We start from the raw sequence: 50,606 nt of genomic DNA on the forward strand, positions 1-50,606 counted from the left end.
GGATATGGGTTTAACACATATTGCCATAGATTCAAACGGCACGAAAAAACCGAATCCACGCTTTTTGAAGAAAGCCAGTGCCAATCTGCGCCGTAAACAAAAAGCCTTATCACGCTGCAAGAAAGGCAGCAAAGGTCGTGCAAAAGCCCGACTTAAACTCGCTAAGGCGCATCAGCGTCTGGCGAATGCTCGTGCTGATTTTCAGCACAAGCTGTCTCGACACGTTATTGACGAAAACCAAGCGGTAATTGTCGAGACACTGAAAGTCAAAAACATGCTGAAGAACAGGAAATTGTCCAAGCACATTGCCGATGCGAGTTGGTCAGGCTTGATCCAAAAGCTGGAATACAAGGCCAAAGAGCAAGGCAAGCATCTGATTAAAATTGATCAATGGGTTGCCAGCTCAAAAACCTGCTCTTGCTGTGGACACAAGCTGGAATACTTGTCACTGAACGTGCGTGACTGGCAGTGTCCATCCTGCTCAACACAGCATGATCGGGACATCAATGCAGCCTTAAATATCAAGGCGCAAGGTATTTTAAAATTAAAGGCCGCAGGACTGTCGGTTTCTGCCAATGGAGGCAAGCGTCAATCTGGTCACGTACCAGTTGCTGCCTGAGAAGTTGGAAGCCTCGCCCGTGGCGCTTTAGCGCTTAGGGCGGGGAGCAGTCACATACCAACTAACAGCTCAGATCACTTCGTTAGCCAGGCTCAGGTACACTAGCCACAATGATGTCAGATTGATAACAAATAGGATAAAAAAGCATGGTTATTCATCCAAAAATTCGGGGATTTATTTGTACGAATGCGCATCCAGTTGGGTGTGCTGCTCACGTGCAGCAACAAATTGATTATGTGAAGCAACAAGCGCCACTCAGCATGGTACCGCAACGGGTATTAGTGATTGGCTGTTCAACAGGGTACGGTTTGGCTACGCGAATCAATGCTGCGTTTGGTGCAGGTGCTAAAACTTTGGGTGTCTGCTTTGAAAAAGAGCCAAGCGAAAAGAAAACAGCCACCGCAGGATGGTATAACACAGCAGCATTCCACGCCGCCGCGAAAAAAGAAGGCTTGTATGCACATACCATTAATGGTGATGCGTTCTCCGATGAAATCAAACAAGAAGTCATTGCCCGCATCAAAGAAGAATTTGGGCAAGTTGATCTGGTTGTGTACAGCTTGGCATCCCCCAAACGTAAAGACCCAGATACCGGTGAATTATATAGTTCTGCATTGAAGCCAGTTGGCCAAGCCTATACCACTAAGACCTATCATACGGATAAAGATCAGGTGACTGAAATCACCTTAGAACCTGCTACCGATGATGAAATTGCACAAACCATCAAGGTGATGGGGGGCGAAGATTGGGAACGCTGGATTGCCGCGCTACATGAAGCAGGCGTATTGGCTCCGCAAGCTAAAACGACTGCTTATACTTACATTGGTAAAAAGTTAACCTGGCCGATTTACGGTCATGCCACCATTGGCAAGGCTAAAGAAGATTTGGACCGTGCTGCTGCTGCCATGCGTGAGCGTTTTGCTGACATTCAATTGGAGGCATACGTGTCGTCATTAAAGGCTTTGGTGACCCAAGCCAGCTCGGCAATTCCGGTTATGCCGCTCTACATATCTTTAATCTATCGAGTCATGAAAGAAGAAGGCACGCATGAAGGCTGTATTGAGCAAACTCATCGGTTATTGCGCGATGCCTTGTATGTCGAAAATCCAGAACTTGATGAAGCAGGTCGTTTATCAATGAATGGCTGGGAAACCAACGATGCCACCCAAGCTAAAATTGAAAAGTTATGGAATGAAGTGACTCAAGATAACTTCCACCAATTAGCAGATTACGCCGGTTATCACAGCGATTTCTTGAAGCTTTTTGGCTTCGGAATTGAGGGTGTTGATTACGACGCAGATGTTGATCCAGTCGTCGCTTGGTGATAACGAATTAGCTTTTTTCGGTGTTGTTTTACCTAGTAAAGGTGTTAAAATGCGCGCCCTAGGTGAAATTGGACTAAATTTGGTCAGCATGAACTTGTGACGAATTCGCTGTTATAGTGAGCGAGCGCAGTTCGTGCTGGTGTGAGATTAATCTTCCCTAACGAGTAGTGCGAACGCGTATGATTACGATCAAGAAAGGGCTGGATATCCCGATTTCGGGTGCGCCCCAGCAAACAATCGAAGATGGTCAAGCCATCTCCACCGTTGCCGTACTGGGTGAAGAGTATGTCGGTATGCGCCCAACCATGCATGTCAAGGTTGGTGACCGCGTTAAAAAAGGCCAACTGCTTTTCGAAGATAAGAAAAACCCAGGGGTTAAATTCACAGCACCAGCTGCGGGCGTTATTAAAGACGTATTGCGTGGTGAACGACGGGTATTGCAGGCCGTGATCATCGAGCTTGACGGCGATGAGCAGGAAACCTTTACCCGTTACGATAGCAAGGATCTCGCCAGTCTTGATCGCGCCGCTGTCGTTTCTCAATTGAATGATTCAGGACTTTGGGTGGCACTTCGCACTCGTCCTTTTAGTCGTTCTCCAAAACTTGATGCTGAACCCACAGCGATTTTTGTGAATGCGATGGACTCAAACCCATTGGCTGCAGATCCAAGTGTGGTAATCACCGAACAGCAACAAGCCTTTGTGGACGGCTTAAAAGTGCTAGGCACCTTAACTCAAGGTCCCGTCTATGTGGTTAAAGCAGCAGCTGCAACCGTGGATACCGGCGATGCAAAAGTACAACTAGAAAGTTTTGCAGGTCCACACCCAGCAGGTCTTGTTGGTACTCACATTCACTTCTTACAGCCAGCGTCTATCGCGAAACCTGTGTGGCACATTGGTTACCAAGATGTTATTGCGTACGGTAAGTTATTTACCACCGGTGAATTATACACCGGTCGTGTGGTAGCGCTTGCTGGCCCAGCGGTGAACAAGCCACGGTTAGTTCGTACGCAGTTAGGCGCTAACTTACGTGACCTAACCCGTAATGAGCTGAGTGCCGGTGATGTACGTGTTATCTCAGGTTCGATCTTAAATGGTCATACAGCGGATGATGCACATCAATGGCTGGGGCGTTTCCACAACCAAGTGTCAGTGTTGGCTGAAGGAACAGAGAAAAAACTGTTCGGTTGGATTCGTCCAGGTGCTAATCAGCACTCTGTCACACGTGCATATCTCGGGCATTTGTCACCGAAGAAATTGTTCCCAATGACCACCACAACGAATGGCTCCAACCGGTCGATGGTGCCAATTGGTAACTATGAGCGTGTGATGCCACTTGATATTTTACCCACCATTTTACTACGTGACTTGCTCTCTGGTGATTCCGAACAAGCGCAAAAGCTTGGCTGTTTAGAGTTGGATGAAGAGGATTTAGCGCTGTGTTCTTACGTTTGCCCCGGCAAATACGAGTACGGTCCGGTGTTACGTAAAATGTTGACCGATATTGAGAAAGAGGGCTAATCATGGGCTTGAAGAATTTCCTCGAGAAGATTGAGCCGGACTTTGAAAAAGGCGGTAAGTACGAGAAGTGGTACTCCTTGTACGAAGCTGCGGCAACAATTTTCTACACACCAGGCAAAGTAACAACTGGTGCGACCCACGTGAAAGACAGCGTGGATTTAAAGCGGATTATGATTTTGGTATGGATGATGACATTCCCAGCAATGTTCTGGGGTATGTACAACATCGGTAACCAAGCCGCATTGGCATTAATGAACGATTATCAATTGGCAGATATCTGGCAGGTTGGTCTATTTACCGCATTGGGCGGTGATTTAACCACTGCTGGTTGGGCCGGTAAAATGTTCTATGGTGCCTGTTTCTTCCTTCCTGTTTATGCCGTTACTTTTATTGTGGGCGGCTTTTGGGAAGTGGTCTTTGCGACGGTTCGTAAGCATGAAATTAACGAAGGTTTCTTCGTTACTTCGGTGCTGTTTGCATTAACTCTACCTCCAACCATGCCTTTATGGCAGGTGGCATTAGGGATTACCTTTGGTGTCGTGATTGGTAAAGAAGTGTTCGGTGGTACAGGCCGTAACTTCTTGAACCCAGCATTAACCGGACGTGCATTCTTATACTTCGCATTCCCAGCATCAATTTCTGGTGAGCAAGTATGGACCGCCGTTGATGGGTTTTCAGGAGCAACATTACTTGGTGAAGCAACCATCAGCACTGACTATATCGCAAACATGGATTTATGGTGGAATGCGTTCATCGGTAACGTCCAAGGTTCGATGGGTGAAGTATCAACATTGATGATTCTGATCGGTGGTTTGGCCCTGATCTACTTCCGCATTGCATCATGGCGTATTGTCGCCGGTGTCTTCATCGGGATGGTAGCTTTGTCGCTGATGTTCAACGCAATTGGTAGTGATACCAATATGATGTTTGCGATGCCGTGGTATTGGCACTTAGTTGTGGGTGGCTTTGCGTTCGGTATGATGTTTATGGCAACCGACCCAGTATCAGCCTCATTCACCAATAAAGGTAAGTTCTGGTATGGCTTCCTCATTGGTGCCATGACGGTACTTATCCGTGTGGTGAACCCAGCTTATCCAGAAGGGATCATGTTAGCTATCTTATTCTCTAACGTGTTTGCCCCGCTGTTTGACCACTTTGTTGTTCAATCAAACATTAAACGGAGAATGGCACGCAATGGCTAAGAATAAAGATTCACTCGGCAGCACCTTATTTGTCGTGATCACACTCTGTTTAGTGTGTGCAATTTTCGTGGCTGGTTCTGCTGTCGGTTTAAAACCACTTCAACAAAAGAACGCGGCGTTAGATATGCAACGTAACGTGCTCGATGCAGCTGGTTTGTTGACTCCAGAAACTGATGTGATTGCAGTATTTAACGAGCGTGTTGAAACTCGATTAGTTGACTTGCAAACACTTGAGTTCGTTGATGCGGCTTATGTTGGTGCACGTAGTGCTGCAGAATACGACCCTATCGCAGTTGCCAAAAAAGCTGAGTTAGGTAAGAAGTTGAGCAAAGACGTTGATATTGCCAGCATCGGTTCCTTAGAGAACGTGACTAAACTGTACTTCATCAAAGATGACCAAGGCGCGGTAGAAACCGTCGTGGTGTACATTCGCGGTTACGGCTTGTGGGGTACTATGTATGGCTTAGTGGCTGTTGCTCCGGATATGAATACCATTAAAGGGTTCAAGTTCTATGAACACTCAGAAACGCCAGGCCTCGGTGGTGAGATTCAAAACCCGAGCTGGGTTGCTAAATGGCAAGGTAAAGAAATTTATGACAATGGCAAGGTTGCATTGAAAGTAACTAAAAACGTTACCCGCCCAGCGCACGACATTGACGCTCTTTCTGGTGCAACCTTAACTAGTAACGGTGTGGATCACACAGTGAACTTCTGGTTCGGAGAGCATGCGTACGGTCCATTGTTCGATAAACTTCGCGAAGGGGAGCTGAATTAATGGCTATGTCAAAAGAAGTTAAAGAGGTTCTTTTTGGACCGATTATTGCTAACAACCCAATTGCCCTTCAGATTTTAGGTATCTGCTCGGCGTTAGCGGTGACCTCGAAGATGGAAAACACCGTGGTTATGTGTATTGCACTGACCTTGGTAACAGCATTTTCGAACTTTTTTATCTCATTGATCCGCAATCATATTCCGTCAAACGTACGGATTATTGTGCAAATGACTATTATTGCTAGCTTAGTTATTGTGGTGGATCAAGTGTTACGGGCATATGCCTATAACATTGCTAAAGAGCTCTCGGTATTCGTTGGTTTGATTATTACCAACTGTATCGTAATGGGTCGCGCTGAAGCATTTGCAATGAAGAGCCCACCAGGATTGTCGTTCCTTGACGGTATCGGTAACGGGTTAGGGTATTCATTCGTATTGTTGACCGTTGGTTTCATTCGTGAGTTGTTTGGTTCAGGTAGCTTGTTTGGTTATCAGATCCTGTCACTCGCTTCGGAAGGTGGCTGGTATCAACCGATCGGTTTATTAGTGTTGCCACCAAGTGCATTCTTTATTATCGGCGGGTTTATTTGGGTACTCCGTACCTTCCGTAAAGAACAAGTCGAGCCGAAGGAGTAAGGAGTAGACCATGGAAGCTTATCTGAGTTTATTCATAAAATCGATTTTCGTAGAAAACCTGGCGCTTTCGTTCTTCTTAGGGATGTGTACTTTCTTGGCGATTTCCAAAAAGGTACAAACAGCGTTCGGTTTAGGTGTGGCGGTAGTGGTCGTGTTATCGATAGCTACACCAATTAACGCAGCTGTATATCAGTATTTATTAGCACCAGGTGCATTAAACTGGGCAGGTTTTCCTGATGTCGACTTGAGTTTCTTACGTTTCTTAACCTTTATCGGTGTTATCGCGGCATTGGTACAGATTCTTGAAATGCTATTGGACAAATATGTTCCAGCACTGTACAACGCATTGGGAATTTTCCTTCCGTTAATTGCGGTGAACTGTGCGATTTTCGGGGGCGTGTCCTTTGCCATCGAGCGTGACTATACAATCACTGAAAGCTTCATTTACGGTTTCGGTGGTGGTATCGGCTGGATGTTCGCAATCGTTGCTTTAGCTGCGGTTCGCGAAAAGTTGAAATATGCCGATGTTCCAGATGGATTACGTGGCTTGGGCATCACCTTTATGACGGTGGGGCTGATTGGTTTAGGGTTTATGTCATTCTCTGGCATTTCACTCTAATGACCCGGTTACGAAAAAACGTATAACTATAGAGGTAGAAGTCGATGCAAGGGCAAGACTGGACAATTATAGCGCTTGGCGTAGGCATGTTTACCTTGATTGTACTAATTTTAGTCGCGCTGATTATGGTGGCGCGCTCAAAATTGGTCCCTCAAGGGGATGTCGAGATTCTAATTAATAACGATGAAAGTAAGAAAATCACCACGCAGCCGGGCTCCAAATTACTTGGTGCTTTAGCGAACTCAGGTATTTTCGTGTCATCAGCTTGTGGTGGCGGTGGCTCATGTGGTCAGTGCCGCGTCGTCGTCCATGAGGGTGGTGGTGATATTCTACCAACTGAACGCGATCACATTAACCGCCGTGAAGCTCGTGAAGGTTGTCGTTTAGCCTGTCAGGTAAACGTGAAGCAAAACATGAAAATTGAACTTCCTGAAGAGGTGTTCGGTATTCGTAAGTGGGACTGTATCGTTAAGTCCAACGATAACGTTGCAACCTTTATTAAAGAGTTTGTGGTGCAGCTGCCAGAAGGTGAGGAAGTTCCATTCCGCGCTGGCGGGTACATTCAAATTGAATGTCCTCCACACCATGTGAAATACAAAGATTTCGATATTGCGGAGAAATTCCGTGGTGATTGGGAACACTTTGGCTTCTTTAACTTAGAATCGAAAGTGGACGAAGAAGTTGTTCGTGCGTACTCGATGGCAAACTATCCGGATGAAAAAGGCATTATTATGCTAAACGTTCGGATCGCGACGCCACCACCTCGTGACTTAAGCTTACCGCCAGGTTTGATGTCGTCGTATATCTTTAGCCTGAAGCCAGGTGATAAGGTGACTATTTCTGGTCCGTTTGGTGAGTTCTTTGCGAAAGACACCGACGCAGAAATGGTATTTATCGGTGGTGGAGCAGGGATGGCACCAATGCGGTCACATATTTTTGACCAATTACGTCGCCTGAAGTCGAAGCGTAAAATGACGTTCTGGTACGGTGCTCGTTCGAAGAAAGAAATGTTCTACGTTGAAGACTTCGATATGTTGGCGCGTGAAAACGATAACTTTGAATGGCATGTTGCCTTATCCGATCCACAACCTGAGGATAACTGGGAAGGCTATACTGGTTTCATCCACAACGTGTTGTATGAAAACTATCTGAAGGATCATGAAGCGCCGGAAGATTGTGAATATTACATGTGTGGACCACCCATGATGAACGCTGCGGTCATTAAGATGCTTAAAGACCTAGGTGTTGAAGAAGAAAATATCTTATTAGATGACTTCGGTGGTTAACCGACCTTCACAAGAACTGTAAGGTGAAATAAATCAGATGAAGATGAACTTATCATCGACTCTGCGGATTTGGCTGGCCCTGATAGGGCTAGCCTTTTTCGTTTCATGCACACATGCTCCCCAGCAAATCAGCATTAGCGGTGAAACCATGGGGACGACCTATCACATACGCTATGTCACCGCCAATCCGTATCATTCGCCAGAACGTGTGAAGGAACGGGTTGATCTTGTGCTGGAACAGATTAATAGCCAGATGTCGACCTATGATCCTAACTCCGAGTTGTCTTTGTTTAATCAACGGATGACGACAGAGCCAGTGGTGGTCTCTCGGGCACTTGAAACGGTGATTCACCGAGCTTTGCAAATTGCAGAAGAGACCGATGGCCTGCTGGATATTACGGTTGGGCCCTTAGTGAACCTGTGGGGCTTTGGGCCGCTCGGAAAACCCGAACAAGTGCCGACCGAAGAGCAATTAGCGGCAACCCGAGCAAAAGTTGGCTATCAACATCTCACCGTCGAAAATCATCAAGTTACCAAGGCGGTTCCTGATCTCTACGTGGACTTATCCACCATTGCAAAAGGCTATGGAGTTGATCGCGTTGCCGTCTTATTGGACCAAATGGAGATAAAAAACTATTTGGTAGAAATTGGCGGAGAAATGCGGATGCGCGGTTCTAAGCCGGGAGAGCAACCGTGGCGGATTGCGGTCGAGCAGCCGGTCTCCCTCGAACGGTCGGTGAACCGAATTATCGAGCCTGGTAACAATTCAGTCGCCACTTCAGGCGATTATAGAAACTACTTTGAAAAGGATGGGGTTCGGTACTCTCATATTATCGATCCTCGCACCGGTTATCCCATTCAGCACAATCTCGTTTCTGTGACCGTTATCACAGAAACGTGCATGGATGCGGACGCGTATGCCACCGCGTTAACGGTGATGGGGCCGGAAAAAGCTTTGCAGTTTGCGAATGAAAAAGGGCTTGCAGTGTTACTTGTCACCCGTGAAAATGGCGAATATAAAGAGTACACTAGTACCGCATTCAAACGATTTGAGCAGTAGCTCAGGAGGTCCACATGGGCGTATTTATCGCAGTATTCGTCATCATGTTGGTGGTGATTTTAGGCATGTCAGTGGGCTACATTGTCCAGCGTAAATCTTTGTCTGGGAGTTGTGGCGGCATTTCATCACTCGGCATGGAAAAAGCCTGTGATTGCAAAGATCCTTGCGATGATAAGAAAGCTCGGATGGCTGCCGAGGAGCGCGCCGCTAAGCTAAAAGAATGGCAAAAAAACCAGATTGATAGCTAGGAGTTGTTGAGCATGGTCACCCCGGTACAAATTCGGCCTAAAGCGGAAGAAATCTATCTTGATTGCAATGCGACGACACCGGTGTTGCCCTACATCACTCAAGCCGTTAAACATGTCATGGAACATGTTTTTGGCAATCCTTCTAGCAGCCATATCACCGGGCTCCAAGCACGTTATATTCTCGAGAACACACGCCGTTTAGGGCGCCAAGTTGTGGGCGCTCACAGTGGGCGTTTATTTTTTACCAGTGGCGCAACTGAAGGGATTCAGACGGCAGTCTTGTCAGCCCTAACGGGAGCTCGTTCTACTCAGGGAGCAGGAACACGTCGTTGGTTACTCTATGGAGCCACTGAGCATAAAGCGGTTCCCCAAGCCTTAGCCCATTGGAATCAAGTTCTGCAATTGAATGCTGAGCTAAAAGCCATCCCCGTGGATAGCCACGGGAAATTGGATTTAGATTTTATTGCCGAGCATGTGGGTGCGGCTTATATGATTTGCACCATGGCGGTCAACAATGAGACCGGTGTGAGGCAAAATTTGGCGGCCTTAGAAACGGTGATTCGGCAGCATAACCCTGATGTGCCTTGGATGGTCGATTGCGTCCAAGCGTTAGGAAAAATGTGTCTCGATTTGGCCGATACGACGATTGATTACGCACCTTTTAGCGGACATAAATTGTATGCTCCAAAAGGCATCGGCTTTATGTACGTGCGTGACAGTGCTCCATTCACCCCTTTAATTATTGGCGGTGGACAAGAATTAGGGCAACGCTCAGGCACCGAGAACTTACCAGGAATAGCTGCGTTGCATGCGCTATTTGAGTTACTACTGAACCCAGAGCAATCGGTGTTCCAACCCGAATCCATTTTACTCCAGTACCGCCAGCAGCTGCTGCATGCCTTACAAAGCGCTTTCCCAACACTGGAGCTCAATCATCCATTGGCAGAATCGATTCCAACCACGCTGAACTTCTCCGTGCAAGGGGTGCCTTCGCGCGACATTATGGATGTGTTTGATGCCGCTAATATTCGGGTGAGTTCAGGATCAGCATGTAGTTCAGGGGTCACTCGCAGCTTTGTACTCGATGCGATGGGGCTGGCCGATTGGCGTTCCAGCTCCGCCATTCGTCTTTCGTTTGGGCCGGCAACCACTGCTGATACCATAGCCGCCGCTTGCGAGCGTATTCAAGAAGCTGCCCAAGCACTGCGGCAGTCGTGTTTGTTGGTGGCGGATACCAACGAAGACATCGATAGTGACCTTGACGGTATTGTGCAATGGCGATTTGGTAGCGCCTGCTGTTATTTAGTTATTGATAAAGCCGCAGGTGAAATGGCGGTGATTGATCCGGTCGCTGAATTAGCCGAACGTATCGAACGCTTGGTGGCATGCCAACGTTATCGTGTCAAAGCCGTGCTAACTACTGAGCCCCATGGTCCGCAGAGCGCTGCGGCGATGCTGGCGAACCTGTTGTGTGCCAGTGGGTGTGAAACCGAACGGGACGCGGTGGGCTGGCCGGCAACGGCGACTGCAGTTTGTGCCGCTCCAGTAGGGTGTGATGTGACCACCGAAGGCTGCCTGACAGTGGGGCAACGGCGTTTATATCGGGTCGGTACGCGGGCACCGATTTATTTGTTGAGCTCCCCATTGGCTGGAGCAATGACATCCCCCCACGTCGATTTTGCCTTTATTGGCGAGCATCACCATAGCCCTTTCTTGCAGCAAGCGGTGACCGAGAAGACCCTGTTGTTATCCCGTTACGACGAGGCTTTCCAAGTGGTAGAAACACTTCCGGAGCTGGCTGGAATGAATCATGCTGCGCCCCTGATTAATGTCACCATCGATCAGCAGCAACAATGGTTGCAGCAGCCACAAACTTTGTTGGTAGATGTGCGTGAACAGCAAGAGCACCGAGTTCGACGGTTATCAGTCGATGCGGAAGTGGTGAATGTTCCCTTAACGAGGTTAGCGCAGTTTATTCAACAAAGTCCGGCCGCTTATCGTCAGCGGCCGATTGTGTGCGTGTGCCGCTCAGGCCACCGCAGCGCGGTGGCAGCTCAAGTAATGGCTCGTCATGGCTTCCAACAAGTCAGTCATGTGGCGGGTGGAACGGCATTACTCATCGAAGCTGATGCGAGCGACGAATCCATCTTGACCCACTAAGTAGCACGCCTGGTCGTTACAGGCGCTGTTCCAGATGTTGGCAGTACTGAGTGACTGCCACTCTGTCGCATCGGCCTTAAGGTATCCAGCCCCTTGAGGGTTCGTGACAATCATATCGCCATTTTCGCGTACAGTGAGGCTATATAGAGCGCCGGGGAAACTGGGTTCTGGTAAGGCCGTAAACTCTCCTTGTTGATAGCGTACAATACGAGGAGTGGCGGCAGGATTATTCAAATCACCCCCAGCCAGAATGATGTGCTCGTGACTAATGGGCCACACACTCGCAATGCCAGCTTGAGGACCTGCGGGCAAGGGGGTATCAATGGCACGGTAACGAACGCCGAAGTGGCGTTTCAACAGGAGTCGAGCCGTTGCGCCGTTGGCGGTGCCGATCGCCCACGTCTGATTATTATAACGAATGCAACCACCACTGGCCGCAAGGCCCCCTTCATCAGGAAGTGGAGCACTATCTACCACGTTGCTGGCCGTGAGCCAATTACGACCATCCACACTTCGCACCATGGTCCAACGACCTTCTTGAGTATCACTGTATACCCAAGCCTCACCGCGATGGCCAATGGCTAAACAGTTCAGGAATTGATTGGATGGGGCGCGATAACGCAGTTGCCAGTTCCGTCCGCCGTTGGCTGTGTAGTACACGCGTGAATCGCCACTTTCCCCAATGCTTAGAGCAAATGCGTGGTGGGCATCGAGGGCTTCAATATCACGAAACTGTAGCTGCTCATTGGTGGGGTTAAAGTATTCCCAGCTGTTGCCTCCATCTGTGCTACGAGCGATGGTTGCTTGTGAGCCACTAAGCCAAACCACATTAGGCGTGGGTGTACTCACCCCAATCCACTGAACATCTGTTTGGGTTGGGATGGTGGTGACACTCAGCGCGGTGGCAACGAATAAACTAACTACGGCCATCATTGTGCTTCCTTATTTCAGTCGTTGACTCGTGGTGCTGTGTCGTTGGCTGTCGCAGCCGTTGGAGCCGCAACGCATTGAGGACGACCGACACTGAGCTTAATGCCATAGCTCCGCCAGCTAACCAAGGAGCGAGCAGACCAGAGGCTGCAATCGGAATACCTAGGACGTTGTAGGCAAATGCCCAAAATAAATTTTGGCGAATGTTGGATACGGTTTTTTGGCTAATATAAAGCGCATCATTTAACCGTCTTAAATCAGGGCTGAGTAGTGCAATATCTGCTGATTCTAACGCAATATCCGTACCACTGCCTAACGCAATGCCAACCTGAGCAGTGGCCAGTGCTGGGGCGTCATTAATGCCATCCCCGACCATGGCGACAAACTCACCACGTTCGCGCAGTTGGCGCACATGATCGGCCTTGTGTTGGGGCAGCAATTCTGCAATGACTTCATCAATACCGACTTGTTTGGCAATGGTATGCGCGGTACGAACGTTATCGCCGGTTAACATGACCAGTTTGATTCCACGCGCCTTGAGGTCGTTGAGCTCTGTTTGAGCATGAGGTCGGAGCGTATCGGCAACAGCAACCATGCCTACCATTTGGTCGTTGCAGCCGATTAACATGGCAGTTTTACCTTGCTGTTCTAATGCTTCTTTAGCAGGCAACCACGCATCCATGGATAACCCAAACTCTTGCATGAGGCGAATATTCCCCACATACAACGAATAGGAAAGGTTGGCATGGGTGTCGTGAACTTGGGCTGCAATACCCATTCCCGTGTGTGATTTAAACTGGTCAATGGTGACCCCAGCAGTACTCTCAGAAATACCCTTAACGATGGCTTGTGCTAATGGGTGCTCCGATTGCTGCTCAACCGCTTTTACACTGCTGAGTAGTTGCGATTCGGTGAGACCTGCCGGTGGTTGAAGTTGGACATCTGTTAATTGGGGCTTGCCGATAGTGAGGGTGCCTGTTTTATCAAACACCATGGTGGTGATTTGATGGGTCACTTCCAGCCCTTCACTTTGTTTAAATAAGATGCCCCATTGGGCAGCTCGACCCGAACCCGCCATGATTGAAGTTGGGGTGGCTAAACCGAGTGCGCAAGGGCAAGCGATCACTAATACGGCAACCGTTGCTTCCAGGGCGCTACGATAGTTGCCCGCATCCAACCACCAAAACCAAAGTACAAACGTGAGTACAGCAACCCCGAGTACGATGGGAACAAACACGGCGGAAACACGATCGGCTAAGCGTTGAATGGGCGCTTTTGAGTTTTGTGCTTGCTCCACCACTTGAATGATTTGAGCCAAAGCAGTATCGCGGCCAAGCTTTTGAACTTCGGCGCGCAGGAAGCCGTGCTGGTTAATGGTTGCCCCGATCAGGGCATCGCCTGGGTGCTTATCAACAGGAATACTTTCCCCGGTCAGCATGGATTCATCCACCGCACTGTCACCATTAATGACGACACAGTCGGTGGGAACTTGTTGCCCAGGCTTGATATGAATAATGTCCCCTCGTTGCAGACGTGTCACGTCAACTTCTTCAGGTTCTGCTCCAGGAACTTCACGCAAGGCGGTTTTGGGCTGTAACTGCAAGAGTTGTTGGATGGCAGCGGAGGAACGCCCCTTGGCTCGAGCTTCAAACCATTTCCCAAGGAGAATCAGTGTAATAAGCACTGCACTGGTTTCAAAATAGAGCCCCTGTTGGATTACTTCAGGGCTCCCAAACAGCGCGAGATAGAGACTATAAAAATAGGCTGCGGATGTTCCTAGCGCAACCAAGACATCCATGTTTGCGGCCCCTTGGCGCAGTGCGGTCATGCTGCCTCGATAAAACTGCCAGCCAATAATGAATTGGACGGGAGTGGCCAAGGCCATTTGCACCCAAGGGTTCATTAACCAGTCGGGCATGTATACGCCTTGGGTCCAACTAAAATGCGCAAACATGGTGTAGAGCAACGGCGCCGAGAATAATGCTGCGGCAAGAAACTTATAAAACTGATGGCGTTGTGCCACAACTCGTGGGTCATGCTCCGGTGCGGGTTGTTGATGATCAATCACTGAAGCTTGATACCCGGCCGCTTGCACCGCGGCGACTAGCTGGTTCGCAGCGACCCCCGTGGCGTCGACCGCTGCGACCTCGTTGGCAAAGTTAACATGCACCTCTTGCACCCCGGGAACGGCCGCTAATGCTCGTTCAATGGAACGGGCGCACCCGGCACAACTCATTCCTACTAACTGCAATTGATGGTGTTGCTTCGCCACGATTTATCTCCTTACGGTGAATCACTGCGCATTGATGGATTGTTTGGTAACGCCAATACTGTCGTCTGCCATTAAATACACATAGGTTGGCATCAGATCCGCAGGTGTTTTTAAACGGTTTGGATCTTCAGCAGGATAAGCTTTCGAGCGCATGGTGGTGCGGGTTGCACCTGGGTTAATCACGTTGACCCGAATGGTTGAACCTTCATATTCATCTGCCATGACCTGGGCCAGACCTTCAATCGCAAACTTACTGACGGCATAAGGGCCCCAAAACGCGCGACCTTCTCGGCCGACACCCGAGGAGGTGAAAATCACACTGGCTTGTGGGGCTTTGCGCAGTGCTGGGAGCAATGCTTGGGTCATCATGAACTGAGCGGTGACGTTAATCTGCATAATGTCGTTCCAGGAGTCATGATCAATGTGTTCAAAAGGAGAGAGCACTCCTAGAATTCCCGCATTTTGTAGCAATCCATCGAGCTTGCCAAACTGCTCAATAATGGTGGCTGTCATGGCCTGATAATGAGATTTAGTTGCCCCTTTCATATCCAAGGGAATAATGGCCGGCTCGGGGCCACCTGCTGCCACGATTTCATCATAGACAGCTTCGAGTTTTTTGACGGTGCGTCCTAATAGAATCACCGTGGCACCGCAGGCTGCGTATGTCTTTGCTGTCTCACGACCAATGCCATCACCGGCACCGGTTACTAAAATCACTTTTCCTGCTAACAGGTTGGGTTTTATTTCAAACTGTTTTGGGTCAATCTGCATTGCGGTCATTTTTAGCCTACACTCTCTTAAATGCATGGGTGAATACAGCAAGTGTACTGTTTTTTGCTATGATTCTCAGTAACTGGGAACAAATTCATGCGAAATACTTTTAACTTAAGCGCAGACAGTGTATAAAATTTTGTTATCTAAAACATCTTGTCGTACCAGTATAAAAAGGCGATGATAGAAAAAATGAACAACAGCATCCTGCAGGTGTTCAAAATATAACAACACGAACAAGGATTGGGGAAGCCTCATGAAAAAACTATTGCTTGTAACTGCAATCGCTAGCGCGCTTGGCCTTGTGGGCTGTGGCAGCGGTGATGATGCACCTGAATCGGTTAAAGTCGAATATCAGGTATCTGCCACACGTGTGGCATTCGACCCTTCAAATGGTCAAGTACCTGTTCCGAGCAACATCTTGTTAAGTGGTAGTGTGGATGGCACGCTTAACCTCCCAGTTGCTGATCCGACCGATGGTGGGAACCCGCAAGTGGCGATTAACGGTTTGGATGGTTGGGGAACTCATTCAACGTTAACCTTTAACTTCACGTTACCAGTCGATGAAAATGGTAAAGCGGTTACAGTCACCTCGGCCTCATTGGAAGCACCGGGCTCCATTCGCTTGTTTGAAACCATTATGGGTGGTAGTGACGTCAGTGAAGGCTGTCTCAATGCTGCGAGCCCAGCGGTCACTTGTGCGGTTGCCGCAGAATTAACGCATGGTGAAGACTTCGTTGTGAAAGCAACCGGTCCGAATAGTGTGGCCGTGGTTCCACTAAAACCGTTTAAGCCAAAAACAGGCTATTTAGCGGTGTTAACGGACAATATCCGTGATTCGCTTAACCGCACTGTAAAACCGTCTCAAACCTATGGGTTAATGAAGCGTCCAGTGTCAACACACCCAGTGTCAGGCGATGCTTCAGCGTTAAGCTTACAAGGACTCATCAATAGCCATGAAGCAGCGCTCGCGGCTGCGGGAGTGGATCCTGAATCAGTGATTTACACTTCCAGTTTCACCACCCAATCAACGGCTGATACATTCCACATGGTGAAAAACATGTTGGCAATGCAGTTCTCAGCCAGCGCGCAAGCCGGCGTCCCTTCACCGTCACTGGGCGTGATGCCACTTGGCTATAGTGCGGCACAAGCGTTGGTACAAGCGGGCATGTTACCGAATGACCCGACCAACCCAGCGTTTGCGTTAGCCAGCACTGCTCAGGTTTATGGCGGCCAAGTGACCTTACCTTACTTCTCACCGTTACCGACCGAAGAAAATCCAACGGCTCCGTTAGAAGGACGTTGGATGGCGAAGTGTGACAGCGGTGTGGCAGTGTTAGGTGCCATTCAGGCAGGCGCGATTGATCCAATGAACACGCCTTCTATTAACCCAGCATGGTTAACGGGCGGTGCAGCGACTTTCGTTCCGGCGTGGGTTCAAGCATGTCTCCAGGCCTCAACTCCTGAAGCCATTGCGGCGATGGATTTCCCAGGCGTGGATGACGAACGTCATGTCACGAAATACAACCCAGTGCCAGCGGTGCAAGGCCAAGTGACGGTGAATGCGGTCATGACGGTACCAGACTTAGCAACCGTGAACGCGGTTCGCGCTATGCAAGGCATGGATCCAATCGCTGCGCCTGAAAATGGTTGGCCAGTGGCAATTTTCCAACACGGGATCACTGCCTATAAAGAGTCTGTCCTTGCGTTAGCGGGAATGATGGCACTGAATGGTGTGGCGACCGTCGCAATTGACCATCCACTGCATGGTGACCGTGGCTTTGGTGCGATTAACGCGACAGCAGGCAAAGGTCCAGCAACCGCTTATATGAACCTCGGCAGTTTGTTGACCACGCGTGATAACTTGCGTCAATCAGTGACCGACTTACTAGGTCTTCGCTTAGCATTAAATGCGACCAATGCGCCGATTGATGCCAGCCGTGTTTATTTTGCGGGCCACTCGTTAGGGGCGATTGCAGGAACTGCATTTACTGCGGTGGCAAACACGCCAATGGAAGGGCCATTAGCGCCTGCCAGCGCTTTGTTTACCGTGAATGGCAGTTCTTTCATGGCACCGGGCGCGAGCGTAGCAAACTTCTTGTTAGCGTCTGGCTCATTCGGTCCAGTCATCAAGAGTCAATTGTTATATAGCCAAAATCCACAATTTGCGGCGGCGGTGAATAGCGCTGCTGAAGCGCAAGGTGTTGGTCCAGCAGATCCTGCTTTCCAAGCGGTCATGAATGCGGTGTTTGATCAGTTTTGGGCTGGCTTAAGTGATGCTCAACAAGCATCGATTAATGCGGTATTTGAGCAATTCGCGTTTGCCGCACAAACCGTGATTGATTCTGCGGATCCAATTAACTATGCGAGCACTGTGTTAGCAACAGAAACGCCAATCCACTTAATTGAAGTGGTGGGTGATGGTGGAGCAAGCTTGCCTGACCAAGTGATTCCAAACGCGGTCCCGAACAAGCCATTGGCGGGTACGGAACCCTTGATTGCTGCCCTGAAGTTGGAAGCGATTTCGGCCACCTATGCGTCTTCGGATGGTACGCCAGTATCTGGTGCGGTTCGCTTTATTGCGGGTGACCACGCATCGATTGTGAGCCCAGCAGCATCGCCTGCGGCAACCCAAGAAATGCAAACTCAAACAGCATTCTGGTTCGCAACAGATAACACCGTGATTCCGGTGCAGAACCCGACCGTTGTGAAGCAATAATGCTGAGTGGTAGGTAACGATTTAAAAAGGCCGCTTCGTCGGCCTTTTTTTGTGGAGAAGTAAGATGATGGAATTAATTTACGAGCTGATCGCTTTTGTTCTTAAGGCTGGTGTTGTGGTGTTCGCCGTAATGCTTATTGTGGGCATTGTCGCGCAAGCCACGCAACGGCAGAAAGTTCGAAAAGGAGAGTTAATTGTCGAACGGTTGACGGATGAACTGCGGGATGGTGTCGAACGGTTGCGACTGGAGTTAATGGATAAAAAGCAACGTAAGCAAGTGGAAAAGTCACTGAAACAAAAGCAGAAACAAGAACAGAAAGAAAACACCAAAAAGCGGGTGTTTGTTATTGATTTTAAAGGCAGCGTCGATGCCAACGAAGTAGAATCATTGCGGCGGGAAGTGAGTGCGATTATTGCGGTGGCAAAGCCAGGCGATACGGTGTTTTTACGGTTGGAAAGCCCCGGTGGTGCGGTGGATGGTTATGGGTTGGCAGCTGCCCAGCTTGAACGGCTACGTGAGGCGAAATTAGAGTTGACAGTCAGTGTTGATAAAGTCGCAGCAAGTGGCGGGTATATGATGGCGGTGGTGGCAGATCACATTCAAGCGGCCCCCTTTGCGTTTGTCGGTTCGATAGGGGTAATAGCCCAATTACCGAACTTTCATCGTTGGTTGAAAAAGCACGATGTTGATTATGAGCAAGTAACCGCAGGGGAATACAAGCGAACCTTGTCTGTCTTTGGTGAAAATACTGATGAAGGACGGCGTAAGTTCAAACAAGAATTAGAAGGAATTCACCAGCAGTTCAAAGCGCATATTCAGCGTTATCGTCCTGATCTTGATTTAGATAAAGTTGCCACAGGAGAGTATTGGACGGCACAAGAAGCGATTGACTACGGCTTGGTCGACTCGATTAGTACGAGTGACGCATGGCTGATGGCACGACGGGATAGTCATGATATGTTTTTGGTGCGCTATGTTCAGAAGAAGAATTTAGGAGAGCGGGTGGGGCGTCAAGTGGTTGCAACATTGCAAACATTGACTAATTATATTCGCAAGCAACAGTCATAACTGTGTCATCAAAACTTGAGGTGGCAATGGCTATCTAACGCATTGCCACCGTGGGTGTCGGGATATTATTTATCGCGCACAGTTAAACGAATCGTTGGGTCATTATAGACATCTTCATCTAATTCCCCTTCACTTTTGGCGACTACGACAGAAACCATCGCATCACCCGTTACGTTAACTGCTGTACGCGTCATGTCGAGGAGTCGATCCACACCGAGGATCAGGCCAATCCCTTCAACGGGTAAACCGACTTGGCTGAGCACCATTGCCAACATAATCATGCCGACGCCAGGAACACCGGCAGTTCCTACGGATGCCAAGGTAGCGGTTAGAATGACCGTCAGGTAATCCACTAGTGTTAAGTCAATCAAATAGACTTGCGCAATAAAGACAGTCGCTACGCCTTGCATGATAGCAGTACCATCCATATTGATGGTGGCGCCTAACGGGACGGTGAATGAGCCGACGTTATTATGAACGCCTAACCGCTTCGTCACAGTTTCGAGGGTGACTGGCATGGTGGCATTCGAACTCGACGTACTAAAGGCAAATAAATGCACTTCTCGCAGCTTCTTTAAAAACATTAATGGATTCATACCACTTAAGGATTTTAACAAGATGGAGTAAACCACGATGCCGTGCAGTAATAAAACGGTCAATACCAGCAAGAAGTATTTGGCGAGCGTAAATATCGTGTCAAAGGAAGTTTCTGAAAATAGCTTTGCCATAAGGGCAAACACGCCGTAAGGGGCGATATTCATGAGCATAAGAACGAGCTTTAAGATAACCTCGTTAAAGTCCTCAAATAAGCTTTTGATACGAACACCGGCTTCTCCTACAAACGCCATTGCAATACCAAACAATACCGAGAACAGAATAACCTGCAACATGTTGGCGTTGGTGAATGCTGCAAAGGGGTTGGTTGGAACCAAACCAATCACAACTTCTGCGAGGGAAGGAGCGGTACCCGGTTGGTAGGTTTTATCAGTAGCGAGATCCAACCCAACCCCAGGTTCAAAAATAACTGCCATGAACACTGCGAAGGCGATGGCAAGAGCTGTTGTGAGCAAATATAAGCCGACGGTTTTACCCCCTAATCGACCTAGTTTAGCGGGGTCACTGAGTGAGCAAGTACCTAATACCAACGAGACAAATACCAAAGGAACAACGAGCATTTGCAACGAGGCGATGAAAATTTGGCCAATGACGTAGAAAAGCCCATCGCTCAAGTAAGTTTGGACGAACGAACTATCAGGGAAAGCAAACTGGAGCAGGATTCCCACAATGATCCCGGCAAGCATCCCAATGACAATGCGGGCGGTTAGGCTCAGTTTCTTTTTATTGTTAGACATAACAATTTCCTTGCGAATAAAGATTTACCACTTTTTTATTAAAACGCATAGGTGGTTCGTTAAAAGCGGGCTAAGCCTAGCAGATAAATTGTTTAAACAGTAGTCCCTGCGCGTTCGAACGTTTATTTGATGCCATGAAATAAGCCCAGCTAGAGAGCTGGGCTTATTGTCGCTTAGCGCTTGTTAAGTAGTCATTTACATGTATTCAGGACCGAGACCATTGGTCCAAATAATGGCACAGGTGACCATTAAGACAACCATCATAATGAGCCCAGCAGTGACCACTGATGAGGCATAAATGAAGCCCCGCTCTTCAGGAATGTGCATCACAATAGGAATACCTGCATATAAGAGGTAAACCGAGTAGGCAACGCCGACTAAAAAGACCATAGTGATAAACCACAATTCTGGGTACAATGCTGCGACACCTGATAAGATAACCGGTGTGGCAGTATAAGCAGCGAGTTCCAGTGACTGGGTGAAGGTGGGGTCGGCGCCGAAGGTTTTTGCCATCCAAAATACTAAGTAGGCGAGCGCAAAGGTGCTGACAATAATGGCGAGGTACATGGCGACAGCCATTATCAGAGCGCTATTTTCGGTGAGGAAGGTCACGTTACTATTCGCAACACTCCAACCGATGTGTACCGAGGCATAGTAAGCTGCAGCACATGGAACCAACGCAATCAAAAGAATGTGAGTGAGTGCAAAGCGAATGCTTTCATGGCGTTGATCGATTGCCTTCCATTCGTCAACGGGATGAGCGAAGAGCCCCCAAATGTGATTTAAAATCATAGTGAACCTCAACCTTTGTTGTTGTCTGTTTGGTACTGCTATCCCAGTTATAATCGCAGACGCTTGTCGTTGCGCCTTACCATCAATATTGGTTGGTTTTTCAACATAGTCAAGCAATAATGGAAATAATAACCGTAATGACTGAAAGGTTATTGGGTTTAACCAGAAATAGATAAGAGTGTAGCGTGAACGCATTATTACGACCGATTCGACAGTTCTTGCATTGTGAAACGCCATCTGCGTGGATTCATGCGGCGCGGCAGCCTGAAAACTTACCGTTGTTGCTCATTGATCACTTAATCTGTGAATTGAAAGCGGCCCAGTCAGCGATGCTATTGATTCGACGTTATGCCGTGGATGCCGAAAGTGGGGACGCTCTGTTGGCGTGGCTACAGCCATATGAAGACTTTGCTTATCGTAAACAAGGCGATTGGCGTGACTTGGCGAAGCATACCAAGTTGACTAAAACCATGTTACCTCAGCGTCACACGCCATACAGTCAAGAGTTGATTGATAATATGGTGCTCCTGATTAAAGAAGAGCTGCACCATTTTTATCAAGTGCTAGAAATTATGGACGAATTAGGGGTTTCTTATACCACTATTACCTCCAGCCGATACGCTCGCGGGCTGTTGCGGCAAGTGCGTACCTATGAACCGGCAACGCTCGTGGATAAATTGATTTGTGGGGCTTATATTGAGGCCCGTTCTTGTGAGCGTTTTGCTGCGTTAGCACCTTATATGGAGCCGCGTCTAGCCAAGTTCTATGAGAGCTTATTACGTTCGGAAGCGCGACATTTTGAAGATTATTTGCGTCTTGCTGAACAAGTTGCGGGGACTTGTATTCGTCCGCGAGTTCGTGAGTTCGGGTTGGTTGAAGCAAGCCTCATTTTAGCACCTGACACGGAGTTTCGGTTCCACAGCGGGCCGCTTCCTATTGTAGGGGCTCCACCAACAGCTCTCGAGATACCGGCGTAACTTTCAATAGACTGCCTTGAGTATACCAATCTCCCACCACAATCCGCTCTGCTACTTGCCCTTGAGGCAACGAATGCTGATGGATGGCAGGGCGATGCGTATGGCCGTGAATCATCTGGCGCACCTGATATTGCATAAAGGCATTCTGTACGGCTTGAGGGTTCGCATCCATAATTTTTAGCTGCTCCTCAGTGAGAGGCTGCTGGGTTTTACTGGTGGCTCGTAACCGCTGTGCAATGGACATGCGCGTTCGTAGCGGCAAGCAGAGCAAAAGGCGCTGCACGACAGGGTGGCGGATTACTTTTCGGAACCGTTGATAACTGACGTCATCGGTGCATAACGTATCGCCGTGCAAGAGTAAGGTCGGGGTGCCGTATAAATCAATGAGGGTCGGTTCGGTGAGAATCTGCACACCGGTTTGCTGAGCAAATCGTTTGCCGATTAAAAAATCACGATTCCCGGCCATGAAACAAACCGGGACACCGCTTTGGGTGAGCTGCCGCAGTGCTGCTTGCACTGCGGTCGCAAAATCACTGGTATCATCGTCGCCAATCCAGACGTCAAATAAATCCCCCAAGATATACAAAGCTTCAGCGTGACGGGCTTGGTGCTCTAAAAAATGCTGAAATAAAGCTGTGATATCAGGGCGAGCGGGACTTAAGTGGAGATCAGCAATGAACCAAGTGGCCATGCATTACTCAACCAGCGTGGCACTTTTAATGATGACGTCTTCCACTGGGACATCTTGATGGAAGCCTGCATGTGAGGTACGGACGTTCTCAATAGCAGTGACCACGTCCATGCCTTCTACCACTTCACCAAACACACAATAACCCCAACCGCCAACACTTTCATTGCGGAAATTCAGGAAATCATTATCGGCCACGTTAATAAAAAACTGTGCAGTGGCTGAGTGAGGATCTTGCGTGCGCGCCATCGCAATCGTGCCACGGTTATTGGCAAGACCGTTATTGGCTTCGTTGTCGATCGCGTCATGGGTTGGTTTTTGCACCATTTCAACGTCAAAGCCACCACCTTGAATCATGAAGCCACGAATCACGCGGTGAAATAGCGTGTCATTGTAGAAACCTTCGCGCACATAATTGACAAAGTTAGCGACCGTTTTCGGTGCTTTATCGGCGAATAGTTTCAGGGTGATATCGCCATGGTTTGTATGTAGGGTAACCTGCATTGCTTGACTCCATTATTTACAGATTAATTTTGAGCGGTAGTTTAGCATTGTTTGTTGCGAAGGCGTACCATGCGTTATCATATTGGCGAACAATTTCTAAAGGCCAAGTAGTCAGCTAGGAGCAACGGTGCATGTTGAAGATTTATAATACGTTAACCCGTCAAAAAGAAGAGTTTCGACCCATCACACCGGGAGTCGTTAAACTTTATGTGTGCGGGGTAACCATTTACGACTACTGCCATATTGGCCATGCCCGCACCTACGTCGCTTTTGATGTGGTGGTACGTTATCTCCGATCGCGTGGATACGACGTCACTTATGTGCGTAACATCACCGACGTGGATGACAAAATTATTCGTCGAGCAGCAGAGCGTCAGGTATCCATTGACGAAATTACCGAACATTTTACCCAAGCAATGCATGCCGATTTTGATGCATTGAATTTATTACGCCCTGATGTGGAGCCAACGGTGACTGGGCACATGGATGATATTATTGCCATGATTCAAAGTCTGATTGACTTGAAGCATGCCTATGTTGCGGGCAATGGTGATGTCCTCTTTGATGTCAGTACTTTCGCTGCTTACGGTCAGTTAAGCCGCCAAAACTTGAGTCAGTTGCAAGCTGGCGCGAGGGTGGATGTGGATGAATATAAACAAGACCCGTTAGATTTCGTCTTGTGGAAACAAGCCAAAGCTGGGGAGCCGAGCTGGCCATCACCTTGGGGAGATGGACGCCCTGGCTGGCACATTGAGTGTTCGGCCATGAATAAACGTCACTTGGGTGAAAATTTTGATATTCATGGGGGTGGCTCTGATTTGATTTTCCCTCACCATGAAAACGAAGTGGCGCAAAGCTGCTGTGCGAATCAAAGTCGTTATGTGAACTATTGGATGCATAGCGGCATGGTTCAAGTGGATGAAGAAAAGATGTCCAAATCATTGGGGAATTTTTTCACCATTCGCGAAGTGTTAGCAGAATATGACGCTGAAACCGTGCGTTACTTTTTAATGTCGAGCCACTATCGCTCACAATTGAACTATTCTAAAGAGAACTTAACGCAGGCGCGGGCGAGTTTGGAACGTTTGTACACAGCGCTACGTGATGTGCCTGAAACGCCGGTGCAAGCCGAGCTAACCGCTGCTTATGCGGATCGTTTTAACGCGGCGATGGATGATGATTTTAACGTTCCAGAAGCGTTGACGGTGCTATTTGACTTGGCGCGAGAGGTGAACCGAACGCACGCTAGCGCCCCAGAAAAAGCGATGGCTTATGCCGCTCAATTGCGTGAGTTAGGACAACTGCTAGGGCTATTAACCCAGCAGCCTCAAGCCTTCTTGCAAGGCGGTGACGCGGATGTTGAACGCATTGAAGCACTCATTCAGGAGCGTCAAGCAGCGCGCGCAGCGAAAGATTGGGCGCGTGCTGATGCAGCGCGTGACGCGTTAAAGGCAATGAATATTGAACTCGAAGACGGCGCTAACGGCACCACATGGCGGCGTATCTAAATCGTTTTATACGAATGAATCATAGAGGTATTTATGGCATTTCCTACGGTTAGAGTATTTGAAAGTTATGCGGCCACGGCCAGCGAAGCATTTGATGCAGTGATGCTGCTAGGTGATTTTAGCCGCCCTGTTCCAGACGACTTTAGTGAATTCGTTGCGCAAGCAAAACAGTTGGATCAACGGGTTGGCCAGCAAGCATTGTTAATTCCTGCGGATGTTGCAGGTGGGCGTTTGATTTTGGCGCCGACCGGCTCGTTATCGTGCGACTATGCTGATGTTCGTTTCATTAGTGATGCGGCAGGAACGGCAGCGCGTATTGCTCAGCAAGCTGGGGCAACCTCGGTACTCGTGGTGTTATTTGGCATTCCTAGTGAAGAACGATACAACCAAGCGGAAGCCGTTGCGTACTGGGGAATTTGCCAAGCCTTGTATGAGCCTTTAGAAGCTCGAGAGTTTCATGGCGAAGGCAAACTGGAAACCCTGACCACCGTTGGCATGATTGGTGCGCTTGACGAAGACTGGTTCCAAGCGGTTGAAGCAGGTAAGCGGGTGGCGCGTGATTTAGCCGGAACTGAGCCGGAGCGGATGGCACCGAAGCGTTTTGCTGAATATTGCCAACAGGCATTCGCGCATACGCCGGTGAAAGTGACGGTGATCGACGATTTACAGCAGTTACAGCATGAATACCCCCTGTTCATGGCCGTTGCACGGGCATCGGTTGGCGTTGAGCGCCATCATCCTTGTGTGGTGCGGTTGGAATACAAAGCGCCGGCAGCGGAACAAACGTTATTGCTGGCTGGTAAAGGGGTCGTGTATGACACCGGCGGTGCTGATGTCAAAACAGGCGGCCACATGGCGGGTATGAGCCGCGACAAAGGCGGTGCGGCAGGGGTGGCAGGCTTTGTGAAAACCGTTGCCGAAATGCGTCCAAAAACATTGAGTGTTGTGGCAGAGTTAGGCTTGGTACGTAATAGCATTGGTGCAGACGCGTTCGTGTCAGACGAAATCGTCACCGGCCATAGTGGTGTTCGGGTACGTATTGGCAATACCGATGCGGAAGGTCGATTAGTTCTTGCTGATTTGCTGTCACATTTACGCGTTGCGGCAAGTAATTATCCGCGTCCGCAGCTGTTTAGCGTGGCAACCTTAACAGGGCATGCGGCCTTAGCGAAAGGCCCTTATACGGCCCTTGTTCCTAACGGTCCTGCACGAGCGAACCTAGTAGCGGAACAGCTCTGGGAAGCGGGTGAGCAATACGGCGATCCAGCTGAAATTTCATGGTTACGTCGAGAAGACTTTGACATGGTGCGCCCACGCACAAAAGCGGACGATACCTTATCGAGTAATACAGGTCCTTCAGCAACAACCAAACGCGGTCATCAATTCCCGATGGCGTTTTTAATGATTGCAGCCGGGTTAGATAAACATGGGCAAGATAGTGAACAGCCGTTGCCTTATGTGCACGTTGATATTGCCGGAAGCGGTGTTGAAGGTGGCGATTGGCAGCACGGTAAGCCAACAGCCACGCCAGTGACCTGTTTTGCTGGACGTTATTTACAGCGTTAACAGCAACCATCACGCAAGAAAAAAGCCACGACTGTGGCTTTTTTCTTGTCTTCGATTAGGGCGCAACGATGGGTGTTGCATCCAATTGAGGTTTGGTTTTGCCGTGTGGTTGCGGGGTTCTGGTTTCAGGATCAATATGCACAAACACGATGTCATCAGCGACACAAATTGTTTGTTTGGTCTGCTTATTTCGCACCACACAGGTCACTGTGATGGAGGTGACCCCAACCGCTTTTACTTCGAGGCCAAACTCAACCACATCGCCTTGATATGCAGATGTTTCGAAGGCAATCGCGCCAATATGCTTGGTGACTAAGCTCTTGTGATCCAATTGACAGGCCGCAAAAATATAGGCTTCTTCGTCAATCCACTCAAGTATACGCCCCCCAAACAATGATCCTGCAAAGTTAAGGTCGTTTGGCATGACTAAGCGACGAGATAAAAAGCGCATCTAAAATCCTCTTGATAGGTGGTGATGCGCTTAGTATAGCCTAGTTCAATTGTTTACCGTAAGTGGCGGTTGAAGAAGTCAGCGATGAGTTTATAGCGATGGATATTCGCCGCATGCCCATAGATACCATGGGCTTCACCGGGATAAGCCATCATTTCAAACGGCTTCATCGATTGCTGCAATCGATGTGCTAACTGTGCCGTATGGGTAAATAATACGTTGTCATCAGCCATGCCATGGTACACCAGCAGCGGTCGCTGTAATTGCTCCGCGTAGGTCAAGACGTTGGCCTGCCGATAGCCAATCACATTGTCTTGTGGGGTGCCCATGTAACGTTCGGTGTAGTGGGTGTCATATAAAGCCCAATCAGTGACTGGCGCGCCAGCCACGGCAGCATGGAACAACTCCGGTGCGCGCATGATCAGATGCAGCGCCATATACCCGCCATAGCTGTGGCCAAAGACACCGATTTTATTCGCGTTCACATAAGGTTGCTGGGCTAACCATTGAGCCCCGAGCTTTTGATCGGCCACTTCTACCGTGCCCATTTGACGGTAGATCGCATTTTCAAACTGCCGTCCACGATGGCCACTGCCGCGGTTATCCAGTTTAAATACGACATAGCCTTGTTGCACGAGATACTGCGTGAAATAGTCGCCCCAACTGTTGGTGACTCGTTGAGCACGAGGCCCGCCATATACCATGACAATGGCGGGGTAACGTTGGTTATCTGCCAATGGAGAAGGCTTATGAACTTGGTAATGCAGGGTTTGCCCATCTTCTGCTTTGAGCTGCCCAAACTCTGGATAACTCCAATTCGCGATGTAAGGGTGCAGTGGATGCTGCGCATCAATTCGATTTTCATGAATCCAGGTAATGCGTTCTCCCGTCGGGCCATGCAGGCTGACTTGAGGAGGCTGGCGCGAGCTGGAAAAATAATCGATATAACTGCGACCATCGTCAGCAAACACAATGGTGTGCATTCCCGCTTGACTGCTGAGTTGGCTCGGTTGTCCAGGGGCACTGGTATTTAAACTAGCACGGTATAAATGTCGTTCTAACGGTGATTGGCGCCGCCCGGTAAAATAAATAACGCCGGTGATTTCATCCACATAATTGAGCTTGTCAACCATCCAATCGCCGGAGGTAAGTTGGCGAATCAGGCTGCCATCAGTACGATAGAGATACAAGTGTTTATAGCCGCTACGCTCAGATGACCAAATAAAATGGCGGCTATCATTCATGAAGTGCAAGTCATCATGAAGATTAACCCAAGTCGCACTGGTTTCTTCAATGAGGACGCGTGGTGCATCCTGCGACAGTGGGAACTGCCACAGCGTTAATTTATTTTGTTGACGGTTTTGCCATTGATAACTAATGCTTTGACTATCTGGCAGCCATGTTACTCGAGCAAGGTAGCCGGGCTCATGGCGTTGTTCTAATTGGAGCCAGGTGATAGCGGCAAGATGGGGAGAGTTGTTATCGCTCTCTTCTTCCGGCTCCTGCATGATCTCGGCAAGACTGAACCAGCCCAAATCAAGGGCAACATTCGAGCTTCCCGCGGCGGGGTAATGTTGCGCAACCAGTTCGGAGTGATCGCCATAAACATCAACTCGGCGCTGAATGGGAACGGGGCTCAGGTCAATGCGGGTTAAGGCAATGGCCGCTTCGTCTGGGCTCCACCAGTACCCCGTCATTCGCTTCATTTCTTCTTGGGCGACAAATTCAGCGGTCGCATATTGCTCCGTGGCGCTTTGACGATGGGTGACTTGATAGGTAATGCCCGTTCGCAACGCGATAAGATAGAGATTGTAATCATGGACGAAACTGACGAAGTTCCCTTGCGGAGAAAAACGAGCATCAGTGGCTGAAACGGAATCAGCCGTTAATTGACGTACTTGGCTATGAGCGATGTCATAAAGATACAAAGTGCCCCGCACCGGAAAGAGTAGCGCATCGCCCGTAGGCGACCAATAGTAATCCACAATTCCGCTTGACCGAATCCGCTGCCGCTCACGACGAGCTTTCTCTTCGGCAGATAATGGTTGGTTGGGATCAGTCAAACTGGCGGCCGCGACAATGAGCGTGTGGGTATTTTGCCGAACGTCATACAGCCATAAGTCTTGGATGTTGGGGGCATCAGCCGAGCCTTTCAAATAGCTGATTTGATGCCCACCAGGTGCAAATTTAATTTGTTGTGGCGCCGCAGTGGTGAGTGACGGCGCTGAAAAAATACGTTCAATGGTTAACGCGCTCGGGCTTTGTTGCGCGCTCGCCGTCATTGACACGACTAAAACCCACGCGGTAGCCAGCGCAACCAGCTTGGTCACAGTATGTAAAAGACGGAAACAACCCATATTGACTTGGCCTTGTGTATGACAAAAACACTCATAGTTTACCAAAGCTCAAGTCAATACTTGAGTGGCTGCGACAAAGCGCAAGCAGCGTGCGCTAGAATTCGCCTCTTATACCAATACTCAGATTGCGGCCGCGCATTGGGGCATATTCCTTTAAAAACGAATTATGGACCAAGCCTAATTCATCGGTCAGGTTTTCAGCTTTGAGATACACACTGAGATTGTGGTTGGCCAATTGGGTTGGGAACCAGTTTACCTGAGCATTCAATAGCCCAAAACTATCGGTAACACTTTCACCATGGCTAATACGGTTTTGTTTGTTATACCAAATGTAGCTTAAGGTCGTTTCCCAGGTGGCTGCTTGATACCGAAGGTCGCTACCAAACCGTTGGGCTGGAATGCGTGGTAAGTTTTCGCCGCCATCTCGTGTTTTAGCACGAACATAGTCACTAAAAAGAGCGACTGTCCAATGTTCTGATAATTCATAAGAAGTGTTTAATTCATAACCGTACAACTCGACATCGCGTTGGGTGTAAGCAATGACGGGTAAGCCCTCATGGAAGGCATGGTCGTGGTCATGCTCATGATCGTGGTCGTGGTCGTGGTGGTGTTCATGGTGCAGCTCGAGGTGGTTGATCGAGGTGTAAGCGCCATATACGAAGTCATCGATACGGTTGTAGAAAAACGTCCAATCGAAATGAAAGCGTTGCTGATTTAAATGAATTCCTAAATCGATGTTATTCGCTTTCTCAACCCGTCCTGCGCGATCGACTTGATGTAGATGGTAGTGATGGTCACTAACAGCCTCCAACTCATAGCCTAATCCTAGTTCGTAGGTGCGGGTAGCCAAATGAGCTCCATTTGAGTACAGCTCGGCCGCTGTTGGTGCACGTTGTGCATGCGCGATATTGGCAGATAGCACCCAGGCATCGTTCATGGAATACGTGACACCAAACGAAGCTGAAACTGGAGTGAAGGAACGCTCATTCACTTGCACGTCCTCAACCCGGGCGCCTAGCTGCCAGTTCAGTTGCTGGTGTTCCTTCTCTAATAACCAAAAGGCTGCGTGTTTACGAGTGGTCGAGTCCGGCGTATAGGCTTCTGCCCCGGCTGCCGTTTGTTCCTGATCAAAAAAATGGTAACCAAGGGCTCCGGTCCAACCTTGCCAGGCCTCATGAGTCGCAGTTAAGCGCAATTCATGCTGACGATTACCAAAGGTTGTGCCAGCAACGCCGTGCTCAATTTCTTGGTGTTGATAATCGGTAAAGCCATAGCGTAGCTCGACTTGTTTGAATGCAGCTGAAGGATTATTCCAACCACCATGGACTTGCACTCGGTTTTGCCATAAATCAGCGTAGGGGCCCTCGGCATGAGTTGCTTCATGGGCGTGATCATGAGCATGATCGTGGTCGTGGTCGTGGTCGTGGTGGGAGTGGCCTGGAATTCCATATTGCTGCTCCATGCGACCATAGGAAACCCCCAAGTAACCACTCTCAAATAAGTAGCTGACACCCACGTTAGCACCTTGTGCATCAATGAAGCTATTTTCTACCGAGCTAACAGACTCACCTTCTTCGTTGATAAAGGTGGGGGCGTCATAGTCGCCACTGTGGCGCGTGAAGGCGTCGAAGTGCCACACGCTCTGTCCATGGTCAGCGGTGACTCCTGCGGTCATTTCTCGGCGGTTGCTGGCGGTATCACCCCCGAGTCCATAAAAGCCCCGCACGCCTCCGACAAAATCTTTGGCAATGCGATTATCGACGACGTTGACGACCCCACCAATGGCGCCTGAGCCATAGAGTAGTGTTGCTGGCCCTCGAAATACTTCAATTTGTTCAGCGACGGATGTTTCGGTAGTGACGGCATGATCCGGCGAGCCTCTCGAAACATCGCCGCTATCGAGACCATTTTGGGTGATTTTAACGCGTGGACCATCCAATCCACGGATAATTGGGCTACTGGCCACTCCGGCAAAATGGGTGGCATTGACGCCGGGCATTTTTGCCAAGGTTTCTCCTAGGGTATGGGCATGCTGTTCTTGTAACTCATCACCGGCCAGAATCGAGATGGGTTGCGCTGACTCTAACGGCGTCCGATTCATCGGAGACGCAGTGACAGTAATCACTTCGGTATTCGCATGTTCATGGGTGGATGAGGAAACTTCTTGTAATTCATGAGCTATTAACGACGAACTTGCGGTGAAACCGACAAAACTTGTTACGAATAGCGCTAGCGGTGTTTTACGAAACTGCGATACCATACTTGAGAATCTCCGTTGGACCAAAGTGTAATGTTATAATATAACAATAACGAAAGCGTGAGCAGCACGCAAGGTTTTTTTTGCTCATTTTCATGGGGGCTGAACGGGGACATTTCCACCTTTTAAATTTTGATAACTGGATGTTAAAAATGCGACTTATTTATTCGATCAGTGCTCTTATGTTGGCACTCGGGATTGCTGCGTGTACGGATGACGTACCGGCTGCGCAACAGCGACAGATGGGGGCTGATCCGGTAGCCTTACAGGCACACCTTGAGTTTTTAGCGAGCGATGAGCTCGAAGGACGTGATACCGGCAGCCGAGGGCATGAAATTGCGGCACAGTATGTGGCGACAGAATTCAAGCGGTTAGGGCTCGAGCCTGGTGGTGATGAAAACACTTACTATCAGCGGATTCAATTCCGTCGTAGCTATCTGATCGAAAATAGTGTGGCGATGACCGTGACGAACGGCACTGAAACCATTGAGATGCAATATCCAAAGCAGTTCATTACCGGCCCGAGTGCTTATAGTGAACAGGATGATATTGAAGCACCCTTAGTGTTCGTTGGTTATGGATTGGTTTCGGATGTGTTTGGCATCGACGACTACCAAGGGTTGGATGTGACCGACAAAATCGTCGTCATGTTGACAGGCCGTCCTGAACATTTACCCAGTGAAGAGGGCGCCCACCTGAATAGCAGTAAAACTCGCTTTGCTGCAGAACGTGGGGCGGTGGGGATTATTACCTTACATACGCCAGCGCGTGAAAAAGTACGCCCATTTGAAGTCAACGCAATGTATCAACGTGCACCAAGTGTCCGTTGGTTGCACCCCAATGGCGAGCCTAATGTTGCATTTAAAAACTTAGCAGCATCTGCTTATATTCATCATGAGGCAGCTCAGCATCTGTTTGCTAACGCCCCGGTAACGCTGGACGAGATATTTGCGCAAATGGAACAAGGGGAATCGCCTCGTGGTTTTGAGCTGGGAGTGAATGCTCGCTTACAGCGTGCCTCTAAGCATGAGCAAATGAGCAGCCCCAACGTTGCGGCGGTGCTGCCGGGCAGTGATCCGCAATTGGCCAATGAATATATCGTGTATACCGCACATTTAGACCACATTGGTGTGACCAAAGATTTAAGCCAGGACGACCATATCAATAACGGTGCCATTGATAATGCGTCAGGGGTTGCGGTGATGCTTGAAACGGCACGTTTATTTGCACAAGCGGATGAGCGGCCGAAACGTTCGATCATGTTCTTGGCGGTCACCGCAGAAGAGCGTGGCTTACTGGGTGCTGACTATTTTACGCATCATCCTACGGTACCGATTGAACAAATCGCTGCGAACGTCAACCTCGATATGCCAGTATTGCTATATGACTTTGCGGATGTGATCGCATTTGGTTCGACGCACTCAACACTGGGTGAATCGGTAGCCAAAGCAGCAGGCAAGTTTGGCATTGCGTTAAGTGATGACCCGATGCCAGAACAAGCGATTTTTACCCGCTCTGACCACTATCCTTTTGTGAAGAAAGGGGTTCCAGCTGTTTTCTTGATGACTGGATTTACCTCAAAAACGGAAGGGGAAGATGGCGGGGAAGTTTGGGCTCAGTTTTTTGCGGAGCATTATCACCGTCCGAGTGATCAATCAGACTTGCCGATTCGTTATGATGCGGGTGTGATTTTCACCGATATTAACTACGCCATTGGCCAAGAAATTGCGAATCAACCGGAACGGCCACATTGGCTTCCTGATAGTTTCTTTGCAACGCAGAATTAATCGTCATTATCGCGAACTAAAAAAAGAGGCCAAATGGCCTCTTTTTATTTTTGGTACGGAGTTAAATTGGGGAGCCTGGCGGTAATGCTGGCGCTGGAGTTAACGGCCAAGATTTGCCAGCCAACCATTGCTCGAGAGCATAAACAGCAAAGTCACGATGCGCAGACGCTGGGCTATTTTGCCATTGCTGCCGTTGTTGTTGTAAAAATTGAAACAACGGTGCTTTCACTGTGGCACTCAAGGTATCGTTTTGATAGGTACGAACCATGGCATCCAGTGCTTCAAAGCCAAGCCGTTGCTGTAATGAAGTGGCATTTGCAGCTTGGGCTGGGGTGATGGCAGCCGCGGCAATTTCGGTCAACACCAGACTGACATTAGGAATAGTCTGATCACGGCTGTGTTGCTGCTGCAAGCGTTCTAAGCGTTGTGGATGAAGCATGAGATCTAATACGAAACGAGCAGCGCTGGCAGCCATGGTATCGGGATCGGCTGTGAGTCCCGTTAACCCAGTAAAACGCTCCCGATCGTAGGCGTTTTCACCGTAGGCGGGGGGCGCCAGCAAATCGATCACTGGGGTTGGAACCGCAAGAACCTCAGCAGATAAGGTACGACTCAATTGTTTGAGTGCCCGCAATTGCTGGGTGGCATTTACGGGGCGAATATCAATCGATTGCTCACCTTTGACAGCATAGTCATAGTGGACCCCCGAAAGCATTTTGACCGCAGCTTCAGCTTGATAGCGGTGCAATAAGTACATGGGGACAAACACTTGATGAAGCTCGCTCAATGGGCGACCGTCGGCGAGGTTGCCTAACCCAAATTGAGCCAGCGCTGTTTGCCGCACAGCAAGGATTCGCTCTAATTCAGTTACGGCATCACTGCCGTTATCCCATAAATGGGCATCCGGGTGGGCGCCACCTGTGGCACGTGCATCTCGGTCCGAAATAAAGCTGAGTCCAAGGCGACGGTTTTGCGCTAGCACGGTGGCTGGGTCAGCCTTGCCATAACCGTACGCAATGACTTGGAGATCCCACACGCCAAGCCCCTCGGTGTAGGCATCGGTCAGGGTTAAACGATCGGTCTCGGTGTCGATGCTGATCAACGGGTGAGGGTAGTCCATGACGGAAGCACGATCATCAGCGCTGGCCGCAAAGTTGTGGGCAATTCCTAAGGTGTGCCCAATTTCATGGGCGGACAGTTGCCGAATACGCGCTAACGCCATTTCTTCGACCTGCTGTTTGAGCGCTTGCTGGGCGGCCGGGTCATCGCTGGCATAAGGTGCCAACAGCCCCTGCGCAATCAACATATCTTGCCGTACGCGTAGGGAGCCCAAGGTCACGTGGCCTTTGATAATTTCACCAGTGCGCGGATCAATAATGGAAGCACCGTATGACCATCCACGCGTCGCGCGGTGCACCCACTGAATGATGTTATAGCGAACATCCATGGGGTCTGCATCGGCGGGCAGCTCACGAACCTGGAAGGCGTTGGGCATATCAATGGCTGCAAATGCCTCTGCCCACCAGCGCGCGCCGTCAAGTAACGCAGAGCGGATTGGCTCGGGGACGCCAGGGTCTAAATAGTAAACAATGGGTTCTTCGTGACTAACACGATGGCGCGGAATATATTGGACCGCCATCGGCTCCCCCAATGGGGCCGCATAGTCTTGGTGAGTTTCTGTCCAGAAGCCACTTTGCGGATGGAATTCTCTCGGTTGGTATTGATTGTCGGGTAACCGAATAAATGAATGATGTAAGTGTAAGGTAATGTGATTTGGGTCGGCAGCAACACTACGAACATATTGTCCTTTCCCTTCGCCACTAAAAGTCACTTTTGCTTCCAGCTCGGTGTTGTCTACAAAGGCTTTGCTGCGCGCAGGATATACCACGGATTTTTCGGGGCTAAGCTGATACTGACCTTGTTGGCTATCACGTAAACGACGCACCACCCCATGGGTATCACTTAATAAAAAGGGCGTGTAATCAATCAATACTGAGTGGGCATCTTCGGCCACAGTTTTGAAGCCTGCAATCACCGAGTCGGCGAAGGCTTCATTGACGCTGGCTTGTTCCGCTGGATTGTTAGTATTGGCGCGGTAATAGGTATTGTGCTCCAGCAACAATACCTTGTTCCCTTCAATAAGGAAGCTCGCCAAACGAGTCGGGCCCAACTGCCCTCGGTCCAGCCCAATATCGTTGGAGCCTAACCCCCAAGGTAAGCTGGTTTGAAAAATAAATGCTTGTTGCTCACGGGGCACTTGCAGGTAGAACTTTCCTTGCGCCGTATCGTGGTAGAAGGTGAAAAAGCCTTCATGCGCGCGCATATCAGCGGTAAACTGCTGAATAGCGCTCACTTGTTCTGTTGACTGTGGTACCGCCAAAGCAGGTTGACCAAGGCCAAGTATTAATCCGAAAACCGTTAATAAAACGATGCGTAACATGGTGTTGACTCACTATATTAATCGCTAACTCAATAAGGATTTTTTGTTTATGACAATCACACAACGTTATAACAAACTTGCTGTGCAAAGTAACGCAGGGAATGAACTGAACGCGGTTGAATGCCTTAATTTCACGCTAGATTCGCGACTCGAGCAGGATACCTTCTGGTTGGCCAGTTGGCCACTTTGTGAGGTGTTGCGCTTTAACGACAGCCGTTATGATTGGCTGATGCTGGTGCCACGCATTGCTGATTGCACCGAAATCACCCAACTGAGCGCACCGCAATATCAGCAATTAACCCTTGAGATTCAGCAATTAGCATTGCTGTTACAAAGCTATGGGCAAGGGCATAAATTGAATGTGGGGGCGTTAGGGAATGTAGTGAGCCAACTGCACGTGCACGTGGTGTTACGTGCTACCGATGATCCTGCGTGGCCGGGGCCGGTGTGGGGGCATTCAGCGGCAATCCAGTTTACCGCCGAGACCCAAGTTACAGAGTTACAACGTTGGCAAGCTCATCTTTAAGTTGCGCGCACCATTGTTGAATACGTTCTTCGCTGAATTGATATTGGCTATCTTCATCGAGGGCAAGCCCGACAAAAAACTCGCCATCGGAGGTCAATGCTTTCGAAGCGGCGAAGTCGTAGCCCTGATTGGGCCACAAGCCAATTCGAATGCACCCTTGGGTGCCTGCATGGCTGGCTAATTCATCGTGCAGCATGCCCAAGGCATCTTGGAACCAGTCGGTATAGCCAACCTGATCACCCATGCCGAATAAGGCAACAATTTTGCCATTGAGCTGCAACGTCGCAATGTCATCCCAATGGCTTTCCCAATCTTCTTGAATCTCGCCAAAATCCCATGTCGAAAGCCCAAAAATAATGACGTCAAATTCCTCTGCCTGCTGCAGGGGAACTTCTTTAATATTAAATAACTCGACCTCTCCGGGAGCAAATTGAGCTTGTATTTTTTCCGCGGCAATTTCGGTAAAACAAGTGGTTGAGCCGTAAAATAAACCAATACGTAACGCCATCATACTTCGCCTAAAAGGGTTTCATTTCGTTGCTGTTATGGCGTCATAGTGTACCAGAAAAAGTTATCCGTATGGTATGCTATGGGCGAAGGAATGGGTTTTATAACACCCCAGCGGGGGAACTGAGGAATAACGATGGCAGCAGTGGGTAATCAGGGCTTATTTCAGGGGTATGTGAGTGATTTAGAACAGGTCTTTGACGATTTGGTCGCGACCGGTACCGATGACGAATTGTTTGCTAGTGGCTATTTACGGGGCCACTTTGATCTCGTTGTGGCCCAATTAGAGTTACAAGAACAAGCTCAGACTGAGGCAATTTTACCGGCGGTACATCAGTCGGTGGAACAAGCGAAGCATGAGCTTTCTCCTACAGATATGGCGCACATTCAAGCGTTGCTTCACCGTCTTGCAGACGTTCCGGTGCCAACCGCTTAACCAGCTCAGCACTCAGCGGTAAGGGTTCACCCAGCCATTGACTGACCAGTAACTCTGCACATAGCGGAGCGCTGGTGAACCCCCGTGAGCTGAGTCCTCCGATAATTCCCAATGATGCGGATAACCAACCGGCCATCGGTAAGTGATCGCGGGTGGTATGCCGCAGTGCGGCACGATCTGCCACAGGCACTAAATTGTGCGTCCAAGGCTGTTGCACATCGCTCTGTAGCTGGGCTAAGTTTGTTGCAGTATCTTCGGGTGCCAGCTCGCGATAATGCTGGGGATCAAACTGCCGTTGGTAGGTTGCCCCCACACAGTGGCAGGCAGTCTCGGAGTCGAGTACAGGCGTAAAATATCCTTTGTAGCAGACCACCACCGGACATTCTTGGCTGGTGCTATTGGCAGCAACTTGAGTGACTTGGCCGCGAACCGCTTCAGTTGCAATATGCCATTGCTGTAATAAGGGGAGCAGGCCAGCACCAGCGGCAAGAATGAGGGTATGGGCGTGGAATTCCTCGCCGTGTTCGCTGGTTAATCGCCACCCGCCATCTGTGGTGGGAGTGACTGCTTGGATACTGACGCCTTGTTGTACCGTTAAGCGTTCACCACATTGGGTCAGCAGATGATGGACCAATTGCGGCGGCGCGACCCAGCCTGAACTGGGATACCACAACGACGGTACGGCCGGTAACTCGGCCCAAATTTGTTGGGTCTGATCCGCCTCGAGTGAAGTCACCATGGTGGGGGCATAGACCCCATGTTCAGCCAACTTCTGTTGCCGTTGTAAACGTTTTGCTTGAGTGGCTAACTGTACCATTCCACAACCATGCCAATAGGGTTTACCTATCCCTTGATAAAATTGACGGGCATGATCAAATGCACTCAAGTGAAAGCGGCTGAGTGGACTTAACTCTACTTGCAACAACGGATACACAGCACCTTGGGCGTTGCCTGAGGCACCATCGGCAATTCCTTCGCTCAGCAAGTGAACCTGATAGCCTCGCTGGGTGAGCGACCAAGCCACACAAGCGGCAGCAATTCCGCCACCAACAATGGTGACAGGAACACCAGGGTCGGGCCGAGCTGCTGGCGTCACCGAAGGCGTTGCGGTAGGTAACATGCCGTGCAGCATTTCTCGTTTGTGACCGAAGCCTTTGCTTTTTTTGACCTCAAAGCCTGCTGCCTGCAACCCTCGTCGTACGGAACCCGCAGCTGTGAAGGTGGCAAAAGTTCCTTGCTCGCGACAGCTGGCCGCCATGGCTTGATACAAACTGTCTTGCCACATTTGAGGATTTTTATCAGGAGCGAAGCCATCCAGAAACCAAGCATCAACGGTTTGCTGTGCGTAGGGCAACCAATGCGGTAACTGCTCATGGAGATCACCGAACCATAAATCCAAGGTCACGCGATGGTGGTGAAACTGGATACGGTGACAACCGGCGTGAGGCGCGGGATAGGCTTCTAGCAGCGCTTGGCAGTATTGGCTTAGGTGAGGAAACGCCGCCATCGCTTGGGCGATATCAGTGGGTGCCATTGGATATTTTTCAAAGGACACGTAATGCAAGCGTTGGGATGCAGGTGCCGTTCGTTCGAACAAATCCCAGCAGGCTAAAAAGTTTAGGCCTGTGCCAAAGCCAGTTTCAGCAATTGTAAATGGTGTATTGCGGGGTGTTTGCCAGCGTTCAGGGAGCCCATTATGTTGCAAAAACACATAGTTGGTTTCCGCTAACCCATTTTCATTGTTAAAATAAATGTCATCAAATTGGTCGGCGATAGGAATGCCAAGTGCGTTGAACGTGACGTTCGCGTGCTGAATGGGAGCATACTTGACTGAATTTGGCTTGTTTTGACTCACTGTAATCCCCACGGAAGACAAGAAAACCTTGATGGACACCTGTTAGTGTATCAAGAATGCGTTAGAATGCGTGGAAAGCAGACCACTTTTCTTGCCAATTAGGCTACCATACAGCAGCGCTCAGCAAGTACAGGATATGAGAATGAGAAGAGCAGTGATTACCGGGATGGGCATTGTGTCCAGTATCGGATTGAATAAACAAGAGGTGTTGGAGTCGTTACAACAAGGACGCTCGGGCATCGAATTTTCACAAGAATTCGCCGATATGGGGTTGCGTTGCCAGGTATGGGGACCCGTTCGTGCGAACCCTGCTGATTACATTGACCGTAAAGCATTGCGGTTTATGGGCAATTCAGCCGCCTATGCTTATATGGCGATGGCACAAGCTATTGAAGATGCTGGCTTAACTCCGGAACAAGTGTCAAACCCACGTACGGGTTTGGTCGTGGGTTCAGGCGGAGCATCGGGTGAGCACCAGGTTGCTGCTGCGGATATTATGCGTGAAAAAGGCGTCAAACGAGTGGGGCCTTATATGGTTCCGCGTTGTATGGCATCAACCACGTCCGCATGTTTAGCCACACCCTTCCAAATTAAAGGAGTGAACTATTCCATTAGTTCAGCCTGTGCAACCTCTGCACACTGTATTGGTCACGCACTTGAACTGATTCAGTTTGGTAAACAAGATCGCGTGTTTGCCGGTGGTGGTGAAGAGTTGCATTGGACCTTGGGTATGGAGTTTGATGCGATGGGTGCGTTGTCAACGAAGTACAATGACACGCCAACCAAAGCCTCGCGTACCTACGACGCTGATCGTGATGGGTTCGTACCAGCCGGCGGCGGCGGTATTTTAGTGATTGAAGAACTCGAAGCTGCACTGGCTCGAGGTGCTCATATCTATGCTGAAATTGTCGGCTATGGTGCAACCTCTGATGGATTCGATATGGTCGCTCCATCAGGTGAAGGCGCTGTGCGTTGCATGGAAATGGCACTCGCCACGGTAGATACCCCGATTGATTACTTAAATACTCATGGTACTTCCACGCCAGTAGGTGATACCAAGGAATTGGAAGCTATTCGTGAAGTGTTTGGTGAGCAACTGCCTTATATCAGTGCCACCAAAGCCATGACAGGCCACGCGTTAGGTGCGGCCGGTGTGCATGAAGCGATTTACTCATTGCTGATGATGCAGCATGGATTTGTCGCACCTTCAATCAATATTGATAATTTAGACCCAGCTGCGGAAGGCATGAATATTGTTCGTGAAACAACTGCAGCGGAGTTGACCACCATCATGTCCAATAGCTTTGGCTTTGGTGGAACGAACGCCACCTTGGTGTTACGCAAATATCAATAATTCACGTTGACTCATTGTGAATGTTCTTTAAAAAGGTGCGCACGGGCGCACCTTTTTGTTGTATGCTCCATGACTATTCTCGTTCACCTTTTTGAATAAGGGTTGCTGCATGCACCTCCTTGCTGATGCAACAATGCCACTAGTCAGTGAACTGGCTCAATATCTTGCCCAAGCGTTAGCTCCGAGTGGCCAATCGGTGCAGCTAACGACCTTTACCGGACGTCAACCCTCTGCCGCTCAGTTGATACAGGCTGAAGTGCTCTTGATTCGTTCCATTACACAAGTTGATGCGGCGTTACTACAACAAGCACCGCACCTGCGCTGGGTCGGGACTGCCACCATTGGCACCGAACATGTCGACGCCCACGCCTGTCAGGCAGCAGGGGTGACCTTTGTGTCAACTCCTGGAGTCAATGCGAATGCGGTGGGGGATTATGTGGTGGCTGCTGTCAGTGAGCTGGCGCTGCGGGACGGACAGCTGCCTACTGGTGACGTTGCCATTATCGGTGCGGGTCATACCGGACGTGCGGCAGGGCAGCGATTGCAAGGGCTCGGGCTGCGAGTACATTATTATGATCCCCCGTTAGTGCAATCATGGACGCCTCAAAAAATACAACAAGAACCACTGGATATTCATGCGGATTGGCAGCGGGTGTTGGCCAGTCAGGTCATTAGTTGTCATGTGCCCTTAGTGCATGAAGGCAGGTTCCCGACCCATCATTTATTTGATGTAGAGGCGATTGCTCGCCTGCAGGCTGGGACCATCCTGATTAATGCCAGTCGCGGCGCGGTCGTGGCTGAAGAGGCGTTACGGCAAGCCATGCACCGTCAACAAGAGTTGCGCGTGGTGCTGGATGTGTGGGAGCACGAGCCACAAATTGCTCCCGATCTCCTCCCCTGGCTGAGTTTAGCAACGCCCCATATTGCGGGGCATAGCGTGATTGGCAAAGTAGCCGGCACCTGGCAGCTGTTTGCACAACTGCTGCAGTTTATTCGTCGTGACGATATTATGTTGCCTCCAGTTGAGGAGTTGTTGGCACCTTGGCCGGCTGCCACTCGACGTTACCACTGGCACACAGAAACCGCTCCTAGTTGGCAAATGCTAGCATCTTGGGTGCGCGAGATTTATGATATAAGAGACGATGATGCGCAGTTACGCCAAGCACCGTCAACCGCTGCCGCTTTTGACCAATTGCGCCGCACTTATCAAACTCGTGGGGAGCTGTCTCAAGGGACAGTTACTGGGGGCGATTGGTTACAACAAGCACATTGGCAGCAACGACTACAGCAGCTAAATTTTTTACCTTTAAATTCGCAGGAGCAGTGATGGCACGTGCATTTAATATCGCAGTTTTAGGAGCCACCGGGCTGGTTGGTCAGCATTTGATTGAGCTGTTAGCCGAACGGGAGTTTCCCGTGGCACAACTGTTCCCGTTAGCAAGTCGTCGCTCCGCCGGAAGTACCGTCACGTTTCGTGGTGAAGAACTGACGGTGTTAGATGCGGATAGTTTTGATTGGAGTGAAGTAGACATTGCGTTTTTCTCTGCGGGCGGAAGCATTTCTCGAATGTATGCACCGCGAGCTGCAGAAGCGGGTTGTATCGTTATCGATAATACCTCTGAATACCGCTATGAGCCGGATATTCCTTTGGTGGTGCCAGAAGTGAATGCCCATGCATTGGCTGATTTTCGCAATCGCAACATCATTGCTAATCCGAACTGTTCGACCATTCAAATGTTGGTTGCGTTGAAACCTATTTATGATGCGGTGGGGATTGAGCGCATCAACGTTGCCACTTATCAGTCAACTTCTGGCGCAGGGAAAGAGGCGATGGATGAGTTGGCTCAGCAGACAGTGGCCTTGTTAAATGGCCGCCCAGCTGAGGTGAAACAGTTCAGTCGTCAAATCGCGTTTAACTGTATTCCGCAAATCGACGTTTTCCTGGACAATGACTACACCAAGGAAGAAATGAAAATGGTGTGGGAAACCCAAAAGATTTTTGGTGACATGTCGATTCGGGTGAATGCAACTGCGGTGCGGGTGCCGGTGTTTTATGGGCATGCCGAAGCATTGCATATCGAAACATTGCAGCCACTTGATGCCACCACGGCGAAAGATTTATTGCGCCAAGCGCCGGGCGTCGTGCTACTCGAGAATAATGACGAGTTCCCAACTCAAATCGGCCAAGCAACAGGGCATGATGAGGTTTATGTGGGGCGTGTCCGCAATGATATTTCTCATCCAAATGGTTTGAACTTGTGGGTCGTAGCCGATAATGTACGGAAAGGTGCCGCAACGAATAGTATTCAAATTGCCGAGCACTTAATTCGAGACTACTTATAACGATAACGAAACGCTCAAAGGATTGGTTCAATGAAGCAGAATCGTATGGCTCTTATAACAGGGTTGGCGCTGTTACTGGCGAGTAACAGTCTGCCGGTAGCTGCTCAGAATACGACGGTGGATGAGGCCGTGGTAGCGGCTGCACGGCAGGTCGATGAGCGGTGGCAAGCCGACCGTTTTGGGCCCATTAAATCATCTGATACGCTCTGGTCCATTGCAATGTACTATAGCGACAACACCGATTTATCGGTGTACGAGATGATGGATCTGTTCATTGAGCTGAACCCACGGGCTTTCGTTGATAATCATCCCAGCCACATGCTGGATGGTTTTTATTTGCGTGTTCCTGATGTGGCACAGCAAGGCGTTCGTGAGCGTTTACGTGCGGTGCAACAAGAACAGCAACAACAGCAACAACAGCAACAACAGCAGCAGTTTCAGCAAGCTGAGCCACAAGCTGAGCAGAATGATGCTGACAAAGTGGTGTTTGAACGTAACGATTTAGCCGTATTACGCACCCAATTGGCGCAATCCATAGAGTTAATTGAGCAGCTCAATGATGAAAATGCACAATTGCAGGAGCGCCTAGCAACGGTTAGCAGCGAGCTGAATCAACTGCGCCTTAAAGTAGACGCCGAACAAACCGCTGAAGATGAATTGCAACAACAAATCGAGGCGGAGCTGGCAGCAACCAAAGAAGCGATACAGCCTTCAGCGAATCAACGTTCATCACAAACCAAACAAGCACTTCAGAGTACGTCAAATGGCGTCGACTTTGTAACATGGATATTGCAGCCGTTGCCGTTATTTTTGGCGAGTTTGGTGGTTATTTTGGTGCTGGTGCTGATTATAACGGTAATTTACTTACGACGCAGTTCGCGTGAACCGGGAAGTTTGTATCATCAGGCGGTCAAGGCCGCGGATCAAGAGCAGCAACCGCAACAAGAGTCAGATGAGGCAGAGCCAGTGCTTGCTGCTTCGCCCAGTGAAGCCGAGGTGGACGCACCTACGCCTTCACCTACGCCTACATTAGCGGAGTCGGTGGATATTCCGACCAATCCTGCTGAAGAGAATGCCTTTATTGAAATTGAAACGTTGCTGGAAGAAGCCGAAGCGGCCGCCAATGAAAGTGGCACCAGTCGGTTTGAACGCGAATCTGGGCAAGTGGATGATACCGATGAAACCCCTTGGGGGCTGATCCATTTAGCCCGTTTTTATTTGGAAGTAGACGATTTAGCGTCGGCCCGTGCTGAGCTAGAGAAAGTGAATGACAGCGATGACGATGATGCCAAACGTGAAGCCGCCATGCTGTTACAGCAAATCAAAAATCAGGAACGTGAATGAGTAGTACGCGCATCGCGCTAGGAATTGAATATGACGGCAGTCAGTTTTTTGGTTGGCAACGTCAGCGTGAAGTGGTTTGCGTGCAAGAAGTCTTGGAGCAAGCACTCAGTAAAATTGCCAACCACCCAGTACAGGTAACCTGTGCAGGGCGGACTGATGCGGGGGTACACGCAACGGGGCAGGTGGTGCATTTTGACTGTGAGACCCCTCGGGCAATGCCGGCTTGGACCATGGGGGTCAACAGCAATTTGCCAGATGCTATTGCGGTGCGTTGGGCCAAAGAGGTGCCGGCTGACTTTAATGCGCGCTTTAGTGCAACGGGCCGCCGATATCGCTATATTATTGCGAATCAAGCACGGCGGCCTGGCATCTTGGCGCGTGGTTTGAGCCATTATCACCAACCACTCGATGCCGAGCGAATGCATGCGGCTGCACAGCACTTATTAGGTGAACACGATTTTAGCGCGTTTCGAGCCGCACAATGTCAGTCACACTCGCCGAATCGGTGTGTGACCCGAGTTGATGTGCGTCGTTATGGGCAATTTGTGGTCGTCGATATTTCTGCCAACGCATTTTTGCATCATATGGTTCGAAATATTGTCGGAAGTTTGCTCGAAGTTGGTAAAGGTGAGCAACCACTCGACTGGCTCGCTGAATTATTGGCGGGCCGCGATCGAACACGCGCTGCAGCAACGGCGAAGGCAGAAGGCTTGTATCTTGTGCAAGTTGATTATCCGGAAGCCTATGATTTGCCCCAACTTCCACCAGGGCCATTGTGGTTACCAGACTGTTAAGACCACTTTTTACTAAACTGAACCCATAGAATGTGCTTTAATAGAGCGTATTTACTGGCGATAACGCCATTTACCGACTGAGTTGATGACGAAATATTATGAGCTGGATTGAGCGAATTCTTGCAAAACCAAAAAGCGGCAAGCGCCGTAACATCCCGGAAGGGGTCTGGGCGAAATGCGGTAGCTGCGATGCCATTTTGTATCATGCTGATTTAGAGCGCAGCTTAAATGTTTGCCCTAAGTGTGATCATCATATGCGACTCTCTGCTCGCGCACGGCTTGCAAGCTTTTTAGATAATGGCACCGGGGAAGAAATTGGTGCAGAGCTTGAACCGAAAGATGTGCTGAAATTTCGTGACACGAAAAAATATCGTGATCGGATTGCTGCAGCACAAAAAGCAACCGGAGAAAAAGATGCTTTGGTAGCCCAGAAAGGGGCTTTAAAAGGCATGCCAATTGTCGCCGTTGCATTCGAATTTGAATTTATGGGCGGCTCCATGGCATCGGTGGTGGGTGCCCGCTTTGTCAAATCTGTTGAAATTTGCTTACGCGAGCGCATTCCATTGGTGTGCTTTTCAGCCTCAGGTGGGGCGCGGATGCAGGAAGCCTTATTGTCGTTGATGCAAATGGCAAAAACCTCGGCCGCATTAGCGCGCATGAGTGAAGAAGGGATTCCGTTTATTTCGGTATTGACCGATCCAACCATGGGCGGCGTGTCTGCAAGTCTAGCCATGTTGGGCGATATTAATATTGCCGAACCAAAGGCTCTGATTGGCTTTGCTGGGCCACGGGTGATTGAGCAAACGGTTCGAGAAACGTTGCCGCCAGGGTTCCAACGAGCTGAGTTCTTATTGGATCACGGAGCAATTGATATGATCGTGGATCGTCGTCAAATGCGGAATCGAATTGCGGCGTTAGTGGCGAAATTCCAACATTTACCAGCTCTTGCTGACGAATTTTAAATGGTATGAGCGCACTGCAAGCACCTTCTGCAACAGCCAGTCTTGATGATTGGCTGTCTTATTTAGAGCAACTTCATCCAAGCGCGATTGATATGGGGCTTGAACGGATCAAAACCGTTGCGGATCGATTGCAATTAACAACGACCGACGCCCAAGTCTTTACCGTTGCCGGAACCAATGGCAAAGGGTCGACCGTTCGCTACTTGGAAACTATCTTAGAATGTGCCGGCTACCGCACGGGCGTCTATGTGTCACCTCATTTACATCATTACACCGAGCGCGTGCGCATCAGTGGGCAATGTTTGACGGATGCGGAACATGTTGCCGCTTTTGCTGCCATTGAAGCAGTACGAGGGGAAGTTTCGCTCACTTATTTTGAGTTTGGAACCCTGGCAGCTTTGTGGTTATTGCGCCAACACAAGTTAGATGCGTGGGTGTTAGAAGTTGGCTTGGGAGGTCGTTTAGACGCCGTTAATATTGTTGATGCAGATGTGGGAATTATTACTAGCATTGGCATTGACCATATTGGTTTCTTAGGCTCGGATCGTACCGGAATTGCTCGTGAAAAAGCAGGCGTGTTTCGTTCCCAGCGCCCGGCCATTGTGGGGGAGCCTGATTTCCCTGCTGCGGTTGTTGCAACCGCCCAAGAGCAGGGAATTCCACTGCAACGGGTCGGCCATGATTTCTTTTATCGCATTACAGGTCCAACGTCTTGGGAATACCGTGATAGCAACCATTTCCTGCAAGAATTACCTCTGCCACAACTGCCGTTACCCAATGCCGCAACGGCCGTGGCGGCGTTAGCGGCTTGCCGATTGCCGATTGCCGCCCAGGCAATTCGTGATGGTTTGGCAGGCGCACGTGAAGCAGGACGGTTAGAATGGCGTCCAGGGAATGGCGTGACGCGAGTGGATACTCTATTGGATGTGGCCCACAACCCCCATGCGGCAAACTTTTTGGTACAAGCGATTCAAGCACGTTATCCGACCTATCGCATCTTTGCGGTGGTGGGCATGCTAGAAGATAAAGATATTGCCGGTACACTGACCACCTTAGCTCCGGCCGTGGATGCCTGGTACTTCGCCAGTTTATCGGTTGCACGCGGGAGTTCTGCTGAGCAATTGGCTGATCATGTTGCAGCAGAAGTTGCAGAAAAAGTACCGGTACGAGGTTGTTTTGCTAGCGTTTTAGAGGCTTACCAACAGGCTCAACAGGATGCCTTAGCAACAACAGGGCAACCGATACTGGTATTGGTGTGCGGCTCGTTTTACACTGTCGGTCAAATTCCCGATTCGGAGTAAGTCATGGCATCGCAGTTACAAAATCGAATTGTTGGCAGTGTTATTCTCATCGCACTGGCAGTGATTTTTTTACCTGAACTGTTGGATGGTCAACCGCAACAACGACAAGAAACCTTTGACGCCATTCCCCTCCAGCCGGAGTTGGAAGTTGCTGAAATGCCAGTAACGCAGGTTCCTGAAGTGGAACAATTTAATGGGGTAGCTGCGGTTGAAACCGTCGAACTTGATGCCGAAGAAGCCCCAGTTATGCGGAAGAGTACTGCGGCGTCACCCACAGCGCCCACCGCAGGTGACTTAAAACAACCGGGTTGGGTCATCCAATTGGGAGTATTTCGAAACCAAGCTTCCGTTGATCGGTTAGTCGAGCAACTTCGTGCGGCCGGGTATCCGGCTTATCGAGAAGCGACTCAGAGTGAGCAAGGCGTTCGCCATAAACTCTTAGTTGGCCCTGGGTTAGTGAAAGCCGAACTCGAAGCAGATTTACCGAAACTAAAAGAACTGACCGATTTAAATGGTCGAGTTTTTCGCTATGAGCCCTAAGATTAGTGCAGCAATTGCTGGTGGTTTCTGATACAATTTTGCCGATCATTGATACAGCTATGGAACCCCGATAATGGTCTGGATTGATATCACGATTCTCGTGATCATTGGTATTTCTACCCTCATTAGCTTAACCCGCGGGTTTGTGAAAGAGGCCCTGTCGTTGGCGATTTGGATCGCCGCATTCTTTATCGCTAAGTTCTTCTACCTTGACCTCGCAATGCTATTTACTGGCATTGAAGACACCATGTTGCGCAATGCAGCTGCCGTCACGGCGCTGTTTGTTGCCACACTTATTGTGGGCTCAGTGGTGAATTATTTAATCGGTCGCTTGGTTGAAAGTACTGGGCTTACCGGTACTGACCGGTTGTTGGGTGGTATCTTTGGTGCCATTCGCGGCATTTTGATTGTGGCAGCGCTGCTCTTTTTCATGGATTCATTTACCGGTTTATCCGATGAACAATGGTGGGAAGAGTCAGACCTGATCCCTCACTTCGGTATTGTGATTCAATGGTTCTTTGAGTTTTTAGAAAGTTCTTCCAGTTTTTTACCCCAAAACAGTTAATGAGGTTGTGGTTGCATGTGTGGGATAGTTGGAATTGTAGGTAAAGATCCGGTCAACCAAGCGTTGTACGATGCGCTGACGATGTTACAGCATCGCGGGCAAGATGCGGCCGGGATAGTGACCGTGGATAATGGCACATTACGATTACGCAAAGCTAATGGCCTTGTGCGTGATGTCTTCCACACCCGTCATATGCATCGATTGCAGGGGCGAATTGGCATCGGCCATGTGCGCTACCCGACGGCTGGGAGTGCCAGTTCAGCAGAAGCGCAACCATTCTATGTGAACTCGCCGTTCGGTATTGCCTTGGCCCATAATGGCAATTTGACCAACGCCCACGAACTTCAACAGCAACTCTTCGATAAAGCCCGCCGTCACATCAATACCACCTCAGATTCTGAAATTTTACTCAACGTATTTGCGCATGAGTTATATCAACAGGAATGTCTGCGAGTCACCCCTGAAGATGTGTTCGCGACGGTAGCTCGGGTGCATCGCCAAATTCGCGGTGCCTATGCAGTGGTTGCGATGATCATTGGGCACGGCATTATTGCGTTCCGAGATCCTTGGGGTATTCGGCCATTGGTGTTAGGGTATCGTGAAACAGCGACCGGCGAGAAAGAGTATATTGTCGCGTCTGAAAGTGTTGCAGTGGACGGCACAGGGTTTACCTACTGGCGAGATGTTGAGCCAGGTGAAGCGGTCTATATTACGGAAGATGGCGAACTCTATTCACGTCAATGTGCTGACAACCCACAGCATTGTCCCTGTATTTTTGAATATGTATATTTTGCCCGTCCTGACTCAGTGATCGACAAGGTGTCGGTGTATGCGTCACGCGTTAACATGGGGCGTAAGCTTGGGGAAAAACTGAAGCGTGACTACGCTGATTTAGAAATTGATGTTGTGATTCCCATTCCGGAAACCAGCTGTGACATCGCTTTGGAAATTGCCTCGGTCCTTAACTTACCTTATCGCCAAGGGTTTGTTAAAAATCGCTACATTGGGCGGACCTTTATTATGCCGGGGCAGACGCAACGGCGGAAATCTGTGCGGCGCAAACTGAACGCGATTAGCGCGGAGTTTAAAGGTAAAAATGTCCTCTTAGTGGATGACTCCATTGTTCGTGGAACCACCTCAGAACAAATTATCGAAATGGCTCGAGAAGCGGGTGCGAAAAAGGTTTATTTTGCCTCTGCGGCACCAGAAATTCGTTTTCCTAACGTCTATGGCATCGATATGCCAAGTGCCAATGAGCTCATTGGTCACGGCCGAGAGGCGGAAGAGATCAACGAGTTGATTAATGCTGACGGGTTGATCTACCAAGATTTAGACGATTTAATTGCGGCAGTGCGCGAAGAAAACCCAGACATCCAGCGGTTTGAAACCTCGGTGTTTAATGGTGAGTACATTACCGGTGACGTGAATCAGAGCTATCTGGACCGTTTAGATGCCGCTCGCAATGATGTCGCACTGCATCGCCAAACGGTGAATGAAGACGCCAACCTTGAATTACATAACGAAGATGGGTGACTGCTCCCCGCCCTAAGCGCTAAAGCGCCACGGGCGAGGCTTCCAACTTCTCAGGCAGCAACTGGTACGTGACCAGATTGACGCTTGCCTCCATTGGCAGAAACCGACAGTCCTGCGGCCTTTAATTTTAAAATACCTTGCGCCTTGATATTTAAGGCTGCATTGATGTCCCGATCATGCCGTGTTGAGCAGGATGGACACTGCCAGTCACGCACGTTCAGTGACAAGTATTCCAGCTTGTGTCCACAGCAAGAGCAGGTTTTAGAGCTAGCAAACCATTGATCAATTTTAACCAGATGCTTGCCTTGCTCTTTGGCCTTGTATTCCAGCTTTTGGATCAAGCCTGACCAACTCGCATCGGCAATGTGCTTGGACAATTTCCTGTTCTTCAGCATGTTTTTGACTTTCAGTGTCTCGACAATTACCGCTTGGTTTTCGTCAATAACGTGTCGAGACAGCTTGTGCTGAAAATCAGCACGAGCATTCGCCAGACGCTGATGCGCCTTAGCGAGTTTAAGTCGGGCTTTTGCACGACCTTTGCTGCCTTTCTTGCAGCGTGATAAGGCTTTTTGTTTACGGCGCAGATTGGCACTGGCTTTCTTCAAAAAGCGTGGATTCGGTTTTTTCGTGCCGTTTGAATCTATGGCAATATGTGTTAAA

General features: G+C 49.5%; 43 protein-coding genes. 29 read left to right on the forward strand and 14 right to left on the reverse strand.

Annotated features, from left to right (window positions below):
• From BLP64_RS09115 to BLP64_RS09165, 11 genes are all read left to right on the forward strand, one after another.
• Positions 1-619 (forward strand): RNA-guided endonuclease InsQ/TnpB family protein (locus BLP64_RS09115; protein ID WP_143001090.1); only part of this gene is annotated, 619 nt, incomplete at its 5' end.
• A gap of 146 nt (positions 620-765) precedes the next feature.
• Positions 766-1,944: an enoyl-ACP reductase FabV gene (gene fabV / locus BLP64_RS09120; protein ID WP_092593752.1), complete on the forward strand. Its 1,179-nt coding sequence runs from the start codon at positions 766-768 to the stop codon at positions 1,942-1,944.
• Between the two features lie 179 nt (positions 1,945-2,123).
• The gene (locus tag BLP64_RS09125) at positions 2,124-3,464 is read left to right on the forward strand and encodes a Na(+)-translocating NADH-quinone reductase subunit A (protein ID WP_092593753.1); all 1,341 of its coding nucleotides are present in this window, start codon (positions 2,124-2,126) and stop codon (positions 3,462-3,464) included.
• Between the two features lie 2 nt (positions 3,465-3,466).
• Positions 3,467-4,666 carry an NADH:ubiquinone reductase (Na(+)-transporting) subunit B gene (locus BLP64_RS09130; protein ID WP_092593754.1) on the forward strand — a complete coding sequence of 400 codons (1,200 nt, stop codon included), beginning with the start codon at positions 3,467-3,469 and terminating at the stop codon, positions 4,664-4,666.
• Positions 4,659-5,441 carry a Na(+)-translocating NADH-quinone reductase subunit C gene (locus BLP64_RS09135; RefSeq protein ID WP_092593755.1) on the forward strand — a complete coding sequence of 261 codons (783 nt, stop codon included), beginning with the start codon at positions 4,659-4,661 and terminating at the stop codon, positions 5,439-5,441. Before BLP64_RS09130 ends, BLP64_RS09135 begins: the two co-directional genes overlap by 8 nt.
• The gene (locus BLP64_RS09140) at positions 5,441-6,073 is read left to right on the forward strand and encodes an NADH:ubiquinone reductase (Na(+)-transporting) subunit D (protein ID WP_092593756.1); all 633 of its coding nucleotides are present in this window, start codon (positions 5,441-5,443) and stop codon (positions 6,071-6,073) included. The genes BLP64_RS09135 and BLP64_RS09140 overlap by 1 nt, the downstream gene beginning before the upstream one ends.
• Before the next feature lie 10 nt (positions 6,074-6,083).
• Positions 6,084-6,692 carry an NADH:ubiquinone reductase (Na(+)-transporting) subunit E gene (gene nqrE, locus BLP64_RS09145; protein WP_092593757.1) on the forward strand — a complete coding sequence of 203 codons (609 nt, stop codon included), beginning with the start codon at positions 6,084-6,086 and terminating at the stop codon, positions 6,690-6,692.
• Positions 6,693-6,736: 44 nt separating this feature from the next.
• Entirely contained in the window at positions 6,737-7,978 is a 1,242-nt protein-coding gene (gene nqrF, locus BLP64_RS09150; RefSeq protein ID WP_092593758.1) for an NADH:ubiquinone reductase (Na(+)-transporting) subunit F, read from the forward strand.
• Positions 7,979-8,015: 37 nt separating this feature from the next.
• On the forward strand, positions 8,016-9,038 hold the full coding sequence (locus BLP64_RS09155) for an FAD:protein FMN transferase (protein WP_092593759.1): 1,023 nt from the start codon (positions 8,016-8,018) through the stop codon (positions 9,036-9,038).
• Positions 9,039-9,052: 14 nt separating this feature from the next.
• Entirely contained in the window at positions 9,053-9,286 is a 234-nt protein-coding gene (nqrM, locus tag BLP64_RS09160) for a (Na+)-NQR maturation NqrM (RefSeq protein WP_092593760.1), read from the forward strand.
• Positions 9,287-9,298: 12 nt separating this feature from the next.
• On the forward strand, positions 9,299-11,446 hold the full coding sequence (locus BLP64_RS09165; protein ID WP_092593761.1) for an aminotransferase class V-fold PLP-dependent enzyme: 2,148 nt from the start codon (positions 9,299-9,301) through the stop codon (positions 11,444-11,446).
• Here BLP64_RS09165 and BLP64_RS09170 read toward each other — a convergent pair.
• Genes BLP64_RS09170 through BLP64_RS09180 form a run of 3 tightly spaced genes read right to left on the reverse strand, consistent with a single transcriptional unit; the run spans position 11,399 to position 15,419 of the window.
• The gene (locus tag BLP64_RS09170) at positions 11,399-12,379 is read right to left on the reverse strand and encodes a WD40/YVTN/BNR-like repeat-containing protein (RefSeq protein ID WP_092593762.1); all 981 of its coding nucleotides are present in this window, start codon (positions 12,377-12,379) and stop codon (positions 11,399-11,401) included. The genes BLP64_RS09165 and BLP64_RS09170 overlap by 48 nt on opposite strands.
• The gene (locus BLP64_RS09175) at positions 12,363-14,648 is read right to left on the reverse strand and encodes a heavy metal translocating P-type ATPase (RefSeq protein ID WP_092593763.1); all 2,286 of its coding nucleotides are present in this window, start codon (positions 14,646-14,648) and stop codon (positions 12,363-12,365) included. The genes BLP64_RS09170 and BLP64_RS09175 overlap by 17 nt, the downstream gene beginning before the upstream one ends.
• A 21-nt stretch (positions 14,649-14,669) precedes the next feature.
• Positions 14,670-15,419, reverse strand: a complete 750-nt coding sequence (locus tag BLP64_RS09180) for a YciK family oxidoreductase (protein ID WP_092593790.1) — start codon at positions 15,417-15,419, stop codon at positions 14,670-14,672.
• A gap of 256 nt (positions 15,420-15,675) precedes the next feature.
• Between BLP64_RS09180 and BLP64_RS09185 the strand changes: the two genes are divergently transcribed.
• Both BLP64_RS09185 and sohB read left to right on the forward strand, forming a co-directional pair.
• A complete protein-coding gene (locus BLP64_RS09185; protein WP_092593764.1) occupies positions 15,676-18,138 on the forward strand; it encodes a VolA/Pla-1 family phospholipase in 2,463 nt (820 codons plus the stop codon).
• A 64-nt stretch (positions 18,139-18,202) separates the two neighbouring features.
• Complete coding sequence (gene sohB, locus BLP64_RS09190) at positions 18,203-19,207, forward strand: protease SohB (RefSeq protein ID WP_233340143.1); 1,005 nt, start codon at positions 18,203-18,205, stop codon at positions 19,205-19,207.
• A 65-nt stretch (positions 19,208-19,272) separates the two neighbouring features.
• Here the strand turns inward: sohB and BLP64_RS09195 are convergent, their stop codons facing one another.
• Both BLP64_RS09195 and BLP64_RS09200 read right to left on the reverse strand, forming a co-directional pair.
• The gene (locus BLP64_RS09195) at positions 19,273-20,559 is read right to left on the reverse strand and encodes a dicarboxylate/amino acid:cation symporter (protein WP_092593765.1); all 1,287 of its coding nucleotides are present in this window, start codon (positions 20,557-20,559) and stop codon (positions 19,273-19,275) included.
• Between the two features lie 195 nt (positions 20,560-20,754).
• Positions 20,755-21,351 carry a Yip1 family protein gene (locus tag BLP64_RS09200; protein ID WP_092593766.1) on the reverse strand — a complete coding sequence of 199 codons (597 nt, stop codon included), beginning with the start codon at positions 21,349-21,351 and terminating at the stop codon, positions 20,755-20,757.
• Between the two features lie 185 nt (positions 21,352-21,536).
• Here BLP64_RS09200 and miaE point away from each other — a divergent pair, with 185 nt between their 5' ends.
• Entirely contained in the window at positions 21,537-22,328 is a 792-nt protein-coding gene (miaE, locus tag BLP64_RS09205) for a tRNA isopentenyl-2-thiomethyl-A-37 hydroxylase MiaE (RefSeq protein WP_092593767.1), read from the forward strand.
• Here the strand turns inward: miaE and lpxH are convergent.
• On the reverse strand, positions 22,285-23,019 hold the full coding sequence (gene lpxH / locus BLP64_RS09210) for a UDP-2,3-diacylglucosamine diphosphatase (protein ID WP_092593768.1): 735 nt from the start codon (positions 23,017-23,019) through the stop codon (positions 22,285-22,287). The genes miaE and lpxH overlap by 44 nt on opposite strands.
• A gap of 3 nt (positions 23,020-23,022) precedes the next feature.
• A complete protein-coding gene (locus BLP64_RS09215) occupies positions 23,023-23,520 on the reverse strand; it encodes a peptidylprolyl isomerase (RefSeq protein WP_092593769.1) in 498 nt (165 codons plus the stop codon).
• A 131-nt stretch (positions 23,521-23,651) separates the two neighbouring features.
• Here BLP64_RS09215 and cysS point away from each other — a divergent pair, with 131 nt between their 5' ends.
• Both cysS and BLP64_RS09225 read left to right on the forward strand, forming a co-directional pair.
• Positions 23,652-25,028, forward strand: a complete 1,377-nt coding sequence (cysS, locus tag BLP64_RS09220; protein WP_092593770.1) for a cysteine--tRNA ligase — start codon at positions 23,652-23,654, stop codon at positions 25,026-25,028.
• Positions 25,029-25,061: 33 nt separating this feature from the next.
• Positions 25,062-26,594, forward strand: coding sequence for a M17 family metallopeptidase (locus tag BLP64_RS09225; RefSeq protein WP_092593771.1), 1,533 nt, complete (start codon positions 25,062-25,064; stop codon positions 26,592-26,594).
• Positions 26,595-26,649: 55 nt separating this feature from the next.
• On the opposite strand, the gene BLP64_RS09230 is transcribed toward BLP64_RS09225, so the two are convergent.
• The 3 genes from BLP64_RS09230 to BLP64_RS09240 form a co-directional block, all read right to left on the reverse strand.
• Positions 26,650-27,045, reverse strand: a complete 396-nt coding sequence (locus BLP64_RS09230; RefSeq protein ID WP_092593772.1) for an acyl-CoA thioesterase — start codon at positions 27,043-27,045, stop codon at positions 26,650-26,652.
• Positions 27,046-27,098: 53 nt separating this feature from the next.
• Complete coding sequence (locus tag BLP64_RS09235) at positions 27,099-29,327, reverse strand: S9 family peptidase (RefSeq protein WP_233340144.1); 2,229 nt, start codon at positions 29,325-29,327, stop codon at positions 27,099-27,101.
• A 169-nt stretch (positions 29,328-29,496) separates the two neighbouring features.
• Positions 29,497-31,662, reverse strand: a complete 2,166-nt coding sequence (locus BLP64_RS09240; protein WP_092593774.1) for a TonB-dependent receptor — start codon at positions 31,660-31,662, stop codon at positions 29,497-29,499.
• A 149-nt stretch (positions 31,663-31,811) separates the two neighbouring features.
• Here BLP64_RS09240 and BLP64_RS09245 point away from each other — a divergent pair, with 149 nt between their 5' ends.
• Positions 31,812-33,446 carry a M28 family metallopeptidase gene (locus BLP64_RS09245; RefSeq protein WP_092593792.1) on the forward strand — a complete coding sequence of 545 codons (1,635 nt, stop codon included), beginning with the start codon at positions 31,812-31,814 and terminating at the stop codon, positions 33,444-33,446.
• Between the two features lie 61 nt (positions 33,447-33,507).
• Here the strand turns inward: BLP64_RS09245 and BLP64_RS09250 are convergent, their stop codons facing one another.
• Positions 33,508-35,886, reverse strand: coding sequence for a zinc-dependent metalloprotease (locus BLP64_RS09250; RefSeq protein ID WP_092593775.1), 2,379 nt, complete (start codon positions 35,884-35,886; stop codon positions 33,508-33,510).
• A 49-nt stretch (positions 35,887-35,935) separates the two neighbouring features.
• On the opposite strand from BLP64_RS09250, the gene BLP64_RS09255 reads away from it, so the two are divergent.
• Positions 35,936-36,412 carry an HIT domain-containing protein gene (locus tag BLP64_RS09255; RefSeq protein ID WP_092593776.1) on the forward strand — a complete coding sequence of 159 codons (477 nt, stop codon included), beginning with the start codon at positions 35,936-35,938 and terminating at the stop codon, positions 36,410-36,412.
• Here BLP64_RS09255 and fldB read toward each other — a convergent pair.
• Positions 36,378-36,920 carry a flavodoxin FldB gene (fldB, locus tag BLP64_RS09260; RefSeq protein ID WP_092593777.1) on the reverse strand — a complete coding sequence of 181 codons (543 nt, stop codon included), beginning with the start codon at positions 36,918-36,920 and terminating at the stop codon, positions 36,378-36,380. The genes BLP64_RS09255 and fldB overlap by 35 nt on opposite strands.
• A 135-nt stretch (positions 36,921-37,055) precedes the next feature.
• Here fldB and BLP64_RS09265 point away from each other — a divergent pair, with 135 nt between their 5' ends.
• The gene (locus BLP64_RS09265) at positions 37,056-37,355 is read left to right on the forward strand and encodes a YfcL family protein (RefSeq protein ID WP_092593778.1); all 300 of its coding nucleotides are present in this window, start codon (positions 37,056-37,058) and stop codon (positions 37,353-37,355) included.
• Here the strand turns inward: BLP64_RS09265 and mnmC are convergent.
• A complete protein-coding gene (mnmC, locus tag BLP64_RS09270; protein WP_176754963.1) occupies positions 37,288-39,210 on the reverse strand; it encodes a bifunctional tRNA (5-methylaminomethyl-2-thiouridine)(34)-methyltransferase MnmC2/FAD-dependent 5-carboxymethylaminomethyl-2-thiouridine(34) oxidoreductase MnmC1 in 1,923 nt (640 codons plus the stop codon). The two genes, BLP64_RS09265 and mnmC, sit on opposite strands and share 68 nt — an antisense overlap.
• Positions 39,211-39,352: 142 nt before the next feature.
• On the opposite strand from mnmC, the gene fabB reads away from it, so the two are divergent.
• The 10 genes from fabB (at position 39,353) to purF (ending at position 49,946) form a co-directional block, all read left to right on the forward strand.
• Positions 39,353-40,564: a beta-ketoacyl-ACP synthase I gene (gene fabB / locus BLP64_RS09275; protein WP_092593780.1), complete on the forward strand. Its 1,212-nt coding sequence runs from the start codon at positions 39,353-39,355 to the stop codon at positions 40,562-40,564.
• Between the two features lie 133 nt (positions 40,565-40,697).
• Positions 40,698-41,891 carry a 4-phosphoerythronate dehydrogenase gene (locus tag BLP64_RS09280; RefSeq protein ID WP_176754964.1) on the forward strand — a complete coding sequence of 398 codons (1,194 nt, stop codon included), beginning with the start codon at positions 40,698-40,700 and terminating at the stop codon, positions 41,889-41,891.
• Entirely contained in the window at positions 41,891-42,907 is a 1,017-nt protein-coding gene (locus BLP64_RS09285) for an aspartate-semialdehyde dehydrogenase (protein ID WP_092593782.1), read from the forward strand. Before BLP64_RS09280 ends, BLP64_RS09285 begins: the two co-directional genes overlap by 1 nt.
• Positions 42,908-42,937: 30 nt before the next feature.
• Positions 42,938-44,251 (forward strand): FimV/HubP family polar landmark protein, encoded by a 1,314-nt coding sequence (locus BLP64_RS09290; RefSeq protein ID WP_092593783.1) that lies wholly within the window; start codon positions 42,938-42,940, stop codon positions 44,249-44,251.
• The gene (gene truA / locus BLP64_RS09295) at positions 44,248-45,045 is read left to right on the forward strand and encodes a tRNA pseudouridine(38-40) synthase TruA (protein ID WP_092593784.1); all 798 of its coding nucleotides are present in this window, start codon (positions 44,248-44,250) and stop codon (positions 45,043-45,045) included. The genes BLP64_RS09290 and truA overlap by 4 nt, the downstream gene beginning before the upstream one ends.
• 98 nt (positions 45,046-45,143) lie before the next feature.
• On the forward strand, positions 45,144-46,007 hold the full coding sequence (gene accD / locus BLP64_RS09300) for an acetyl-CoA carboxylase, carboxyltransferase subunit beta (RefSeq protein WP_092593785.1): 864 nt from the start codon (positions 45,144-45,146) through the stop codon (positions 46,005-46,007).
• A gap of 5 nt (positions 46,008-46,012) precedes the next feature.
• The gene (folC, locus tag BLP64_RS09305; protein WP_092593786.1) at positions 46,013-47,308 is read left to right on the forward strand and encodes a bifunctional tetrahydrofolate synthase/dihydrofolate synthase; all 1,296 of its coding nucleotides are present in this window, start codon (positions 46,013-46,015) and stop codon (positions 47,306-47,308) included.
• A gap of 3 nt (positions 47,309-47,311) precedes the next feature.
• On the forward strand, positions 47,312-47,848 hold the full coding sequence (locus tag BLP64_RS09310; RefSeq protein ID WP_092593787.1) for an SPOR domain-containing protein: 537 nt from the start codon (positions 47,312-47,314) through the stop codon (positions 47,846-47,848).
• Positions 47,849-47,921: 73 nt separating this feature from the next.
• On the forward strand, positions 47,922-48,413 hold the full coding sequence (locus tag BLP64_RS09315; RefSeq protein ID WP_092593788.1) for a CvpA family protein: 492 nt from the start codon (positions 47,922-47,924) through the stop codon (positions 48,411-48,413).
• Positions 48,414-48,428: 15 nt separating this feature from the next.
• The gene (gene purF, locus BLP64_RS09320; RefSeq protein ID WP_092593789.1) at positions 48,429-49,946 is read left to right on the forward strand and encodes an amidophosphoribosyltransferase; all 1,518 of its coding nucleotides are present in this window, start codon (positions 48,429-48,431) and stop codon (positions 49,944-49,946) included.
• A gap of 50 nt (positions 49,947-49,996) precedes the next feature.
• Here purF and BLP64_RS09325 read toward each other — a convergent pair.
• Positions 49,997-50,606 (reverse strand): RNA-guided endonuclease TnpB family protein (locus tag BLP64_RS09325; protein ID WP_143001091.1); only part of this gene is annotated, 610 nt, incomplete at its 5' end.

This window comes from Pseudidiomarina indica (assembly GCF_900104245.1).
GTDB classification, from domain to species: domain Bacteria; phylum Pseudomonadota; class Gammaproteobacteria; order Enterobacterales; family Alteromonadaceae; genus Pseudidiomarina; species Pseudidiomarina indica.

What these genes read in the sequence shown, in the direction of transcription:
- fabV (WP_092593752.1), top strand. Translation starts at nt 766, where the DNA reads ATGGTTATTCATCCAAAAATTCGGGGATTTATTTGTACGAATGCGCAT.
- BLP64_RS09125 (WP_092593753.1), top strand. Translation starts at nt 2,124, where the DNA reads ATGATTACGATCAAGAAAGGGCTGGATATCCCGATTTCGGGTGCGCCC.
- BLP64_RS09130 (WP_092593754.1), top strand. Translation starts at nt 3,467, where the DNA reads ATGGGCTTGAAGAATTTCCTCGAGAAGATTGAGCCGGACTTTGAAAAA.
- BLP64_RS09135 (WP_092593755.1), top strand. Translation starts at nt 4,659, where the DNA reads ATGGCTAAGAATAAAGATTCACTCGGCAGCACCTTATTTGTCGTGATC.
- BLP64_RS09140 (WP_092593756.1), top strand. Translation starts at nt 5,441, where the DNA reads ATGGCTATGTCAAAAGAAGTTAAAGAGGTTCTTTTTGGACCGATTATT.
- nqrE (WP_092593757.1), top strand. Translation starts at nt 6,084, where the DNA reads ATGGAAGCTTATCTGAGTTTATTCATAAAATCGATTTTCGTAGAAAAC.
- nqrF (WP_092593758.1), top strand. Translation starts at nt 6,737, where the DNA reads ATGCAAGGGCAAGACTGGACAATTATAGCGCTTGGCGTAGGCATGTTT.
- BLP64_RS09155 (WP_092593759.1), top strand. Translation starts at nt 8,016, where the DNA reads ATGAAGATGAACTTATCATCGACTCTGCGGATTTGGCTGGCCCTGATA.
- nqrM (WP_092593760.1), top strand. Translation starts at nt 9,053, where the DNA reads ATGGGCGTATTTATCGCAGTATTCGTCATCATGTTGGTGGTGATTTTA.
- BLP64_RS09165 (WP_092593761.1), top strand. Translation starts at nt 9,299, where the DNA reads ATGGTCACCCCGGTACAAATTCGGCCTAAAGCGGAAGAAATCTATCTT.
- BLP64_RS09170 (WP_092593762.1), bottom strand. Translation starts at nt 12,379, where the DNA reads ATGATGGCCGTAGTTAGTTTATTCGTTGCCACCGCGCTGAGTGTCACC.
- BLP64_RS09180 (WP_092593790.1), bottom strand. Translation starts at nt 15,419, where the DNA reads ATGCAGATTGACCCAAAACAGTTTGAAATAAAACCCAACCTGTTAGCA.
- BLP64_RS09185 (WP_092593764.1), top strand. Translation starts at nt 15,676, where the DNA reads ATGAAAAAACTATTGCTTGTAACTGCAATCGCTAGCGCGCTTGGCCTT.
- sohB (WP_233340143.1), top strand. Translation starts at nt 18,203, where the DNA reads ATGATGGAATTAATTTACGAGCTGATCGCTTTTGTTCTTAAGGCTGGT.
- BLP64_RS09195 (WP_092593765.1), bottom strand. Translation starts at nt 20,559, where the DNA reads ATGTCTAACAATAAAAAGAAACTGAGCCTAACCGCCCGCATTGTCATT.
- BLP64_RS09200 (WP_092593766.1), bottom strand. Translation starts at nt 21,351, where the DNA reads ATGATTTTAAATCACATTTGGGGGCTCTTCGCTCATCCCGTTGACGAA.
- lpxH (WP_092593768.1), bottom strand. Translation starts at nt 23,019, where the DNA reads ATGGCCACTTGGTTCATTGCTGATCTCCACTTAAGTCCCGCTCGCCCT.
- BLP64_RS09215 (WP_092593769.1), bottom strand. Translation starts at nt 23,520, where the DNA reads ATGCAGGTTACCCTACATACAAACCATGGCGATATCACCCTGAAACTA.
- cysS (WP_092593770.1), top strand. Translation starts at nt 23,652, where the DNA reads ATGTTGAAGATTTATAATACGTTAACCCGTCAAAAAGAAGAGTTTCGA.
- BLP64_RS09225 (WP_092593771.1), top strand. Translation starts at nt 25,062, where the DNA reads ATGGCATTTCCTACGGTTAGAGTATTTGAAAGTTATGCGGCCACGGCC.
- BLP64_RS09230 (WP_092593772.1), bottom strand. Translation starts at nt 27,045, where the DNA reads ATGCGCTTTTTATCTCGTCGCTTAGTCATGCCAAACGACCTTAACTTT.
- BLP64_RS09235 (WP_233340144.1), bottom strand. Translation starts at nt 29,327, where the DNA reads ATGACGGCGAGCGCGCAACAAAGCCCGAGCGCGTTAACCATTGAACGT.
- BLP64_RS09240 (WP_092593774.1), bottom strand. Translation starts at nt 31,662, where the DNA reads ATGGTATCGCAGTTTCGTAAAACACCGCTAGCGCTATTCGTAACAAGT.
- BLP64_RS09245 (WP_092593792.1), top strand. Translation starts at nt 31,812, where the DNA reads ATGCGACTTATTTATTCGATCAGTGCTCTTATGTTGGCACTCGGGATT.
- BLP64_RS09250 (WP_092593775.1), bottom strand. Translation starts at nt 35,886, where the DNA reads ATGTTACGCATCGTTTTATTAACGGTTTTCGGATTAATACTTGGCCTT.
- BLP64_RS09255 (WP_092593776.1), top strand. Translation starts at nt 35,936, where the DNA reads ATGACAATCACACAACGTTATAACAAACTTGCTGTGCAAAGTAACGCA.
- fldB (WP_092593777.1), bottom strand. Translation starts at nt 36,920, where the DNA reads ATGGCGTTACGTATTGGTTTATTTTACGGCTCAACCACTTGTTTTACC.
- BLP64_RS09265 (WP_092593778.1), top strand. Translation starts at nt 37,056, where the DNA reads ATGGCAGCAGTGGGTAATCAGGGCTTATTTCAGGGGTATGTGAGTGAT.
- fabB (WP_092593780.1), top strand. Translation starts at nt 39,353, where the DNA reads ATGAGAAGAGCAGTGATTACCGGGATGGGCATTGTGTCCAGTATCGGA.
- BLP64_RS09280 (WP_176754964.1), top strand. Translation starts at nt 40,698, where the DNA reads ATGCCACTAGTCAGTGAACTGGCTCAATATCTTGCCCAAGCGTTAGCT.
- BLP64_RS09285 (WP_092593782.1), top strand. Translation starts at nt 41,891, where the DNA reads ATGGCACGTGCATTTAATATCGCAGTTTTAGGAGCCACCGGGCTGGTT.
- BLP64_RS09290 (WP_092593783.1), top strand. Translation starts at nt 42,938, where the DNA reads ATGAAGCAGAATCGTATGGCTCTTATAACAGGGTTGGCGCTGTTACTG.
- truA (WP_092593784.1), top strand. Translation starts at nt 44,248, where the DNA reads ATGAGTAGTACGCGCATCGCGCTAGGAATTGAATATGACGGCAGTCAG.
- accD (WP_092593785.1), top strand. Translation starts at nt 45,144, where the DNA reads ATGAGCTGGATTGAGCGAATTCTTGCAAAACCAAAAAGCGGCAAGCGC.
- folC (WP_092593786.1), top strand. Translation starts at nt 46,013, where the DNA reads ATGAGCGCACTGCAAGCACCTTCTGCAACAGCCAGTCTTGATGATTGG.
- BLP64_RS09310 (WP_092593787.1), top strand. Translation starts at nt 47,312, where the DNA reads ATGGCATCGCAGTTACAAAATCGAATTGTTGGCAGTGTTATTCTCATC.
- BLP64_RS09315 (WP_092593788.1), top strand. Translation starts at nt 47,922, where the DNA reads ATGGTCTGGATTGATATCACGATTCTCGTGATCATTGGTATTTCTACC.
- purF (WP_092593789.1), top strand. Translation starts at nt 48,429, where the DNA reads ATGTGTGGGATAGTTGGAATTGTAGGTAAAGATCCGGTCAACCAAGCG.